Annotated in this window: 55 protein-coding genes, 1 rRNA gene and 1 other annotated feature (1 of these 57 running past the window's edge); of the genes, 43 read left to right on the top strand and 13 right to left on the bottom strand. The window is 52.3% G+C overall.

All coding sequences use genetic code 11. The annotated features are described in order from the left end of the window. Positions 1-781 carry the 5' portion of a patatin-like phospholipase family protein gene (locus tag F3H12_RS02755; protein WP_149677875.1) on the bottom strand. It extends 152 nt beyond the left edge of the window, so only the first 781 of its 933 coding nucleotides appear in the window; its start codon is at positions 779-781; its stop codon lies off the left edge, out of view. 159 nt (positions 782-940) lie between these two features. On the opposite strand from F3H12_RS02755, the gene F3H12_RS02750 reads away from it, so the two are divergent. Continuing rightward, on the top strand, positions 941-1663 hold the full coding sequence (locus F3H12_RS02750) for a DUF2238 domain-containing protein (RefSeq protein WP_340162569.1): 723 nt from the start codon (positions 941-943) through the stop codon (positions 1661-1663). 48 nt (positions 1664-1711) lie between these two features. Here the strand turns inward: F3H12_RS02750 and F3H12_RS02745 are convergent, their stop codons facing one another. The 6 genes from F3H12_RS02745 to F3H12_RS02720 all read right to left on the bottom strand — a co-directional run bounded on the left by F3H12_RS02745 (position 1712) and on the right by F3H12_RS02720 (position 6951). Beyond that, the gene (locus F3H12_RS02745) at positions 1712-2899 is read right to left on the bottom strand and encodes an anaerobic nitric oxide reductase flavorubredoxin (RefSeq protein WP_149677822.1); all 1188 of its coding nucleotides are present in this window, start codon (positions 2897-2899) and stop codon (positions 1712-1714) included. Positions 2900-2914: 15 nt separating this feature from the next. Continuing rightward, the gene (locus F3H12_RS02740; RefSeq protein ID WP_149677821.1) at positions 2915-3598 is read right to left on the bottom strand and encodes a Crp/Fnr family transcriptional regulator; all 684 of its coding nucleotides are present in this window, start codon (positions 3596-3598) and stop codon (positions 2915-2917) included. Positions 3599-3629: 31 nt separating this feature from the next. After that, the gene (locus F3H12_RS02735; RefSeq protein WP_243133170.1) at positions 3630-5525 is read right to left on the bottom strand and encodes a heavy metal translocating P-type ATPase; all 1896 of its coding nucleotides are present in this window, start codon (positions 5523-5525) and stop codon (positions 3630-3632) included. Next, complete coding sequence (locus F3H12_RS02730; protein WP_149677820.1) at positions 5522-5737, bottom strand: heavy-metal-associated domain-containing protein; 216 nt, start codon at positions 5735-5737, stop codon at positions 5522-5524. Before F3H12_RS02730 ends, F3H12_RS02735 begins: the two co-directional genes overlap by 4 nt. Before the next feature lie 310 nt (positions 5738-6047). Continuing rightward, the gene (locus F3H12_RS02725) at positions 6048-6389 is read right to left on the bottom strand and encodes a hypothetical protein (RefSeq protein ID WP_149677819.1); all 342 of its coding nucleotides are present in this window, start codon (positions 6387-6389) and stop codon (positions 6048-6050) included. A gap of 73 nt (positions 6390-6462) precedes the next feature. Beyond that, the gene (locus F3H12_RS02720; RefSeq protein ID WP_149677818.1) at positions 6463-6951 is read right to left on the bottom strand and encodes a hypothetical protein; all 489 of its coding nucleotides are present in this window, start codon (positions 6949-6951) and stop codon (positions 6463-6465) included. Between the two features lie 226 nt (positions 6952-7177). Here F3H12_RS02720 and F3H12_RS02715 point away from each other — a divergent pair, with 226 nt between their 5' ends. The 13 genes from F3H12_RS02715 to F3H12_RS02655 all read left to right on the top strand — a co-directional run bounded on the left by F3H12_RS02715 (position 7178) and on the right by F3H12_RS02655 (position 21589). Next, complete coding sequence (locus F3H12_RS02715; RefSeq protein ID WP_149677817.1) at positions 7178-8014, top strand: pyrroline-5-carboxylate reductase dimerization domain-containing protein; 837 nt, start codon at positions 7178-7180, stop codon at positions 8012-8014. A 107-nt stretch (positions 8015-8121) separates the two neighbouring features. Then, positions 8122-8670, top strand: a complete 549-nt coding sequence (locus tag F3H12_RS02710) for an RNA polymerase sigma factor (protein WP_149677816.1) — start codon at positions 8122-8124, stop codon at positions 8668-8670. After that, the gene (locus tag F3H12_RS02705) at positions 8663-9973 is read left to right on the top strand and encodes a DUF4179 domain-containing protein (protein WP_149677815.1); all 1311 of its coding nucleotides are present in this window, start codon (positions 8663-8665) and stop codon (positions 9971-9973) included. The genes F3H12_RS02710 and F3H12_RS02705 overlap by 8 nt, the downstream gene beginning before the upstream one ends. Before the next feature lie 371 nt (positions 9974-10344). Further along, positions 10345-10755, top strand: coding sequence for a hypothetical protein (locus tag F3H12_RS02700; protein WP_149677814.1), 411 nt, complete (start codon positions 10345-10347; stop codon positions 10753-10755). Between the two features lie 47 nt (positions 10756-10802). Then, positions 10803-12266, top strand: coding sequence for a dihydrolipoyl dehydrogenase (lpdA, locus tag F3H12_RS02695; protein ID WP_149677813.1), 1464 nt, complete (start codon positions 10803-10805; stop codon positions 12264-12266). Continuing rightward, positions 12256-13248, top strand: a complete 993-nt coding sequence (locus F3H12_RS02690) for a lipoate--protein ligase (protein WP_188118330.1) — start codon at positions 12256-12258, stop codon at positions 13246-13248. Before lpdA ends, F3H12_RS02690 begins: the two co-directional genes overlap by 11 nt. A 597-nt stretch (positions 13249-13845) precedes the next feature. Continuing rightward, complete coding sequence (locus F3H12_RS02685; protein WP_149677811.1) at positions 13846-14685, top strand: transporter substrate-binding domain-containing protein; 840 nt, start codon at positions 13846-13848, stop codon at positions 14683-14685. 88 nt (positions 14686-14773) lie between these two features. Beyond that, the gene (locus F3H12_RS02680; RefSeq protein WP_149677810.1) at positions 14774-15484 is read left to right on the top strand and encodes an amino acid ABC transporter permease; all 711 of its coding nucleotides are present in this window, start codon (positions 14774-14776) and stop codon (positions 15482-15484) included. Continuing rightward, positions 15468-16292 (top strand): amino acid ABC transporter ATP-binding protein, encoded by an 825-nt coding sequence (locus F3H12_RS02675; protein WP_149677809.1) that lies wholly within the window; start codon positions 15468-15470, stop codon positions 16290-16292. Before F3H12_RS02680 ends, F3H12_RS02675 begins: the two co-directional genes overlap by 17 nt. Positions 16293-16522: 230 nt before the next feature. After that, positions 16523-17209 (top strand): response regulator transcription factor, encoded by a 687-nt coding sequence (locus F3H12_RS02670; protein ID WP_149677808.1) that lies wholly within the window; start codon positions 16523-16525, stop codon positions 17207-17209. Positions 17210-17236: 27 nt separating this feature from the next. Continuing rightward, complete coding sequence (locus F3H12_RS02665; RefSeq protein ID WP_149677807.1) at positions 17237-18238, top strand: sensor histidine kinase; 1002 nt, start codon at positions 17237-17239, stop codon at positions 18236-18238. A gap of 76 nt (positions 18239-18314) precedes the next feature. Then, entirely contained in the window at positions 18315-18998 is a 684-nt protein-coding gene (locus tag F3H12_RS02660) for an ABC transporter ATP-binding protein (RefSeq protein ID WP_149677806.1), read from the top strand. Next, entirely contained in the window at positions 18995-21589 is a 2595-nt protein-coding gene (locus tag F3H12_RS02655; protein WP_149677805.1) for an ABC transporter permease, read from the top strand. The genes F3H12_RS02660 and F3H12_RS02655 overlap by 4 nt, the downstream gene beginning before the upstream one ends. 380 nt (positions 21590-21969) lie before the next feature. On the opposite strand, the gene F3H12_RS02650 is transcribed toward F3H12_RS02655, so the two are convergent. The 3 genes from F3H12_RS02650 to F3H12_RS02640 all read right to left on the bottom strand — a co-directional run bounded on the left by F3H12_RS02650 (position 21970) and on the right by F3H12_RS02640 (position 25750). Further along, positions 21970-23346, bottom strand: a complete 1377-nt coding sequence (locus F3H12_RS02650) for an MATE family efflux transporter (protein WP_149677804.1) — start codon at positions 23344-23346, stop codon at positions 21970-21972. A gap of 161 nt (positions 23347-23507) precedes the next feature. Further along, positions 23508-25166 (bottom strand): carbon starvation CstA family protein, encoded by a 1659-nt coding sequence (locus tag F3H12_RS02645; RefSeq protein ID WP_479694065.1) that lies wholly within the window; start codon positions 25164-25166, stop codon positions 23508-23510. Further along, the gene (locus F3H12_RS02640; protein WP_479694064.1) at positions 25166-25750 is read right to left on the bottom strand and encodes a DUF8052 family protein; all 585 of its coding nucleotides are present in this window, start codon (positions 25748-25750) and stop codon (positions 25166-25168) included. The genes F3H12_RS02645 and F3H12_RS02640 overlap by 1 nt, the downstream gene beginning before the upstream one ends. A gap of 427 nt (positions 25751-26177) precedes the next feature. Here F3H12_RS02640 and F3H12_RS02635 point away from each other — a divergent pair, with 427 nt between their 5' ends. The 12 genes from F3H12_RS02635 (at position 26178) to F3H12_RS02580 (ending at position 36833) form a co-directional block, all read left to right on the top strand. After that, positions 26178-26768 carry a cytidylate kinase-like family protein gene (locus F3H12_RS02635; protein ID WP_149677801.1) on the top strand — a complete coding sequence of 197 codons (591 nt, stop codon included), beginning with the start codon at positions 26178-26180 and terminating at the stop codon, positions 26766-26768. A 7-nt stretch (positions 26769-26775) separates the two neighbouring features. Further along, on the top strand, positions 26776-28161 hold the full coding sequence (locus tag F3H12_RS02630; protein WP_207706785.1) for an MATE family efflux transporter: 1386 nt from the start codon (positions 26776-26778) through the stop codon (positions 28159-28161). 153 nt (positions 28162-28314) lie between these two features. After that, positions 28315-28602, top strand: coding sequence for an MATE family efflux transporter (locus F3H12_RS02625; RefSeq protein ID WP_149677800.1), 288 nt, complete (start codon positions 28315-28317; stop codon positions 28600-28602). Between the two features lie 142 nt (positions 28603-28744). Then, positions 28745-30379 (top strand): class I adenylate-forming enzyme family protein, encoded by a 1635-nt coding sequence (locus F3H12_RS02620; protein WP_149677799.1) that lies wholly within the window; start codon positions 28745-28747, stop codon positions 30377-30379. A gap of 234 nt (positions 30380-30613) precedes the next feature. After that, entirely contained in the window at positions 30614-31402 is a 789-nt protein-coding gene (locus tag F3H12_RS02615; RefSeq protein ID WP_149677798.1) for an alpha/beta hydrolase, read from the top strand. Positions 31403-31472: 70 nt separating this feature from the next. Continuing rightward, positions 31473-31928, top strand: coding sequence for a ParB N-terminal domain-containing protein (locus F3H12_RS02610; protein WP_188118329.1), 456 nt, complete (start codon positions 31473-31475; stop codon positions 31926-31928). A 136-nt stretch (positions 31929-32064) separates the two neighbouring features. Continuing rightward, on the top strand, positions 32065-32955 hold the full coding sequence (locus F3H12_RS02605) for an alkaline phosphatase family protein (protein WP_149677796.1): 891 nt from the start codon (positions 32065-32067) through the stop codon (positions 32953-32955). 57 nt (positions 32956-33012) lie between these two features. Further along, a complete protein-coding gene (locus F3H12_RS02600; RefSeq protein ID WP_149677795.1) occupies positions 33013-33504 on the top strand; it encodes an RNA polymerase sigma factor in 492 nt (163 codons plus the stop codon). Continuing rightward, complete coding sequence (locus F3H12_RS02595; protein WP_149677794.1) at positions 33501-34718, top strand: hypothetical protein; 1218 nt, start codon at positions 33501-33503, stop codon at positions 34716-34718. Before F3H12_RS02600 ends, F3H12_RS02595 begins: the two co-directional genes overlap by 4 nt. 217 nt (positions 34719-34935) lie before the next feature. Further along, a complete protein-coding gene (locus F3H12_RS02590; RefSeq protein WP_149677793.1) occupies positions 34936-35310 on the top strand; it encodes a GntR family transcriptional regulator in 375 nt (124 codons plus the stop codon). 4 nt (positions 35311-35314) lie between these two features. Continuing rightward, complete coding sequence (locus F3H12_RS02585; protein ID WP_149677792.1) at positions 35315-36181, top strand: ABC transporter ATP-binding protein; 867 nt, start codon at positions 35315-35317, stop codon at positions 36179-36181. Continuing rightward, positions 36174-36833: an ABC-2 transporter permease gene (locus F3H12_RS02580; RefSeq protein WP_149677791.1), complete on the top strand. Its 660-nt coding sequence runs from the start codon at positions 36174-36176 to the stop codon at positions 36831-36833. The genes F3H12_RS02585 and F3H12_RS02580 overlap by 8 nt, the downstream gene beginning before the upstream one ends. A gap of 92 nt (positions 36834-36925) precedes the next feature. Here the strand turns inward: F3H12_RS02580 and F3H12_RS02575 are convergent, their stop codons facing one another. Next, on the bottom strand, positions 36926-37303 hold the full coding sequence (locus F3H12_RS02575; RefSeq protein ID WP_243133169.1) for a hypothetical protein: 378 nt from the start codon (positions 37301-37303) through the stop codon (positions 36926-36928). A gap of 201 nt (positions 37304-37504) precedes the next feature. Between F3H12_RS02575 and F3H12_RS02570 the strand changes: the two genes are divergently transcribed. Further along, positions 37505-38677 (top strand): amidohydrolase, encoded by a 1173-nt coding sequence (locus F3H12_RS02570; protein ID WP_149677790.1) that lies wholly within the window; start codon positions 37505-37507, stop codon positions 38675-38677. Between the two features lie 83 nt (positions 38678-38760). On the opposite strand, the gene F3H12_RS02565 is transcribed toward F3H12_RS02570, so the two are convergent. Both F3H12_RS02565 and F3H12_RS02560 read right to left on the bottom strand, forming a co-directional pair. Then, on the bottom strand, positions 38761-39744 hold the full coding sequence (locus tag F3H12_RS02565) for a glycoside hydrolase family 43 protein (protein WP_149677789.1): 984 nt from the start codon (positions 39742-39744) through the stop codon (positions 38761-38763). 90 nt (positions 39745-39834) lie between these two features. Beyond that, positions 39835-41412 (bottom strand): DEAD/DEAH box helicase, encoded by a 1578-nt coding sequence (locus F3H12_RS02560; protein ID WP_149677788.1) that lies wholly within the window; start codon positions 41410-41412, stop codon positions 39835-39837. A 201-nt stretch (positions 41413-41613) separates the two neighbouring features. On the opposite strand from F3H12_RS02560, the gene deoD reads away from it, so the two are divergent. The 16 genes from deoD to F3H12_RS02480 form a co-directional block, all read left to right on the top strand. Beyond that, positions 41614-42321, top strand: coding sequence for a purine-nucleoside phosphorylase (gene deoD / locus F3H12_RS02555; RefSeq protein ID WP_149677787.1), 708 nt, complete (start codon positions 41614-41616; stop codon positions 42319-42321). A gap of 267 nt (positions 42322-42588) precedes the next feature. Next, a complete protein-coding gene (locus tag F3H12_RS02550; protein ID WP_149677786.1) occupies positions 42589-43128 on the top strand; it encodes an ECF transporter S component in 540 nt (179 codons plus the stop codon). Next, the gene (locus F3H12_RS13445) at positions 43125-44195 is read left to right on the top strand and encodes a uridine kinase family protein (protein ID WP_243133168.1); all 1071 of its coding nucleotides are present in this window, start codon (positions 43125-43127) and stop codon (positions 44193-44195) included. Before F3H12_RS02550 ends, F3H12_RS13445 begins: the two co-directional genes overlap by 4 nt. A 216-nt stretch (positions 44196-44411) precedes the next feature. Further along, positions 44412-45056, top strand: a complete 645-nt coding sequence (locus tag F3H12_RS02540; protein ID WP_149677785.1) for a bifunctional 2-keto-4-hydroxyglutarate aldolase/2-keto-3-deoxy-6-phosphogluconate aldolase — start codon at positions 44412-44414, stop codon at positions 45054-45056. Between the two features lie 125 nt (positions 45057-45181). After that, positions 45182-46282 (top strand): sugar kinase, encoded by a 1101-nt coding sequence (locus tag F3H12_RS02535; protein WP_149677784.1) that lies wholly within the window; start codon positions 45182-45184, stop codon positions 46280-46282. A 181-nt stretch (positions 46283-46463) separates the two neighbouring features. Next, positions 46464-47147, top strand: coding sequence for a response regulator transcription factor (locus tag F3H12_RS02530; protein ID WP_149677783.1), 684 nt, complete (start codon positions 46464-46466; stop codon positions 47145-47147). A gap of 1 nt (position 47148) precedes the next feature. After that, complete coding sequence (locus tag F3H12_RS02525) at positions 47149-48534, top strand: sensor histidine kinase (protein WP_149677782.1); 1386 nt, start codon at positions 47149-47151, stop codon at positions 48532-48534. Positions 48535-48629: 95 nt separating this feature from the next. Continuing rightward, positions 48630-49355, top strand: a complete 726-nt coding sequence (locus F3H12_RS02520; RefSeq protein WP_149677781.1) for a hypothetical protein — start codon at positions 48630-48632, stop codon at positions 49353-49355. A 201-nt stretch (positions 49356-49556) separates the two neighbouring features. Next, positions 49557-49806: a binding site (T-box leader), on the top strand. A 137-nt stretch (positions 49807-49943) separates the two neighbouring features. Beyond that, entirely contained in the window at positions 49944-51419 is a 1476-nt protein-coding gene (gene trpE, locus F3H12_RS02515; RefSeq protein ID WP_149677780.1) for an anthranilate synthase component I, read from the top strand. After that, positions 51419-51991, top strand: coding sequence for an anthranilate synthase component II (locus F3H12_RS02510; protein ID WP_149677869.1), 573 nt, complete (start codon positions 51419-51421; stop codon positions 51989-51991). The genes trpE and F3H12_RS02510 overlap by 1 nt, the downstream gene beginning before the upstream one ends. An 18-nt stretch (positions 51992-52009) precedes the next feature. Next, positions 52010-53023 carry an anthranilate phosphoribosyltransferase gene (gene trpD / locus F3H12_RS02505; RefSeq protein WP_149677868.1) on the top strand — a complete coding sequence of 338 codons (1014 nt, stop codon included), beginning with the start codon at positions 52010-52012 and terminating at the stop codon, positions 53021-53023. A 20-nt stretch (positions 53024-53043) separates the two neighbouring features. Next, a complete protein-coding gene (gene trpC / locus F3H12_RS02500) occupies positions 53044-53835 on the top strand; it encodes an indole-3-glycerol phosphate synthase TrpC (protein ID WP_149677779.1) in 792 nt (263 codons plus the stop codon). A gap of 19 nt (positions 53836-53854) precedes the next feature. Then, positions 53855-54475, top strand: a complete 621-nt coding sequence (locus F3H12_RS02495) for a phosphoribosylanthranilate isomerase (RefSeq protein WP_149677778.1) — start codon at positions 53855-53857, stop codon at positions 54473-54475. 111 nt (positions 54476-54586) lie between these two features. Further along, positions 54587-55771: a tryptophan synthase subunit beta gene (gene trpB, locus F3H12_RS02490; protein ID WP_149677777.1), complete on the top strand. Its 1185-nt coding sequence runs from the start codon at positions 54587-54589 to the stop codon at positions 55769-55771. Further along, positions 55764-56543, top strand: a complete 780-nt coding sequence (gene trpA, locus F3H12_RS02485; protein WP_149677776.1) for a tryptophan synthase subunit alpha — start codon at positions 55764-55766, stop codon at positions 56541-56543. Before trpB ends, trpA begins: the two co-directional genes overlap by 8 nt. Positions 56544-57358: 815 nt before the next feature. Next, positions 57359-57671: ribosomal RNA gene (locus F3H12_RS02480) — 16S ribosomal RNA — on the top strand; the annotation flags it as partial.

Raw genomic sequence — 57671 nt, 5'->3', positions numbered from 1 at the left:
TGGGGATTGAGATGGTCCTGACCGCATCCTTGTCGTTCAGGTAAATTTCATCATTCCGATCCATGATGGTTTCAGCTATGTCCAGCGCGTATGTGAGCAGGCCCGTTGTGTGGTGTTCTTTCTGCTGCGGTTTGCATTCCGAGAGCCTGAAGCCAATAGTAGGCCAGCGGGGTATTCCTTTAACATCGAATATCCAGATGGGGAAGTTGCTTAAAATGCCACCGTCCACAATGTAGCTTCTGCCGCCCGGGTAGGAAAGCTGCACCGGATTAAAGTAAAAGGGAATGCTGCAGCTCATTCGGACGGCCTTGGCGATCTCAAACTCCATGGGATTAATCCCATATTTATTAAGGTCGTCCGGAAGGATGAGCAATTCCTTTCGCGTGATGTCGGCAGCGATGATTTTAAGCCTGGAACGGTTGTTTACGCTGACATCCCTGAATTTCGTTTTGCCTTTTGTCCGAAGCAAATCCCCGATCCATTGCTCCAAATAGTCGCCGCTGTTGAGCCCCTTGTGCACCAGAAGGCCTAAAAGGCCTCCCACCAAAGGGATGGATTGGATCCAGTCCTTGTCCGCAAACTTTGAATAATCGAGCTCTTCGATGATCTTTTTCAGCTCCCTGCCCGTGTAGCCAGCAGCCAGAAGGGATGCGACAATGGAGCCGGCGGAGGTTCCTGCAAGTTTCTCCCATTTATAGCCATGCTCTTCAAAGCAGCAAATGGCTCCGACAAAAGCAATACCCCGCACACCGCCGCCCTCGAATACTGCGTCCGCTTTCATGCTCATGCAGCCCTCAATTGGAATGGATAGCTAATATAACATATGGCAGGGCCAGGCAAATATGTGATAGGTGTTAATGGGGACAGACCAAAACATCTGCTTCTACTGAGGTATTGACAAAATATTATATAATGAAAATAGTCGTCAGGAGGGAATGCGTTGGAAAAACTGAAGGTATTGAAAAAAATCAACTGGAGAAAAGTAACCGGTGCAGTCCTTTTTGTGTCCCTGATTGCTTCCATCGTGTACATAATCGTCATGTTCATCCTGTCGCCCGGAGGTATTTCAGCGCCCGAAACACCTGATCATGTGAAGGGCGATTATGCCCTGATGCTGCTCCAGTGTACGCTTGGTCTTGTGGTCATGATGCTGCCTTCCGTGATCGAACGGAAATGGTCCCTCAGCATACCCAATTTCATGTACGTGCTGTGTTTTATCTTTCTGTTCTGCGCCATCTACCTGGGAGAGGTGCGCAACTTCTATTATGCCGTCCCCTTTTGGGATCTCATCCTGCATGCTTTCAGCGGCGCCATGCTGGGTGCTCTGGGATTTACCATCATTATCATGCTCAACAATTCAAAAGGGATCAATCTTCACTTAAGTCCGTTTTTCTCGGCTGCTTTCGCCTTTTGCTTTGCCCTTGCCGTTGGTGCTGTATGGGAAATCTATGAGTACCTGATTGATTCCACCCTTGGCCTGAACATGCAAAAGTATATGCTCAAGGATGGAACGCTGCTTGTAGGACGTGAGGCGCTGAACGACACCATGGAAGACATTATCGTGGATGCCGTCAGCGCCCTGGTGATTTCTGTCATCGGCTATATCTATGCGAAAAGGAAGAAGCTTTGGGGGGCGGAAGGCAGGCCTGAGCCGGAGTCATGATCAATGTCGCCTGAAAGCCCTCAGGAGAGGCTGGAGCTTTCGGCATGATCATTCACAAAGAGCCTTTGCGATATCTGCGGCCTTGCCCAGGTCTTCTTCGGTGGGATTCCAGTTGCATCTGATCTCAGGTTCCACCACTTGGAAACCTGCATCGGTCAGGCGCTCCCTGAGTATCCTGGTGGATTCGCCGCTCCATCCGTAGCAGCCGAAAACAGCCGATTTCTTGTTTTTGAATTTCAGCTCTTTCAGGAAATCAAGCCAGCCGCCAACGGATGAGAGAATGCCGTTTCCGACCGTGGGGGAGCCAACCGCGATGGCCCTGGAACGGAAGACTTCGGTCATAATGTCGTTCTTGTCGTACTTGGATATGTTGAAAACCTTGACCCTTGTATCGGGGGATATCCTGGAGATTTCCCGACCGATCTGATTGGCGAGCTGCAAGGTACCTTCCCACATGGTGTCATAGACGATGGTGATTTGGTCTTCCTGGTAATCCTGGGACCAGGCGTAATATTTCTCCACGATCTGCAGGGGGTTCTCCCGCCAGATGACGCCATGGCTCGTGGCGATGATGTCGATGGGGAGATTGAAGGCCTGAATCTCTTCGATTTTCTTTTTTACCAGGGGCGAGTAGGGCGTAAGGATATTGGCATAATACTTCATGGCCTCTTCCCACAGTTCGCAGGGATCCGCCTTGTCGTTGAACAGTTCCTCCACAGCATAATGCTGACCGAAAGCGTCATTGGAGAACAGGATGTTGTCGCCGGTCATGTAGGTGGCCATACTGTCGGGCCAATGGAGCATCCGCATTTCCACGAAAATAAGCTTTTTCCCGTTGCCGATGTCCACCGAATCACCGGTTTTGACCACCCTGAAATTCCATTCAGGATGATGATACTGTCCCGTTAGGGACTTGACGGCATTGGCCGTACAGTAGATGGGCGTATTCGGTATTCTTTCCATCAGGGCGGGCAGTGCGCCGCTATGGTCCACCTCGCCATGGTTGATAACAATGAAGTCAATTTTATTGAGATCAACTTCTTTCGCCAGGTTGTCCACAAACTCGTCGGCATGGGGTTTCCAGACCGTATCGATTAGCACTGTCTTTTCTTCCTGGATCAAATAGGCGTTCTGGCTGGATCCATGGTTAACGGAATAATCGGAACCATGAAAAGTCTTCAGTTCCCAGTCCACCTTACCGACCCAGTATACGTTGTTCTTTATCAGCTTCTTCACAAAAATCCCTCCTTTTTATTCTGCAATAAGCCTTTCAAGCCCGGCCCGGTCCCGGATCACAATCCTTTTGTGGCCCATCAGCGTTATCAAACCTTGTTCCTGAAAGGTCGCAAGCTTCCTGCTCAGGGTTTCCTGGCTCATGCCCAACTGTGAGGCCAAGTCTCCTTTTTTCATGGAGAGCTCAACTTCATGGCCGCCTTCGGACAAGGACAGCAGCGCCTGGGCAAGCCGCTGCTCGACGCTGTTCAGGCTGATGGATTCGATCAGGTTTTCGGCTTTCTCAAGCCGTCTGCTCAGTTCCTCCAGGATCTTGAAGGCGATGGATGTGTATTTGGCCATCAGTTCCCTGAGCCTGGCTCCGTCAATCATGCATAGGGTGGTGGCTTCCAGCGCCTCCGCATTATCGGACAGCGGGGCGGAACTGAAAAGGGAAAGCTCGCCCATGAAATCCCCCGGTCCGACCACCCGGATCACCTGTTCCTTGCCTCCGGCATTGATCCGGGATATCTTCACCGTACCCGTATGTAGAACGTAGAGCTTGCCTCCCGGATCACCCGCCGAGTAAATCATTTCTCCCTTTTGAAAGGTTTTGGCCGAAGTGATGCGGGCGATCTCCAGTTTCTCCCCCGGCGACAGGCTGCTGAAAATGGGCACCCTGTCGATGCAGTCCTGATGGTGTGCGTGATGACAACAATTCATATGCGTGCCCCCTCATCTGGAATGTGTCCGGTCATAACCTGCCGGGCCCAGCCGTGACCTTTCTGCCGTAGCCGAGGAGCCTTGCGGCGTTGATGATGACCAGAAGAACCGATGCTTCGTGAACCAGCATCCCGAAGGACAGGTTGACAGCCTGGAAAAGTACGCCTGCGAGCAGTAGAGCGGCTACCAGCAGGGCAAAGGCGATGTTTTGCATCATATTCCGTACCGTGGCCCGGCTCAACCCGACAGCATAGGTCAGCATGCTCAGTTTTGGAGCCATCAGGACCACATCGGCCGTTTCCATGGCCACGTCGGTTCCCGCCCCACCTATGGCGATGCCCAGATCTGCCGAAGCCAGTGCGGGTGCGTCGTTGACGCCATCGCCTACCATGGCGATACGCCCATATCTGTTCCTCAACTGCTCCAGGATGCTGACCTTATCCCCGGGAAGCAGATCGCTGTAGTATTCATCGAGGCCGATTTCCTTCGCGATGGCTCGGGCAGCTCTTCGATTATCACCGGTCAGCATGACGGTCCTTTTGATGCCCAGCGCCTTCAGCCTGGGGATCAGAGCCCGGGCATCCTCTCGGATCCTGTCGGCGATGGAGATGATGCCGCAAACGACACCATTAGCGCCGACAATGACAACGGTCCTGCCCATTTCTTCTTCCGCGGCGATATCTTGCTCGTGCGTCTCTATGCTGATCCCGCAATCCTGAAGCAATTTTCGGTTGCCTATATAGTAATTTACCCCGTTCAGCCTGAATTTAAGGCCCATGCCTGCCAAAATTTCGGTCTGTTCCGGTGCCTCATGGATAGGGCCCAGTTTTTCCGTTGCCTTATCCACAATGGCTTTTCCCAGGGGATGCTCCGAGTAGGATTCGCCAATTGCTGCAATCCGCAAAAGTTGATCATCTGACATGCCAAAGGCCCTGATGCGGGTGACACTGGGCTTGCCCACTGTCAGCGTCCCTGTCTTGTCGAAGGCCATTACCCGGACGGTACCGAGTTTCTCCATGACCTCACCGCTTTTGACCAGTATGCCGCGCTTAGCGCCATTGCCGATCCCCGCCACAATGGAAACAGGGGTTGAAATGACCAGCGCGCCGGGACATGCGATGACCAGAAGCGTCAGGGCCAGCACCACGTTCCCGGAGAGAATGTACACGATGACCGACAGAAGGATAATGGCCGGTGTATACCACCGGGAGAACTTCTCCAGGAATTTCTGCGTTTTCGCCTTACGGTCCTGGGCTTCCTCCACCATTTGCAGAATCCGCGCAAAGGTTGTGTCTTCACCTACCCGGTCGGCCCGGATAACCAGGTATCCGGATTCAATGATGGTTCCCGAGAAGGTGGTATCGCCCACGCCAAGACTGACGGGGATGGATTCCCCGGTAATGGCGGCCTGGTTGACATGGGCAGAGCCTTCTACCACGATGCCGTCCACCGATATTTTCTCGCCGGGTCTTACCACAACCAAATCCCCACGCTCCACTTCTTCAGGGGAAACCTCCGTTTCGACGCCGTTCCTTTTTACCCTGGCCCTGTCGGGAGCCAGATCGAGCAGCGCCTTGATGGAAGATCGGGTTTTTTCAATGGTCCGGGATTCCAGGTAGTCGCCCAGCATGAACAGAAAGGTTACCGCGGCGGCCTCCCAGTATTCGCCGATGATGATGGCGCCAATCACGGCTATGGACACCAGGGCATCGATCCCGACAATGCCGTATCTTATAGCGCCTATGGCTTTCCTGAGAACAGGGGCGCCGGCAACACATGCTGCGGCCAGCATGAAGGCAATGGTAACGGTTTTGTAGCCCACCAGTTCTTTCAAAATGAGTGAAATGGCAATAATCACGCCGGAGATCAGGACAATTCTGCCCTTTGTCAGCCTCAGCACAGGCAGCACCCCCTTAAATTCGATCACTTTTCGCCAAGCACCCTGTAACCCAGTTTCCCAATCCTGTTCCTGATTTCATCCGATGTTATCTTGGCTTCGTCAAAGGAAACCCTTACCCGTGAGGTGTTGAACAGGACCTCCGAGGAAACGATGCCTTCGGTCTTCTTCAGCATCCCCTCGATCTTGGCGATGCAGCTGGGACATGAAATGGTTTCCAGTTGATAGGTTTTGTTGGTCATAAAATCCCTCCCTGAACACGTTTGGTTTTGAACTTCTGAACCCAGCATACCAGGAGCCGGATCCTTTTTCTTTGACCTGGATCAAAAAACGAAAACTTCAACATATGGGGACACTCATGAAGGATTCCCCGAAACGCATCAAAGCTTGCATCGCAGGGGTTGCATGGTATTGTGGGAATGCAAAGGGCAGGACATAATGAACCGATCGGCTGACTGAAACGGACAGAAAGGGGGAGAGGAAACTCCGGCAGAAAAATAAAGGCTTCAAGGGTGCCGGAGCACCCTTGAAGTATTAAGTCATCAGCGATATTCAGAAGCAATTGAAGCAGAGCACTGCCAGAATAGCAGCGACTACGCCGAGTCCTATCATGGTTAAGCCAATGATACCCGGCAGGGCGATAATACCACCGATGATCAGGAACAGTGCAACCAACACGAGGGTGATGCACAGTATCCTTTTGTCACGAAGGAAGGGATTAACGCCCAAAAGCAGAAGCAAAAGCACTCCTGCGATGATGGTTCCGATGATGACGAAATCGAAACCTACAATGCCCAGGCCGATCAGTACAACGCCGAATACAATCAGCAGGAATCCAAGAATGCCTGAGGCAATGAGGATCGGGCGCTTGCAGGATCTTCTTACTTCATCCATAACGACACCTCCTGATTACTTATCCCATTAACAATATATTAGACAAGCACGCAGAGTGTGTAAGACAACCTTCTTAATCTCTCCTGAATTTGCTTCGGTGCTTGAGCAGCTTTGCCTGGATAAGGGAATCCAGATAATTGTCGAACAGTTTGCCGTCAGTTTTTTGTCCTTCCTTCTCAGGGCTCCCCGCATCAGCACGGTTGCCCGTCAGGAACCAGGCGGCCAGGAGGATGTTGCAGGCTGCAAGGATCAACAGGCCCCAAAAAAGGCATGCGATGCCTGCCATCCTGAAAAATCCTTCGGCCTGAAGGTAAGCCGTGAGACCGGAAATGATCAGGAACACCATGGCCAGGTTCAGGAGGACAATGTAGCGCAGGATTTTTTTCTCCGGGTTTGGGCAGCCCAGGACTGCCAGGTGGCCCGTTCCTAGCACAATCAGGCCTATGGTCAGGAAGGTCGTGGGCGACTGTAAAACCAGCAGGACAGTGCCGAGGGAAACCATGATGAAACCGTTGATTCCCACACAGAGCATCATGACGCGAGAGAGAGATTTCCCCGACATCTCCTGTCACATCCCGCAAGACCGGTGAACATTACAGACATGTACCTGGGTCCCAGACACGCACCTGATAACAGAGTATTCTGGAAGGACGAAATAGGTGAGAAAGACCGATGAGCCAACATAGAATAAAAACTTGAAAGTCTTTCCGGTTGCTGTTATAATTACTGGAAATTTTAAATATGTACACATACAAGAATTTGGTTTACCTAAAGGAGAAGGGACGAGAATGATCAAGGTAGGCTTTATTGGCTATGGCAGCATGGGAAGCATGCTGGTGGGATCCTTAATCCGCTCCGGGCGGATTAAGCCTGAGGAGATGATTGTATCTACAAAGACCCAAAGCAAACTGGAAGATATCAGGAAACTCCGGGAGAATATCCACGTATCGGAGGATAATTGCGAAGTAGCCCGCAGGGCAAAATATATCTTCATTTGTGTCAAACCGCTCCAGGTAAAGGAAGTCCTGCTTGAAATCAAGCCCTACATAACTTCCGACACCAACATCATATCCATCGCGGGAAGCGTGCCCATGAAGTTCATCGAGCAGGTTTCAGGGGCCAAGGTGACAAAGCTGACGCCCAGCCTGACCTCGGAAGTGATGGACGGCATATCCCTGGTTTGCCATTCCAATGCCGTATCCGAAGAGGAAAGCAGGTACATTGAAACATTGCTGGGTGGTGTCAGTACCGTCAAAAAGGTTAAAGAAGAAGATTTTGAACTGGCAGCTGAATTGACAAGCTGCATGCCCGGGTTTATTGCCGCCATTTTCAGAAATCTCACCGATTCTGCCATGAGGCAGGGAAGCGGGCTGAGCCGGGAGGATGCGGAAGAAATGATCATCAGGACGCTTCAAGGTACGGCAAAACTGTTTGTTGAAAAGAACATGGGCTTTGATCAGATGATAGAAAGGGTTGCTACCAAGGGCGGCATTACCGAGGAAGGTGTGAAGGTTTTCAACGAGAGGCTGCCCGGTGTATTCGATGAAATGTTCCGAAAAACCCTTGAAAAACGTAAGGTTGTGCGGGAGAAGGTGGAATCGAACCTCGGAATGGAACAGGCATAACGTTGGCTTCTGGAACAGGTTTATGCATGTTCTTTTTTTTGCTATATGAAATATATGGGCCTTTTGCCGTGTCTATATGGATGACAGGATGATGCGGAGGTGATTCGGTGGATGACAAAGCGCTTCTTGCCAGGATAGGACAGAATGATGTCAGAAGCTTCGGCAAGCTCATCGACAGGTATTCCAGGTATGTGACCGCCATCATCTGCAGGGTTGCGGGAAACGCACTTTCCCATGAGGATATTGAGGAAGTGGCATCGGACGTATTTATAAAGATTTGGCAGAACAGGGGAAGCATCGTCCTGGAATCCGATTCATTGAGGCCCTATCTGGCGAGGACGGCCAAAAATATGGCATTAAACAAGCTGAGGGATACGCGGTATCACAACGGGCTGCCCCTTGATTTGGAGATTATCCCGGAAGGCGGCAGCAGTGAACTGGAGCAGTTTGAAACCCGGGAGGCCATCCATGCGGCCATCAGCACACTCGGTGAGCCGGACAGGGAACTGTTCATCAGAAGATACATCCTGTCGGAACAGGTGAAATCCCTTGCGGAGAGGTTTAGGCTCAACCGGAACACGGTGGCCACCAGGCTGGCCAGGGCCAGAAAGAGACTGGCAAATATTTTAAAGGAGGGAGAGGCTGGCAATGGATAAAGATATTATCCCACTTGAACGGATTCCGCGCGGAATATCCCTGAGAAGGATTAAAAAGCGGGCCATGCTCTATGCGCAAACGGAAACCCAAAAGAAGCGCCTGGGCAAGGCTGCCGTCATACCGTTGATTGCGGCCATTTGCCTCACATGCCTGGGAGTCTTTGCCGTTACCCGGAACCCCTGGGGATTATTTTTCAGCAACACCGAGCTGTTGGAGCAGGACAATGCCGTCATCCGAATCGGTGAAACCAGGGATTCCGGCGATTACAGAGTCACGCTGGAAGAAGCGGCCTTCAGCGGCAACTCGGTGTTCCTCATGTTTTCCCTGGAAAGGATAGACGGGGGAATACTCCCGCAAAATATCTCTTTTGAAGTGGATATACCCCATTACGGCGACAGTGTGTCGGGTTCCCAGTCCAGCAGGCTGTCGGAAGACGGCAGAAAGGTCTTTGTCTGCCATCAGGCCGATTTGGGTCGGAGCCTGCCCGATGTCCTCACGGTTCACATCAATTCCATGAAACGCATGCCGGCGGAAAAAATTGAAGCGGATTGGCCCATCAACAACATCTATTCTGAGGACTATGGTGCAATCATTGCAGGTGAGAATCTGTCCGGTCTGGATGAATTGTATGGTCAGGTTTCGGGTCTACCGATTGAAGGCACGTATCTGGATTTCTTTGCGGCGGGGCGCGTGGACGACCGGCTTGCCGTGGTTTGCAAATTCAGGATGCCGGAAAAAAGATATGAATTCCTGTCGGCGTTATATGATCCCGGAAGCGATACCCATCACTTACCAGATGTCAATGACACCGTAAGGCTGTCCGAAGATTCCGGGACGGGATATGAGATCTATTACTTTGATGGCATCCATGAGCAGGATTTGGCACACCTGTATCCGGTGGTGGGGTGTCTCACCGTTGAAGAACCGATGCCGGTGAACCTGAGCTTTGATGTGGATACCCGTTCGGCAAAACTCGCTGAAGCCACATACAGGGAAGGGTTCCAGCCCATAGCCGAAACAGGAGACCTTGCTGTGGAAAGCATCAGGATCAGCCCGAGAGGGCTTGTAATAACAGCTTATTCAGATGCAGAGATAGATATCAACACCCTATTTGGATCTTCGGACGCATACTGCCTGCTGGAGGACGGCACCAGGATGAAGGTGGCATACATTTCATCCAGTGCTTCGGGTGGCAGCAGAATCAAATACAGCATCGATTTTTTAGTTCGCGATGCGCTCCTGGATGCCCGAAAGGTAACGGCCATCACCATCAATGATCAAATCTTCTGGCAGAGACCGTAAGCGGCGGTGAACAGGCAATGATTCAAGCGGCTCAATAGCCGCTTTTCTTTTTATTCTATATATTACTCGCAGCGCCACACTCGAATTGTCATTACGAGCGGAGCGTGGCAATCTCTTTATGTCCTGTGATGAGCCCAGGATACGGTTGAGATTGCTTCGTCGGCTGCGCCTCCTCGCAATGACACCCTGGGTTTGCCACTGTGGGCGTAACGGCGTAGCGTTTGATGCGCATAAAAACACTTGCAGCGCCCAACTCAAATTGTCATTGCGAGCGGAGCGCGGCAATCTCGTCGCTTGTCCTATGTTCTCTTGACGGTCCGGCGGCTGTCGGATATGATGAATCTGACAACTGCCGGTGGGGAGGATTTGCCTTGGCCAACTATTTTGGAGATTCACTGCGCACCTTGACTACGCTTCTCCTTTTGGGCGTTCTCGGCTATATGGGTATTACCATAGGGAATCGCAGGAAGATAGCCTTTTGGGGGAAAAGGGTAGTAACCCTGGCGATTCTGGGGTTTATCGCCTGCATCTTTGCTGCCGCAAGGGACGGCTATCACCTGTCGGTGCAGGCTGCGAACAATCCGGATAGCGCACCGGGCCTGTTTGCCATGGACAGCGCCCAGTCCATTCTCGGCAGCCTTGGCGGTATGCTCATGGTTATTGGCGCCCTGTCCTGTCTTTTCGTCAAAAAGCAGCCGTACCGGAGAGCGGTTTTCTTCATCCTGTCGGTCATTATTGCGGCCAAAATCCTCCTGATTGAAATAGCGCGGGCAGGCCTTTGAGAAGTGCGCAAGTCTGAAAGCGAATCCTTGAAGGAAAGGAAAAGGTTATGAACAGCGACACTGTGGTAAAAAGCGATGTCATAAACAAAGCCGTCCAGGAAGGAGAGACGGTATATGATGTGGCCATTATTGGCGGCGGTCCGGCCGGTTATGTTGCTGCCATACGATGTGCCCAAAACGGCCTGAAAACCGTTTTGATTGAGAAAGACCGGCTGGGCGGAACCTGCCTTAACGCAGGATGCATTCCAACGAAAACCTTGGTTTCAATCGCGGGTTTTTTAAACCGGCTCAACCGGGCCGAGGATTATGGTATATCCATCCAGGGTTTTCAGTACTCCCTGGAAAAAATCAGGGAAAGAAAACAGCAGATCGTGTCCTCCCTAGTGCAGGGGATAGAATTCCTGATGAAAAAGAACAAGATCGGGGTTATCCAGGGCAAGGCCATCGTGGAGGAAAACGGTGTGCTTGCCGTGGAAGGTAGCGAGGAAAGGATTCGCTATAAGAATCTGATTCTGGCCACGGGCTCGGTGGCGAGCTCCTTGCCCATACCGGGAGCCGATGCGCCGGATATCCTCGGCAGCCAGGAATTACTGGAACTAAGTGAGGTTCCCGAATCACTGGCCATTATCGGTGGCGGGGTTATCGGCATGGAGTTTGCCTTCATCTATGCCGCTCTGGGCTGCAAGGTGCATGTGGTGGAGTTTATGCCCCAAATCCTCAACCTGGTGGATGCCGATGTGGCCTCAACGGTGAAAAGAACCGCGCGGAAGATGGGCATAGAAATTCTTGAGTCTGCCCGTGCTTTGGCCATTGAAACAACCTCCGACGACCATAAACGGATCCTCATGGAGCGGAAAGAGCGTCAGGAGTCCCTTGTCGTCCGAAAGGTGGCTGTCGCGGTAGGGCGCAGGGCAAACCTGGAAGCGGTCGACCTGGAAAAGCTGGGGGTTGCGCTCAACGACCACAAAAACGGCATCCTGGTCAATGAAGTGATGCAGACCTCCAATCCCACGGTTTATGCGGCGGGGGATGTGACCAATCAGGTGATGCTGGCCCACGCTGCATCCCATCAAGGTATCATTGCAGCCGATCATATCGCAGGAAAGCTCTCGGGAAAGGCAGGCGGGCTGGAAAAGCAACTTGTTCCCAGCGCCATATTTACCTTCCCGGAAATCGGCCATATTGGCCATACCGAAAAGGAAGCCAAGGCCATGAACCGGGATGTCCTGGTGGGCAAATTCCCGTTTCGCGCCAACAGCAAGGCTGTAGCCATGCAGGATGCGGCGGGCTTTGTGAAGGTTATCGCCGACAAGGCAACGCGGGAGATTATCGGCGCAACCATCGTTGGCCCCGATGCCACGGAACTGCTCAGCCTGGCCGCAAACCTTATCACCTGCCGGACGACCATCGATCAGGCCAAAGAAGTTATATATGCCCATCCCACCCTGTCGGAAGCCATATCGGAAGCCATACTGGATATGGAAGGAGAAGCGATCCATTTTGGTAACTAAGGTCTATATTTCAGATTCCACCGATCCCTACCTGAACATTGCGGTGGAGCGTTATCTCACAGGATGCGCCGAGAAAGGGAAAGCCTGCCTGTACCTGTGGCAGAACGAGAATACCATCGTCATTGGCAGAAACCAGAACCCTTATGCCGAATGCGACATGGACCTTGTGAGAAAGGACGGCGTCCGCATTGCCCGGCGTTTTTCAGGAGGGGGAGCGGTTTACCATGACAAGGGAAACCTGAACTTTTCCTTTATCAACCATCGGAGCGAGCAGAATGTGGAAAGCAACCTGTCGGTGATCCTGCGGGCGTTGGAAAAGTTCGGCCTTAAGGCCGAGTATACCGGCAGGAACGATATCTGCATCGACAACAGGAAATTCTCAGGCAACGCCTTCTTCATGCACCGGAATGGGGCTTGTCATCACGGAACGCTGCTTGTGGCCGAGGATCATGACAAGATCAAACAATACCTGACCGTCTCCAGGCTCAAGCTTCAGTCCAAGGGCATCGCTTCGGTAAAATCCCGGGTGGTCAATCTGTCGGAGCTCAATGCAAACATCACCATTCCTTCACTGAAAGAGGAAATGACTCGTGCATTTCATGAGGTTTTCGGGGATGGCGATGCCGTAAATCCCGCCGAGCATATCAACGAGGAAAAGGCATTGGCCATACCCGAGGTCAAGGCTCTCCGGGATGAGCTTGCCTCCCATGCCTGGATATTCGGGGAAAGCCCGGCCTATTCGGTGGAATTGAAGGAACGTTATGCCTGGGGCGAGATCAGCGTGAACCTTAACCTCCAACATGGCAAAATATCCTGTTGCCGCATCTATACCGACTGCCTGGATGCCGATGCTTTTATCTCCCTGGAAAAGGGTCTTGTCGACATCCCCTATAACCGCGAATCGGTATGGGAAGCAGTCCAAAATCATGTTTCTGAACAGTATCAGGATGATCTGCGTGATCTGTTCTCACGTATGATTTAACGGACAGGACAGAAAATGCTTCGTCACTGGGCTCGCCAATGGTACATTGGTACATTCTATTAAGATCAACGTAGCATAAGCGGGAGTGTCATTGCGAGCACTGTGCAAGCTGTGCGCGGCAGTCTCGTAAAGCCCGTAATACCATGGAAGTCGTCGCTCCGCTTCTCGTAATGACAGCAGGCATGCACTTGCGAAGCGGGAAGAGAGACCGTAACGTTTAAGGCCGCATTGCGATAAGGCGCCAGAACATTCCGCAGGAAAGAGAAAAGGGCGGATGCTGTTTGAGCGTAGCAAGTTCAGCCGTCCCTCATTCTGGCAGTTAGATGTTTTGCAGCCGTGCATCACAGCGGCCGGGCTTTATTACGGGCTCGCTTTTCGTTGTGACTAGTTTGAAATAACCTGCATCCTTAATGAATGGATATACGCATACCTGATAAAGCCATGCAAGGCAGGCTAAGCCATCGAAGTAAAGAATAAATAATCATTTTCAGCGGGTTTTGTATTGACAAATGTCCTGCGATCATGTAATTTATAAATATACGCATTATACATTTTTCGTGTATATTTATGCATAATTTGAATAAGGGGAGAATATTTATGAAAAAGATAATGGCACTGATCCTGACCATTGTGATAATGGCGGTATTGCTGGCCGGCTGCGGCGAAGGCGCCGGTGTGAAGGTGATCAATATCCCGCTGACCCAGGAAGAGTATGCCTTCGGCGTTGACAAGAACCAGCCGGAGCTGCTGGAAAAGGTGAATGAGTTTATCGCCAAGATACAGAAGGACGGTACGCTCGATCAGATCATCAACAACAACTATGGTAACGGCGAGCCGGTACCCATCACCTCTGCCGAGCTTGATCCAACCAAGGATCAGCTTGTTGTCGCAACAAACGCCGCCTTTGAGCCATTCGAATACATGAAAGGCGATAAGTATTACGGTATCGACATGGAAATCGCCAAGCTTCTTGCCGACTATCTGGGCAAGGAACTAGTCATCAGCAACATGGATTTTGATGCCGTATGCCTTTCGGTAGGTCAGGGCAAGGCGGACATCGCCATGGCCGGTCTGACCATCAGGGAAGACAGAAAGGAATATGTCAACTTCTCGAACAAGTATTTTGATGCGGCACAGATGATCATCGTCAAGGCCAACGACAAGAGGTTCGACAACTGCAAGACGACAGAGGACGTGGAAGCCGTGTTGAACAGCCTGCCCAGCACCACCAAGGTTGGCGTGCAGAACGGCACTACCGGTCAGTTCTATGTTGAAGGCGATCCGGATTGGGGATTCCCAGGCTACAATGTCAAAGTGGTCGGTTACAAATCCGGTTCCCTGGCTGTCCAGGACATGCTCAACGGCAACATCGACTTTGTGGTGATAGACGAGGCGCCTGCCCACAGGATAGCCGCGGCCTTCAACGATATGAAATAATTAAGCTTGTCCTACATAAACGAAATTTATAAATATGCATACCCCGCCCTCATTTGACCGCGGGGTTTTGTGACGTAAGGGAAATCATATGGGTAATTTTTCAAGAAAGCTGGAACGATTTTGGGAAATATTCTACGAATACGATGGCTACCAAAGGGTGCTGACCGGACTCAAGAACACGGTGTATATTGCCGTTGTGGGCCTTGCCATCGGCATCGTCATTGGAACCATTATCGCCATTATTGAAGTCTTTCCGAAGTATAAGCGGCTGCCAAGGATCCTGAACGGGTTCTGCCGGTTTTATGTAGCCTTGTTCAGGGGAACGCCCGTGGTGGTGCAGCTTCTGGTAGCCTATTACGTGGTGCTGCCCCTGCTTGGCATCAACCTTCCGGCCCTCAATGTCTGCGTGCTGGTTTTTGGGCTTAACAGCGGAGCTTATGTTTCCGAGATCATGCGAAGCGGTATCCTTTCAGTTGATCCCGGGCAGATGGAAGCAGCGCGTGCCCTTGGCCTGAGCTATCGCGTATCCATGATGAAGGTTGTGGTGCCGCAGGCGGTCAAGAACATCCTTCCCACCCTGGGCAACGAGTTCATCGCCCTGATCAAGGAAACGTCAGTGGTGAGCTTTGTGGGAGCCGCCGATCTGTATGTGGCTTTCAACTATATCGGCACCAACAGCTATGAGTTCATGGTTCCCTATCTTGCGATGGCGCTGATCTACATCGTCCTTGTCATGGCTATCGCTTTTCTCGTCAAGATCATGGAAAGGAGCCTGAGAAAAAGTGATAGACGTAATTGACCTGAAAAAGAGCTTCGGTAAGCTGGAGGTGCTGAAAGGCATCACCACCACCATCAAGGAAGGCGAAAAGGTGGCTATCATAGGCCCTTCCGGAAGCGGGAAAAGCACTTTTCTGCGCTGTCTCAACTGCCTGGAGGATCCTACAAGCGGCTCCATCATCTTCGAGGGCGTGGACATTGCGGACATGCGCGTGGATATCAATATCCACCGGCGTCATATGGGTATGGTGTTCCAGCAGTTCAACCTGTTCAACAACAAGACGGTTATCGAGAACATCATGCTGGCGCCCGTGTACCTGGCCATCCATGATCTGCGCATGAAGAAGCTGCAAAACTTCTTTATCCGGATAAAGAATGCTTTTTCAAAGCACAAAACACCCCTTTACGAAATCGACACCACACCCCAGAAAATCAAGGAGGAGGCCAGGGAGAACGCCCTGCGCCTGTTGAGAAGAATAGGCCTGGAGGAAAAGGCTGACGTTTATCCTTCCACTCTTTCGGGCGGCCAAAAGCAAAGGATCGCCATCATCCGCGCCATGGCCATGAACCCGAAGGTGATCCTGTTTGATGAGCCCACCTCGGCCCTGGACCCGGAGATGGTAGGGGAAGTGCTGGATCTGATCAAGCAGCTGGCCGATGAAGGCATGACCATGGTCATCGTCACCCATGAAATGGGATTTGCCAGGGAGGTGGCCACCCGGGTCATCTTCATGGATGAAGGCAGGATTGTGGAGGAAAATACGCCCCAGGAACTCTTTAATAACCCGCAGCATCCCAGAACCAGGGAGTTCCTGTCAAAGGTGCTGTAAGGATAGCAACTACTCATCATGTCAATCCGGACGCCATCCTTCCCAGATGGCGTTCTCTTTTTTGCATCTTATTTGTCGGCGATGCAAAAGCTTGGTCGGGGTGAAACTTTTTGCTTCAGGAGTCGGTATAATTTCTTGGAATCAAGGGCAGCGGCCATCGAACCTGAGGTGGCAATCCGGGCGCGTTTATGCTATTGTTAATCCATCATGGCAAAGGTGATACTTCAGGTATGAGAATACTTTTTGTTGAGGACGACAGGATCATTGCGGACGGTTTGTGTTATTCCCTCCGGCAGGAGGGTTATGAAGTCATCCATTTCCTTGACGTGGAATCGGCCAGGGCAGCCATCCAGGAAAACCGGTTTGATCTGGCGCTTCTGGATTTGGGCCTTCCCGACGGCAGTGGATACGATATTTGCCGATTGATCAAGGCAAAGGGCGATACGCCTGTAATATTCCTGACAGCCATTGACGATGAGGTGAATGTGGTCATGGGGCTGGACATGGGTGCTGATGATTACATCACCAAGCCTTTTCGCATCAGGGAACTGATTTCCCGCATCAAATCGGTTACCCGCAGGTATGGCAGGACAGATCAGGCCAGGACGGTTTATGAAATCTCCGACATCACCATAGACACTGCCCGCGCCAAGGTCTACAAGGCAGGAAAGGAGATCATCCTGACCGCCCTGGAATACCGGCTGCTGCTGATTTTTGCCAGGAACAAGGGACAGATCCTTGGCCGCAGTCAGCTCCTTGAAGCGCTCTGGGATGTTGCGGGGGATTTTGTCAATGACAACACGCTGACGGTTTACATCAAGCGCTTACGGGAAAAGATCGGGGATGATCCCCAGAATCCCCGGATTATCCAGACAGTCCGGGGCATGGGATACAGGGCAGGGCAAACTGATTCCTAGGGACAGGCCAAAGGGGAGAATGCGCCAATGCTGAGAAATAGGGAGATACGCATCATACTGGCCCTGGTGGCTTTCATTTCAACGGCAGGCGCGGCCGCCTGCTTTTATATTTCTGTTGCTGCCGGAATTATTGCATCTATCGCGTTTCTGATGGTGATTCTGGCATTCCTTCTTTTCACCCGCTGGAGGTACCGCCAGATCCATTTGCTGTCCGGATACCTGAGGCGCATTGCCGGTGGGGACTACTCCCTGGATGTCAGGGATAATCAGGAGGGGGAACTCAGCATCCTGAAAAATGAAATCTATAAAGTGACGGTAACCTTAAGCGAGCAGGCGAGCCTTTTAAAAAAGGACAAGCAGTTTCTGGCCGATTCCCTTTCCGATATCTCCCATCAGCTGAAAACGCCTATAACCTCCATGTCTGTCATGGCAGAACTGCTTCAGAATGAGAATCTGCCGCAGGACAAGCGGGCTGAGTTTGTCCGGAACATTCACTCCCAACTGGAACGCCTTAAGTGGCTGGTATCTTCCCTCCTGAAACTTTCCCGCATAGATGCCGGCACCATCGAATTCAAAAAAGAGCGCATCCGTGTGCGGGAGTTGGTCAGCCGTGCTGTAGAGCCCATTTTGATTCCCATGGAACTCAAGGAGCAAACCCTCGAGATCACAGGGGACGAGGATGCCGAACTTACAGGGGATTCGAACTGGACAGCCGAGGCGCTTGCCAATATCGTTAAGAACTGCATGGAGCATACGCCGGCCGGCGGACGGATTACCATCGCTTTCAGCGAGAACTCCCTGTACACCGACATCACCATTTCCGACAACGGAGAGGGCATACATAAGCAGGACCTGCCCCATATCTTCAAGCGGTTTTATAAAGGCAAGAACGCGCATCAGGACAGTATCGGCATTGGCCTTGCCATGTCCAGGAGCATCATTGAAAATCAGAACGGCACCATTGAGGTGAGTAGCGAGAAGGGAAAGGGAACCACTTTCACGGTCAAATTCTATAAAGGTGTTGTGTGACAAAACTGTCACCCAAAAAGTCACCGTGAAGTAATCCGGGAAGGATAAACTGCATGGTGAAAGGGTGTGATAACGTATGGAAATACTGAGGGTTGAAAACCTGTCAAAAATTTATGGCAAGGGAGAAACGGCCGTCAAGGCCCTGGACAATGTATCCTTCACGGTGCAAAAAGGTGAGTTTATCGCTGTTGTAGGCCCGTCCGGGTCCGGAAAATCCACGCTGCTGCATATCCTTGGGGGTGTGGACAGGCCCACCTCCGGCAAGGTGTATATTGAGGACACGGATATTTATTCGCTGGATGAGACCAGGCTGGCCATCTTCAGGCGCAGGCAGATTGGCCTGATCTATCAGTTCTATAACCTGATCCCCGTGTTGAACGTTAAGGAGAACATCACGCTGCCCCTCCTTCTGGATGGGCGACAGCCCGATAAAAGCCAACTGGATGAATTGGTTTCCACACTGGGCTTAAGCGACCGGTTGGATTATCTGCCCAACCAGCTTTCGGGAGGGCAGCAGCAGCGCGTGTCCATCGGGCGGGCCATCATCAGCAATCCGGCCCTCATGCTGGCCGATGAGCCCACGGGTAACCTGGACAGCAAAAACAGCAGCGAGATCATTGGTCTGTTGAGGCTGCTTAACCAGAAAAGAAAGCAGACCCTGATCGTCATCACTCATGATGAGCGTATCGCGCTGCAGGCTGACCGGATCATGACCATTGAAGACGGCAGGATTACCAGAGATGAGGTGATCCGCTCATGAATATCGTCAACAAGCTGACGTGGCGTCAGCTGATGCTGAATAAAAAACGGACCCTGGTCACGGTCATCGGGACCATTATTTCGGTTGCCATGATCACAGCGGTGTCAAGCCTGGGGCTTTCTTTCCTGGATATGCTGAGACGCCAGGTCATTGCCGAGTCTGGGGAATGGCATGTGCTCTACAAAAATGTGACCATGGACCAAGTGGAAGCGATCCGCAAGGATGAGGAGACACAGACGGTTATCTTAAGCAGGGATGTGGGTTACGCCCTTCTCGAAGGCAGCAGGAACCCCAATAAGCCCTATCTCTTTATCAGGGAATACAATGAAGCCGGATTTGAAAAATTTCCTGTCCATCTGCTGGAAGGAAGATTCCCCGCAGCGTCCGATGAGATGGTGATATCAAGGGCGATACTTGATAACGGGAAAGTTGATCTGAAAATTGGTGACACCCTGACCCTTGACATCGGCCGCAGAGAACTTATTGGCGCGCAAGAAAGGACTTACCTTGAGCAGAACGCATCCCTGGCCAGATATGGGGGAGAGGTAAAGGAACACCTCACCCGGGAATCTGTCAGAACCTTTACCATTGTTGGCATCATTGGGCGTCCTGAATGGGAGCCGACATGGGCCCCTGGATACACGGTGCTCACATTCCTGGATGAGGATGCCATGGCGAATGGCGCTGCAGCCAATGCTTCAGTAATCCTCAAAAACCCGGATGGCCGGTTGTTTGAACATGCCAGGGCTCTGGCAAAAAGCCAGGGGATTTCAGAGGTGTCCTTCCACCATGAGTTGCTGCGTTACAGCGGCGTCATTGAGGATGATGAGGCCAGGGGCCTGCTGTTCAACCTGTCTGCCATTGTGATGACCATCATCATCATCGGTTCGGTATCCCTCATATACAATGCTTTTGCCATATCGGTGTCCGAGCGGTCCAAGTATTTGGGTATGCTCTCCAGCGTGGGCGCCACCAAAAAGCAAAAGCGAAATTCCGTATTCTTCGAGGGCGCTGTGATTGGATCAGTGAGCATCCCTGTGGGCATTCTGGCCGGGCTTGCCGGGATTGGACTAACCTTTGCCTTTATCAATCCTGTGATTAAGGATATGCTGGGGATTTCTGCGGATCTGTTCCTGGTGGTGTCTCCTTTATCCCTGTTGGCTGCTGTCGCCATATCGGTACTGACCATTTTCATTTCAACCTGGGTGCCTGCCAGGAGGGCCTCCAACATCTCGGCCATAGAAGCCATACGCCAGACGCAGGATTACAAATTGACCCGCAAAGCTGTGAAAACATGGGGGCTCACCAGAATGTTGTTCGGTATTGAGGGAGATTTGGGCTTAAAAAACCTCAAGCGGAACAGGACAAAATATAAGGCCACGGTGTTTTCCCTGGTCATCAGCATCGTTTTGTTCCTTGTGATAGCGAAATTCACATCCGAGTTGAAAAAGGCTGTCGTCATGACGCAGGCCGGCATCAATTTTGACATTGTGATAAATATAGACGATGCAAGCAAAGCTGAACTGATTGCAGAGGATATTGGTTCTTTGGAGCATATTAAAGATTTCTCCCGGATCGACTCATTATACCTGATGTCCCCGGTGGAGAAGGAAAAAGTGCCCGATTTTCTCAAGAGCCGTGTCCAGGATGCCTCAGGCGCGTATGCCTACGATGCTTACATCAATGTGCTGGATGACGCTTCCCTGAAGACTTTCGCTGAGGAGGTCGGTGCTGATTTCAATAAGCTCAAGGATCCGTCAAGACTTTCGGGCATCGTCATTGATGTGGTCACCTATAAAGATATGGAAAAGGATAAGTATGTGGAAGCAAGGGTCATCAATACCCGTGTGGGTGAAAAGCTGAATCTGGCATATTACGACTCGGAGTCGGACAGCCAGGTGCAGTTGGAATCCCTGGAGATTGCCGCTTTGACTGACAAAGTGCCCATGGGTGTATTGAACCTGGATCCAGGTACCCTGAGCGTGATTATCTCTAAGGATGTCTATGACCGGCTGGTTCAGGGTTATGACAGGATAAGCGAACATGTGGATGTCAGCCTTTATATGACCAGCGATGATCCCCTGCGCCTGCAGGAGGCCATTGAGGAATACATGATCAATACAGAAACAGGGTTCAGTGTCTATAATGTCTATCTGAACAGGCAAAAACAGGAGCAGTTGCTCCTGCTGATGTCGGTTTTCACCTATGGTTTCATGATCCTTATCACGGCCATCTGCATCGCCAATATCCTCAATACCATATCCACCAGCATCGCCCTCAGGAAGCGTGAATTTGCCATGCTGAAATCGGTGGGCATGACACCGAAAAGCTTTAACAGGATGATTTACTTTGAAAGCATATTCTATGGCATCAAGGCGTTGCTAATCGGACTTCCCGTCAGCTTTGCGGTCATGTATCTGATGTTCAATGTCCTGGGAGGCATGTTCGACTACGCATTCACGGTTCCATGGGCCAGTGTGGCTGTGGTCATCGTGTCGGTGTTTCTCATTGTGGGGGTGGCCATGCTCTATTCCAGCGCCAAAGTAAAAAAGGAGAACATCATCGATGTGCTGAAGCAGGAGATTATTTAAGAAGGATTTACGAGCTACCCTATCTACTTGGCTGTCATAGCGAGCAGAGCGAAGTGGCGGGTGTGGCGATCGTTTAACAAATGAAAGCCATACCTGTCGTGTCATTGCGAGCACCGCGTAAGCGGTGCTCGCAATCTCCGGGAACCCGATAGTGGTTAAATAAGCAACTGGGATTGCTTCGTCGCACTGCTCCTCGCAATGACATGAGAAAAGACCCTCTTGGTATTCACAGATGCCGTCATTGCGAGCGCAGCATTTAGCGGAGCGCGGCAATCCCGTAATCCAGGAATGAGGGGCAAAAAATTGGAGGATAGCATTCTCAGGTAATACCCTGAAACTTTCGAATGTCATCGCGGGGCGAATAAGTGAAGCTATTTCTATCAACGCTCAGCGACCGCCAGGCGTTCCTGCTTTTTTAGCTCCTTGCGCCAGACCGTCAGCATCATGGTGGTGAAACAGGCGGTTCCGCCGATAAACTCCGATATGGGCTCGGTCAGGAAGGCACCGGCTGTTCCAAGCCCAATCCTGGGAAGCAGGATCACAAGGGGAATGACCAGCACCACCTTGCGGAAGATGGAGAAGAATACCGCGTACCTGGATTTGGCCAACGCCACGAAGATAGTCTGGCCCGAAAACTGCAGCGCCTGAAAGACGAAACCCATGAAGAACAGCCTGATGCTTGGGATACCGGCCTGCAGCACCGCTGGGTCATTGTCGAATAAACTGATGAAAAAGGCCGGAAAGCACTGGATAAGAAGCCATATAACAAGGCTGTAGCCCAGGGAAGCAAAGGTGACAAACAAGATGCTGCTCTTAACCCGCTCGTGCTTGCCGGCGCCATAGTTGAAGCCGATAACAGGCTGCGCGCCGTTGGTCAGCCCAAATATCGGCATGCAGACGACCTCCCGAACCGAGTTGCTCACCGTCATGATGCCCACATACAGATCGCCGCCGAAAAATTGGAGCGTGGAATTGAATAAAAACTGGATTACGGAGTTGGTCACCTGCATGACGCAGCTGGAGATTCCCAGACCCAGGATGCGCCTGATCCTGCCGCCGTCCAGGATAAAACTGCTTGTTTTCAGGGTAAACAGGGCTTTTTTGCCCGTAAGGAATTTAAGGACCCAAAAAGCTGAAACACCCTGGGAGATGATGGTGGCGAGAGCCGCTCCCCGGACGCCCATGCCCAGCGCAAAGATAAAAACCGGATCCAGGATGATGTTCAGGACAGCACCGATGAGGACGGTTAACATGCCGATGCGCCCAAAACCCTGGGCGTTGATGAAGGGGTTCATCCCCAGACTGATCATGACAAACACGGTACCCAGAAGGTAGATGAACAGGTAGCTTTCCGCGTAAGGATAAGTAGCGTCGCTGGCGCCGAACAGGTACAGCATGGGCTTTCGGAGCGCAAGGAAAGACACAGTCAGAACGATGCCGCCGGCCACTAGCAAAGCAAAGGCATTACCCATGATCATTTCGGCTTCCCTGATGTTTGAACGGCCGCGTTCTATGGAGCAAAGGGGTGCCCCGCCCATGCCGAAGAGGTTGGCAAAAGCGGCTACAAGGGAAATAGCCGGCAGGCACACACCCAAACCGGTCAGCGCCATAAAACCGATATCGGGAATCATCGAAATGTAGATACGATCCACAATGTTATAGAGCACATTGACCAATTGCGCCATGATCATCGGTATAGCCATGCCGATGATGTTCCTGACAATGCTGCCCTTTGTAAAGTCGTTTTTCACTTCCATGTTTCCTTCTCCGTTTCGGATTGCCGTTCATAAAGCTTTCTGTCAGACACCATGCTGCCTGGTACATTATACCACGGAAAACATCGCAAAGAAGCGAAAAGCCGGTGACAACCTTGTCATCACCGGCTTTTCAAGTCTTCATCCGTTAATTAGGCCGCGTGTCAGCCGGCAGCCTGCTCGGGGGTATCATCATCCAACATTTCTATTTTACCCTTGCGCAGTTTGGAGATGGCCACGATAGCTTCAACCACAAGGGCAACAGCCAGCAGGGCTATGATCAGCGACAGGATGCCGATGACCATGTTTCCGGCCTTGAGGTTCTGAACCATCAGAATGATCAGTGCCGACAAAGCGACACAGACCATGAACACGGCAGGGATCCCCGTGAACAGGGAGTTCTTTTTGCGCCTGAGCAGCCAGACGCTGACGGCGATCAGGGCAAGCGCTCCGAGGAGCTGGTTGACCGAGCCGAAGATGGGCCATATCTTTGTATAACCGTATTGCAGCAGACCCCAGGCTGCCAGGATGCTGATGATGGTGGCGGCATATTTATTGCCGATAACCTTCTTCAGGCTAGGTACCGAATCGGCCAGTTCCTGCAGCATGTACCTGGCGATACGGGTTGCCGTATCCAGCGATGTGAGAGCGAATGAAGAGAAGGCCAAAACCACAAAGACCATTCCGAAATCTTTAGGAACGCCAAAGCTGTTTATCATGGATGAAATACCGTTGGCAAAGATCTGAACCGGTGTGGCATTTTCGGAAGGCTTACCATAGCATGCAATGGCCATCAGGGCCAGAACTGCCACCAGTCCTTCGATGAGCATGGCGCCGTATCCGATCAGCCTCATGTCCTTTTCGTTGTTGACCTGCTTTGCTGTGGTTCCCGATGAAACCAGCGAATGGAAGCCTGAAATGGCACCGCAGGCAACGGTTACGAACAGGATGGGGAACAGGTAGGAACCGTTTGCAGGCATAAAGCTTGTGAAAGCCGGCATGTTGACGCTCGGATTGGTGATAAACAACCCTGCCACGCCTCCCGCCAGCATGGCATAGAGCAGGAATGAACACAGGTAATCACGCGGCTGCAGCAAAAACCAGACGGGAAGAACCGATGCGGCGAATATGTACACCAGCATGATATAGGTCCAGGTCGCCTGGCTGAATTTCAATACGGGGAAGTAGTAACCCAGGCCGATGAAGACGACCAACCCGACGATACCCATGAGAACCGAGGTTATGCCGGAAAGGTTTAACTTCCTGGTTATAAGCCCGTATATAATGGCGAGAACTATGAACAGTATGGAGATTGTGCCAGAACGCGCGCCGTTCAATACCTCGGGTGTTTGAGGGTTGTGCGCGAAGGTGGACGCGCAGATATCAGTAAAGGCCGCCACAACAAGGATGAGCGTTAACCAGGCAAAAAGATTGAACAGGATTCTTGCACGCTTTCCGATATTGGCCGAAATAATCTCACCGATGGATTTGGATTTGTGACGAACCGAAGCAAAAAGAGCGCTGAAGTCATGCACGCCGCCGACAAAGATGCTGCCCAGGATGATCCAGAGGTAAACAGGGAGCCAGCCGAACACCGCGGCAAGAATCGGGCCTGTGATCGGGCCTGCCCCGGCGATTGATGAAAAGTGATGCCCCAAAAGTACCTTGGGCTGAGTGGGATCGTAGTCCACACCGTCCCTCATGGTGTGAGCCGGGGTGGGTCTCTTGGGATCAATGCCCCATTTTTTTGCCAGCCACGCACCATAGGTTACATACGCGGCAATGAACAGGACGAGTCCCAGAATGAGTAGAAGGATTGCCATTATACCGCCTCCTCATTGAATGGAGTATATTTCACAACCGATTGCTCGGTTTGTGCCTGAGCTGGCCCGGAATGCGAGGACTCATGATCCGGAGAAGGGGCAAAGAGCTGTTTCATATCCTGTACCCCTTTGCCGCAAAAAGCCTTTCTGTCCGGCAGGCATACACAGGTCAAACCGGCCTGTGCCCAGCCTCGGAGGGAAAACAGGAAGCTTTTTCTCAGCGTATAGTTTTCTGAAAATTGTCGGGCATCTTCGGGGATGTGATTTTCGAATATGGCGACGAGATTGATCAGGGTATAGTAGCGATCGCTGCTGGGCTGAACCACTTCACGCATATGTTCTTTCAACCATTGCGTCAGTTCCCGGATTTGCTCAAGGTTTTCTGCGGTGTGAACAAGGATGATGGTGCTTACTTCATATTGATCGATGATATCCTTTTCGGTTAAAAGGGTTCTTCCTATGGTGTTCGTATGATGGGCAACAAGCAGAAAGGGACGTTCCGCCACAATGGCATGCTTCTTGACGACGAAATATTTAGACAAATTTTGCTCCAGTTGACACAGGTATCTTTCAAGCTCAGTCACTTTCTGATTACCTTCCCTACTCAGCAGCGATTGCAGGAATTGAATGATTAAATACTGTTTGTCAATAAAGCAAAAAAAGTTAAATCATAAAGATTTATAACAAATATATAACAGGACACACTTTATGTCAATGCGTTCTCCCGCAGTATATTTATAAGCCTGTTGGTGAAAAACATGTCTTAATCCCAAATGGAGCCGTTTTCAAAAAGGTATTTTTTAGCCCCGTCATACGTCTATATAGGAGAACACACCTTTTGCCCGATATATGAGAAGCAGGGGGCATGCCTGTGGAGAAAGCGCTTCATGAGGAACAAGCGGATCATGGCAAAAGCTGGAATATCAAAAACACTTGCAAATCCGAAAAGAAATCAATAAAATAGCATTTATCGCCTACCAGGAAGCAACCTTATCAAAGGGGGTAAGATGCATGGACAAATATACGATTACCATAGGCCGTGAATATGGCAGCGGCGGCCGGTTGATAGGCCGGCAGCTGGCGCAGGAACTGGGCATAGCCTTCTACGACAGGGAGCTTATCGTGATGGCCGCCCGGGAGAGCGGTTTTGATGAAGGATTTGTCCAGCAGATGGAGCAGAAGCGGACCATCAGTTTCATCAGCAATTTGTACCTGATCGGTTATGAACTGCCGGTTTCGGAACAGATCTTCCTGGCTCAGTCCAAAGTGATCCAGAAGGTGGCTGAGGAAAGCTCCTGCGTGATCGTGGGCCGATGCGCCGACTATGTGCTGCGGGATAAGCCCAACTGCATCCGGATCTTCATCCATGCCCCGATGGAAGAACGAATCAAGCGGGTGAGGGAGGTCTACGGGGAAGATAAACCCAACCTGGAGGACTATATTCGCAAGCAGGACAAAAATCGTGCCGCCTATTACAATTACTATACCCAGAATAAATGGGGCAGGGCGCAGAATTACCATCTCTGCATTGACAGCAGCATCGGTATTCCGGCTTCAGTGCGCATAATTAAGGAACTCGTGACAGAATTTACGAAAAGGTGATGCATCCATGCAAGACAAAAATCAGGGACATCAGGAGAACAAAATGGGCGTCCTGCCCGTGGGCAGGCTGCTGCTCTCCATGTCCATTCCCATGATGGCTTCCATGCTTGTCCAGGCTTTATATAATGTGGTGGACAGTATCTTTGTTGCTCAAATCAACGAAAACGCCCTTACGGCGGTATCCCTGGCGTTTCCTGTCCAGAACCTGATGATCGCGTTTGCATCGGGTACCGCCATTGGCGTCAATGCGTTATTGTCAAAAAGCCTGGGGGAGAAAAACTTCAAAAGGGCCAATCAGGCTGCCAATAACGGCATTTTTCTTTTCATTCTGACCTATATAGCCTTTGCCATATTCGGCCTGGTGGGTTCCAGGGCGTTTTTCCAATCCCAGACCGATATCGCCGAGATAGTGGCTTTCGGAACCGATTACCTGTTTGTCTGCACAACTTTTTCCTTTGCACTTTTTGGACAGATCATCCTGGAAAGGCTCCTCCAGTCCACAGGAAAGACCTTCTATGCCATGATCACCCAGACGGTGGGGGCCGTTGTCAATATCATCCTGGATCCCATCATGATCTTCGGACTCCTTGGGTTCCCTGCCATGGGGGTGAAAGGCGCCGCCATTGCCACGGTCATCGGGCAAATCTGCGGTATGTCGCTTGCCCTTTGGTTCAATCTGCGGAAGAATCATGAGATCAGGATAGCCATCAGGGAATTCAAGCCAAATCCGGAGATCGTCAAGCGGATTTATTCGGTGGGCGTACCCTCCGTGCTGATGATCTCCATTGGCTCCATCATGAGTTACTTCCTGAACAGAATCCTCCTGTCCTTTACAGAAACGGCCACCGCAGTGTTCGGCGTCTACTTCCGTCTCCAAAGCTTTGTGTTCATGCCGGTCTTTGGACTGAATCAGGGCGTCATTCCCATCGTTGCCTACAATTTTGGAGCCAGGAAGAAGGAGCGCATCCTGAAAGCCATACGGCTGAGCATCACCTGTGCGGTTTGCATCATGCTTACCGGACTTGTGCTTTTGCAGTTGTTCCCATATGAGATGCTCATGCTGTTCAACGCCACCGAAAACATGCTGGCTATAGGTATCCCGGCTCTGAGGACCATCAGCTTAAGCTTTGTTTTCGCAGGGTTCTGCGTGGTCGCCAGCGGTGTGTTCCAGGCCCTGGGCAATGGGATTCTAAGCCTTGCTGTTTCGGTTATCCGCCAGTTGGTGGTATTGCTTCCCGCCGCATACCTGCTGTCACTTTCCGGGACAGTTACGGCGGTCTGGTGGGCTTTCCCCATTGCGGAAATCGCGTCGGTCATCTTCAGCGCCCTGTTCTTAAAACGGGTTTACAGCAGGCAGATAAGCAAACTGGATCAGGAGGTTGTGGTGCCCTAGAAAGCTTTTCCGTACCCGGCACCATGGAGGCGAAAAGGGTAAATCCGGGGCTGAGGGGAAGTCGCGTATTGACAAAAAACGAACCTCGCAGGCCATGAATACGGCAGTGGAGGCAGATCAGCCGGCCGGAGTTCGCAAAAAGGTGATGCATGAATGCAGGATGCGACTCAGGGGCATCGGGAGAACAAGATGGGTATCATGCCCATCAACAGGCTGCTGCTCTCCATGTCCGTACCCATGATGGCTTCCTTGCTGGTACAAGTTCAATACAATGTGGTGGACAGCATCTATGTTTCTCAACTGGGGGAAAATGCATTGACGGCAGTATCCATGGCATTTCCCGTCCAGAACCTGATGATAGCGTTTTCGAAGGGCAACGCCGTTGGTGTTATTAAAAAGATGACCATGGCCGCTGCAAGCTGCCATGTGGTTGTTGAATAATTGCCCATGTAAGTTTATAATGAATCTTGGTATTTTGTAGGACCTACAGCGGCTTCATTTCAGCCCGGATCCTCATGAAGTACGGTACCTAATTTCATCATGCCACTTCTGATACAGGATGGTAGAACGGGAGGAAGGATCAATGCCCATCACTGACATACTGGCCCGTAATGCTCAACTTTACGGAAATGAACTGGCCCTTACCGAAATCAATCTGGATCTCCAGGAACGTCACAATGTCATATGGAAGGAATATGAACTCATCGAGAACAATCCGGCAGGCGAATACCGCAGGAGTATGACCTGGCGCGTTTTTGACGAAAAAGCCAACCGCCTGGCCAACCTGCTGATAAAGAGGGGAATCCGGAAAGGCGATAAGGTAGCCATTCTGCTGATGAATTGCCTGGAGTGGTTGCCCATCTATTTTGGCATACTAAAGGCCGGCGCGGTGGCGGTACCGCTGAATTTCCGCTATACGGCCGAAGAAATCAAGTATTGCCTGGATTTGTCGGACACAATAGCCCTCATCTTCGGTCCCGAGTTTATCGGACGCCTGGAAACCATCTACGACCAGATACCCAATATCAAGCTGCTCCTGTATGAGGGTGAAGGCCGTCCTTCCTTTGCCGAGAGCTATGACAGGCTGACATCCTGCTGCTCTTCCGAGGCGCCGAATATTGAACTTTCCGATGACGACGATGCGGCCATCTATTTCTCGTCCGGAACGACGGGCTTCCCGAAGGCGATTTTACATACCCACAGAAGCCTGATGTCCGCATGCGAGACCGAGAGGGCTCACCATGGACAGACCCGCGAGGACAATTTCCTCTGCATTCCGCCACTATACCATACAGGAGCCAAGATGCACTGGTTCGGCAGCCTCCTGGCCGGCAGCAAGGCCGTTTTGCTGCGCGGGATTAAGCCCGAATGGATTCTGAAAACGGTTTCCGAGGAAAAGATCACGATTGTATGGCTTCTCGTGCCCTGGGCGCAGGATATCCTCGACGCCATTGAAAGGGGCGACGTGAAGCTGGAGGATTACGACCTGTCCCAGTGGCGGCTCATGCATATCGGTGCCCAGCCGGTGCCGCCGAGCCTGATCCGCCGTTGGAAGCAATATTTTCCGCACCACCAGTATGACACCAACTACGGCCTGAGCGAATCCACCGGCCCGGGATGCGTACATCTGGGTGTAGAGAACATCCATAAGGTGGGTGCCATCGGAAAGCCCGGCTACAACTGGGAGGCCAAGATCGTCGACGAAAACCTGAATCCGGTACCCCAGGGCGAAGTGGGCGAGCTGGCTGTAAAAGGGCCGGGTGTGATGAAATGCTATTACAAGGAACCGAAGGCTACCGAAGCTGTCCTGAAGGATGGTTGGCTGCTCACCGGAGACATGGCCCGCATGGACGAGGACGGCTTCATTTACCTGGTTGACCGCAAGAAGGATGTGATCATCAGCGGCGGCGAGAACATCTATCCCGTGCAGATAGAGGATTTCCTGAGGACACACAACGCCATTAAGGATGCAGCGGTGATTGGGCTGCCCCATGAGCGTCTGGGTGAGATTGCTGCCGCCATCATCGAACTGAAGCCCGGAGCGGCATGCACCGAGGAAGAGATCATGGAATTCTGCAAGCCCCTGCCCCGGTATAAGCGGCCGAGAAAGATCATCTTCGACAAGGTTCCCCGCAATCCTACCGGGAAGATTGAAAAGCCGCGCCTGCGAGAGAAGTATGGCGCCCAGAGACTGGTTGAGGCCCAGACGGTGAGTTGACGATTGCTCCACATGGCAGGGATCTTTCCCTGCCTTTTGCTTTAAGCCTGATACGTATCCGGCTGCATGCCTGACATGGGTCGCCGTGCCTGAGTTCTGACTGCGTCCGTGATGGCTGGCGTATGGATCGGGGAAGGGATTTCGGATATAATGCAGGATGTATGGAAATGCTTTGTGTTGCTGACACAGGATGCCATCGATCAATGATCAGGCAGTGGAAGGGAGAAGAATGCCATGCAAAAGGCTGTTGAAATCCAGAGCAGGAACCTGACCCTGAGGGGCATGCTGCACGTTCCGGACCATGTTTCGGGCAAGGTCCCCTTGGTCTGCATGTTCCATGGCTTTACGGGAACGCGGGTCGAACCCCATTTTATTTTTGTCAGGCTCTCAAGACAACTGGAGAAAGCCGGAATTGCAAGCGTGCGCTTTGACTTCGGCGGAAGCGGTGAAAGCGACGGCGATTTCAGGGATATGACCCTGCTGACAGAGCTAGAGGACGCAAAAGCCATCCTGGACTATGCCAGAACCCTGCCCTTTGCGGATGCTGAACGGATTGGGGTAATGGGTTTCAGCATGGGAGGCACCGTGGCCAGCCTGCTGGCCGGTGACCGGAAAGAGGATGTGGCGGCGCTATGCCTCTGGGCTCCCGCAGGGAACATGGGGGAGCGGATTTTACAGGACAAGAAGCCGGAAGAGATACAGGCCTTCCGTTCACGAGGCTGGTGGGATATCGGCGGACTCATCCTCGGTGTTGATTTTCTGGAAACCGCCCTGAAACTGGATGTCTTCCAAAGATCTGCGCCCTATGATAAACGGGTTCTCCTGGTTCATGGGGATAAGGACCAGACGGTTCCTCTGGCAGTTTCGGAACGGTATCTGGAACTCTATGGCAGCCAGGCGGACCTCCATATTGTTTCAGGCGCGGATCACATCTTCAACAGGAATGATTGGGTGGAAGAGGTTCTGGATTATACCGTGGGCTTCTTTTCAGGCGAACTGCTTGACGGAAAGGTACAGGAATAAGGTCTGTTTACACACGCCATACCGGGTTCATATGATGATAGAGATGACTCATCAGGAGGATTCTCGCAAGATGTATCCGTTTACATTACAGGGAGCCATGCACTTTGCCAGGATGGGCCTTATAGAAGCATGGATACATGGATTCCTGAACGGTCCTGGACATAACAAGGCCTTTTCGGATGGGCTGAAACTTAAACGCAGGTATTATGTGGGGCCCATGCTTGTCGAACTGGATAAGCTGAATCGGTGCTGCGGCCCAGAGCCGGGCATGATCTACCGGGTTGACAAAGATGGTTTTGAAGGCATTGTAAACGGCATGATCCAGGCCTTGCGGAACGGATGGGACATGCCGCCGCTGATCGTGAATTATGCGCAGGGCTATTGCGAGGTGAACGACGGCAACCATCGCCATGAGGCGCTGAAACGCATCGGGGTGAAGGCCTATTATGTTATCTTCTGGACGACCGATCCGAAGGATTACCAGGATTTGCTCCTTATCCAAAAAGGGGAGAAGGCCCTTGCCTGAGCCATCAAGCCTGCTGTGTCCCTGCAAAGGATGCGCAGGCTTTTATAAAACGTTTATCAGGCCTGTCGCTGCAGGCATTATGTTCTGGTAGAATAGAACTGGAATGAAGGGATATAGGATTGGAAAGCATTAAGCCATGAGAATGATTTTTATTTTTATAGACGGTTTTGGTATAGGGGAGAAGGATCCGGAGAAAAATCCCTGCTGCATCGCGGATATGCGGCATTTCGAATATTTGATGGATCGCTATGGTCTGATTTGCGCTGATGCGACCCTGGGGGTGGAGGGGTTGCCGCAAAGCGCTACAGGCCAGACCACCCTCTATACCGGCGTCAACGCGTCCAAAGCCATCGGAAAGCACTGGTCGGCTCGTCCCACCCATGAGCTTGAACAGATCATCATGGAGGACAACCTGTTCCTCCGCCTGAAACGGCACGGTCGTACGGTCACCTTTGCCAATGTCTATTCCGCCGAATACCTCGAGAAAATGAAAACGGAGTCCCGGGGCATCTTCAGACCATCGGTCACCTCGCTTCTTTGCCTTTCGTCGGATACGCCCTTCAGGGTTTTGGAAGACTATATGGCAAAACGGGGCGTTTTCCATGATATCACGGGAAGGATGCTGATCGAGAACGGGTATGATGTTCCCCTGAGAACGCCGGAGGAGGCGGCCAAAATCCTCTACGGCATCAGCCGGGATTTTGACCTGACCCTCTTCGAGTTCTTCATGACGGACATCCAGGGACACAGCGGGGACCGCGAAAAAGCGGTTTATGAGCTGGAACTTCTGAACCGGATGCTGGGACGGCTGATCCAGCTGGTGGATTTGAGGGAAGACGTGATTCTCATTACCAGCGATCATGGCAATATCGAGGACCTTTCGGTCAAGACCCATACCTTTAATCCCGTTCCCGTCATTATAGCCGGCGACGCGGTGGACAGAAAGGCACTGGACATCCGCTCCCTGACTGATGTCATGCCGGCCATCCTGAAAATGTTCGGTATCCCGAATGAGAAAAAAGATTGATGCGCCCTCAACGTTTTCCCGGTTTCAATCGTATTAGAGGTGAAAGGGGGAAGTGCCGTGGGGCGTTCTTTATTGCGTACGGATGAAGAACTGTCAGGAATCTATCATCGCCACGTCAAAACGGTATACCGTGTTTGCTTCATGTATATGAAGAACAGCCATGATACCGAGGATATGGTGCAGAATACCTTCCTGCGCCTGATGCGGGATGACACGCAGTTTGAAAACGTGGAACACGAAAAGGCATGGCTGATCAGAACCGCAACCAACCTGTGCAAGGACTATTTTCGCCATTGGTGGACGAAAAGGGTCAGCATGGACGCAGTGGCGGATGTGGCGGCCGATGATGCGCTCACCATCGATGAAACGCTGAACAGGGTTCTTAAGCTTCCTCCCAGGTATAAAACAGCGGTGTTCCTGCACTACTACGAGGGGTATTCGGCAGCAGAAATCGCAAGGATTCTGGGTAAGAAGGCTTCCACCGTAAGAAGCTGGCTGCATGCCGCAAGAAAGCGCCTCAGGATCGAAATGGAGGGGGATGTGGAATGAAACGGGAAGATATCAGGCGGGCCATCGATCGCATTGCGCCGGGGCCGGACGCCGAGAAGAGGATGCTGGCTCATATCCTCCAAAAGACGGGGGAAACCGAAAGGAAGGCATCAAGGACAGCCTTCAGCCCGAGACGGGCCATACCGGTATTGGCCATGAGCGCCATGATTGTGGCAGGTGCCCTGATTTGGAGCCTTTCATCGGGAGGCCTGCTGACCGGCAACCCGGGGGAAAAACTGCAGGCCGGTGACAGTATCGGTGCCGCGCCCAGGGAGGATGCGGTATATGTGCTGAAGGACCAGTTCCAGCTGAGTAACAGGCATTACATTTTACTCAGGGAGGAGCAAAGGGCCGAGTTCGGACTTCCAGATACCATCAAGGATGAGGATATCGGAGAAAAGATTGCCACTATCACCACAAGCGTCGACGAGAGCCTCATCGGCCTGGAAGTGTACCGGTATACGCCTGCCGGCGGTGAAGCCGTGGTGGCTGTAAAGAAGGAAACAGGGTATCAGCTGTTCAATTTCATGACCTTCGAGAGCTATCTGAACAACCAGGATGAGGATGCTAAAGCATACCTGGAGCTTTATGGCATTTACAGCGCCGAGGATATTGCCAGGATACGGTTCATCGGGCACAGCGAGCGGGCAAAATTGGAAGGCCGCACGGAGATCCTGGCCGAGCTGACCGACAGACAGAAGATCAAAACGTTTTACGATTTTTACTCGGTCATACCCAATTCCAGCGACAGATATTTTGAGAAGCTATTCAGCAATACGGGCGCCGGCCGCGGGAACGTGGACGCGGTTCCTGATCCGACAAAGCCTGGATCAAAGGGGATGGAGATACCACCCATGCCCCCTGAACACAGGGATGGCGGGCTCCATGACAGGCCGGATGCGCCTGTCAGCATAAGAAAGGATGAAGTTCCCGAAGCTAAGGAAGTTATGCCTTCCGGATACGCGGAGGATTTGCCAACCGTTTATCCTGTAGCGCCCGCGGATACACCGAATGCGGTCGGGCAGGGAAGCACACAGGCTGGCTATGCGGGTAGTGCCGGAACAAACGCCCTGGAGAACCCGGTAACTATCCGGATATACAACAGGAGCGGGGTATACATGGAAACCGTTTATTATCCCAATATCGGGTTTATCTCAAGGCATGAGGTGAACGAAGCCTTCGCGGCCTTTCTGAAGGAATGCCTCGGCATGTAACTGCCGACGTGGCAGATCAGATAGATATACCGGAGCGGACAGTATGTCCTGCTCCGATTTTTTTATGGAATCACCGTCTTGGAAGGCCTTGTACAGGACAGAAAGGCCATTTGATTCCTGATGTAAAGACCATCGGAAAAATGGGTTGACATAACCGTTATTACTGTATATACAGTATATATACAGTAATAACATGAGTGACAAGGGTAACGGAGCCATGAATATCGTTATTTACAATTCTTCAGAAGAGCCGATTTATGAGCAGATAGCAAAGCAAATCAAGAACCAGATCATGCGTGGCGAACTCAAAGGCGGGGAACTGCTCCCATCCATAAGGGTTCTTGCCAAGGAGCTTCAGATCAGCGTCATCACAACAAAACGGGCCTATGATGAGCTTGAGCAGGAAGGCTACCTTGAGACCGTCCCGGGCAAAGGGACCTTTGTAGCGGTGCAAAACAAGCACATGCTCCGGGAAATGCGGTACAAAATGGTAGAGGAAAAGCTGGCAGAAGCGGTGGATGCGGCCAAATCCATCGGGCTGGAACAGGATGAACTCCTGAACATGCTCAAAATACTGTATGAGGAGGAATAGGATCATGGACAAGATTCTGCAGGTTCAGAACCTGACAAAAACTTTTAAAGGTTTCAAGCTGGACAATGTCAGCTTTTCCATGGAAAAGGGCTATATCATGGGCTTTATCGGCCCAAACGGAGCAGGAAAGAGCACCACCATCAAGCTGATCATGAACCTGCTGAAAAAGGATGCCGGCGAGGCGCTGGTGTTCGGGCTGGATCACATCCGGCATGAAAAGGAGATCAAAAACCGGGTTGGTTTTGTGTACGACGAAAACTATTACTACGAAGAATTGACCCCTAAAGAGATGGGAAGAATTATCGCGCCCCTGTACAAGAACTGGGATGACAAAGCCTTCAGCCACTATATCAGGCGCTTCGAACTGCCTCTGGACAAGAAAATAAAGGATCTGTCCAAGGGCATGAAGATGAAGTTTTCACTGGCCATTGCCCTGTCGCACAACGCGGAGCTGCTGATCATGGATGAGCCGACTTCCGGCCTGGATCCCATCGTCAGGAATGAGCTGCTGGATATCCTGACCGATATCAGCCGGGGGGATGACAAGGGGGTTTTCTTTTCCACCCATATCACATCGGATCTGGATAAGGTCGCAGACTGCATCACCTTCATCCATGAAGGCAGGATCGTCTTTTCATCGGCCAAGGATGATATATTGGAGAATTATTGCCTGGTGAAGGGAGCCAGAGGGCTTGTCCGCGATGAGGACAGGGGGAACTTTATCGGGATAAAGGAAAACCAGTTTGGTTTTGAAGGACTGGCACAGGACAGGAAAAAGCTCAGAAGGATGTACGGAGAGAACATTGTCATCGAAAAACCAACCCTGGAAGATATCATGCTGTATTTTACGAGGAGGAATCAGAATGCTTAGCCTGATGCTCAAGGATATATTGCTGCTGAAGAAAACTATTGCGTTCAGCGCCCTGTACCTGGTTTTTATGCTTTTCGTATTTGCCAGCCTGGATAATGCGGCGAGTGTTTTTGTCATCTGCATGGTTGCCATCACGTATATGCTCACGGTGAGCGGCTGTGCCCTGGATGACAAGAACAAGGCAGACGTCATCCTCAACAGCCTGCCCCTGAGCCGGTCGGTCATTGTCGGAGCCAGGTACCTGATGGTATTTGTCTATGTGATATTTGCCGTTATCATTTACATCCTGGCCACCAGGGTCGTGGGGATGATGCATCTGATTCCGAGCCTGCATCCTGTCAGCCTGGAAGAGGTCCTCGGAGCTTTCCTTTCGATTTCGTTCTTAGCCAGCATCTATTTGCCCCTGTACTTCAAGTTTGGTTACATCAAGTCCAGGATCTATCACTTCATCCTGTTTTTCGGAATGTTTTTCGGTATCAGCCTCGTGGCATCCGGTATCGCTTCCGGCAACCCCATCCTTCTCGGGATAGCGGCATTTTTGTCCAGGCAGTCCGAGGGCGTCATTGGTGCCATGATTGCAGGCACTGCGCTTGCCCTGCTGGCCGTGTCCTATGGGATATCGCTGAAAATCTACAGAAACAGGGAGTTCTAGGGAGACGCATAAAACCGGCAGGCAGCGGATTGCAGGTAGCCTGCCGGCTTTTTTTACCAATTCTTTAATCCGTCATTCGTATGTTCAGATTCCTACACGCATTGGAAAGCATCGATCTGATCCAGGTCCATACCGAAGAATACCCACCTGAAGCCTGTCCACCTGAAACCGGCTATGGAGCGGCGCCCCAATGTGACGGGGAAGAGCCAGAAAGGTTGTCCTCTTCTCGGCCATATGTAGGTGAACCTGAACAGGCAGAAGCGGATGGAACCCGGATCCACGGCCAGGGGCGTCATGCTTGCCCTGGATGGCGCAGTCCGCGGCGGCGGTCCGCTGGGTGCCTGGAAACCCGGTCCTCGCGGGAAACCCGGGAATCCGGGGAACCGCTGAAAACGCTGGTATTGGTTAAATACGCTGTTGAACGGAAGCTCAGGGTTTTTCGGTCCGTCGGGAATCCCATTGATATGCACATGGAGTCCTCCTTTCGCTGCATCATCTGGTACCAATATATGTACAAGCCCTATCCCCGGAAACACGAGGCACTGCACAAGTTGACGCAGTGCCTTATTAGCAGCAGTTTGCGTTCATATTCTCAGGATGCGCGTGAAAGAATACTCGCAGAAAACTATTCGTTGACAGATACCCATTGGAAGAACGGAAGGGAATCCATCATGCTGTTGATAAAGAACGGAAAACTGCTCACCATGACGGGAAGGAATTATGAAAAGGGCAGCGTGCTGATCAAGGACGGAAAGATCGTGAAAGTGGGGGAATTTGATCCCGGCGACGAGCAGGCGATGGAAGTCATAGACGCCGAAGGCTGCTGGGTTTTGCCCGGGCTTGTGGAAGCCCATTGCCATATCGGAATCAATGAAGAAAAGAAAGGGTTTGAGGGGAATGATTGCAATGAGTCCACAAACCCGGTTACGCCATGGCTGAGGGCCCTGGATGCGGTCAATCCCATGGATTCAGCCTTTCACAATGCACTGAGCTCCGGTATCACCTCGGTGATGGTGGGCCCGGGAAGCGCCAACGTGGTGGGTGGACAGTTTGTATTCATGAAAACCCATGGCCGGTGCATGGACAAAATGGTTGTCCTGGAACCGGCCGCCATGAAGATTGCCTTCGGCGAAAACCCCAAGACGACCTATGAAGGCATGAGCAAGATGCCATCCACGCGTATGGCCATTGCATCCCTCCTTCGGGAGGAGCTTTTCAATGCCCGCGCCTATCAGGTGAGGAAGAAACGGGCTGTAGAAAGCGGTGAGGATTTTGAGCCGGATTTCAGAATGGAATGCTGGCTTCCCGTACTGAACCGGGAGATTCCCCTCAAAGCGCACGTCCATCGCGCCGACGACATTCTGACAGCCATCCGGATTGCCAGGGAGTTCGATTTGAAAATGACACTGGATCACTGCACCGAAGGTCACCTGATCGCTGAGGAAATTGCCGAATCAGGCTTTCCGGCGATTGTTGGCCCCTCCATCGCATCAAGGAACAAGATCGAGGTGCAGCACATGGATTTCAAGACGCCGGGTATCCTGCACAAGGCTGGGGTCAAGGTTGCCATCACGTCGGATCATCCCGTTTCCAGGATCCAATACCTGCCCATTTATGCGGGGTTTGCCGCAAAGGAGGGATTGGGCCAGGAGGAGGCGTTGAAAGCCATTACCATCAATGCAGCCGAGATCTGCAATGTTGCAGACAGGATTGGAAGCCTGGAGGAGGGCAAGGACGCGGATATTGCCATCTTCAACGGCAATCCCATGGAAACCTTTACAACAGTGCTGTATACCATCATTGACGGGAAAGTGGTATACCAAAAAGAGAATCTGAACGCTTGATGGACACAATCAAAAAGAGCGGCAGAGAACCGGTTTATAAGCCGGTGCTCTGCCGCCCGAAAGAGTTATACCGTTCAAATTAATCAATCATCGTAGGGCTTGATGGTCTGGATGGTGCCGTCGGGATTGTATTTCAGCTCGGTATATTTCATGCAGCGTTTGCTATCCACGCCACCCGACAGGGAACTGTCATGGTAGAACAGGTACCATTTCCCCTTGAACTCGACAATGGAATGGTGGGTTGTCCAGCCGATAACCGGCTCCAGTATCCGGCCCTTATAGACAAAGGGACCTTTCGGATTATCGCTGACGGCATAGACGATATAATGGGTGGTGCCGGTGGAATAGGAAAGATAGTATAAACCATTGTACTTATGCATCCACGGCCCTTCAAAGTATCTTCTGTCCTCATCGCCAGCGGTGATGGGGTTCCCGTTCTCATCAACGATCTGTATCATCTGGGGCTTTTCCTTGAAGGTGAGCATATCATCGCTCAACTCGGCCACCATGGGCCCAAGGGCAGGCTCGTTTCCGGAAGGGCCAACAGCGTCCGGATTGAAGGTACCAGACTGCCATTTCTCCAGCTGGCCGCCCCACAAACCGCCGAAATACATATAAGCCCTTCCGTCATCATCCACAAGTACGGCCGGATCTATGCTGAAGCTTCCCGGAATGTAATTGGGCTGCGGTTTGAAAGGACCTGCGGGATTCGGGCTTGTGGCCACGCCGATCCTGAAAATGCCATCCTTGTCCCTGGCCGGGAAATACAGGTAATAGGTGTTGTTCTTGAAAGCACAGTCCGGAGCCCACATTTGCTTGGAAACCCATGGAACATCCTTCATGTGCAGAACTTCCCCATGATCTACGACGGGTGATTCCATGTCATCCATGGAAAAGACATGGTAGTCTTCCATGGCGTACTGGTCACCGTTGTCATTGGACGGAATATCCTTGTCCAGATCATGGGACGGATAGATGTACAGCTTTCCTTCAAAAACGTGGGCTGAAGGATCAGCCGTATACATGTGTTCCACTAAAGGCTGTTTTGGCTTTGGGCATTTGTTCATGTCGTTTTCCCCCCTGCAAATGAAGTCAGTATGAAAAAAACATAAATTTAATATATAACAGGTTTACCCTTCCAATCAATCCTTTAAACCTTATTTGCTCCATTTGCTGAACAGACGGCTGAATAAAGCCTTGAAAAGAGACTTTTTTCCGTCGTTTCCGGGTTTTGCACCGCATTCCGGCTTTTCTTGCCCTGAAGTATGGATGACTGTGGGCTTGGCCGCCACATAGACAGGCTTTGCCTTGTCCGATGTGTGTACAATGCGGATCCTGCCTGCCGGTTTGCTTCCTGATACATGTCCGTCGCGCGTTCTGGCCGGCTTGGTTCCCGATGAACCGTGGCCGACGGCGGAAGCCCTTTTTTCAGGCGATTTGTGCGCTGGCCGCTTTTCCCGGGCGGTTTTTGCCTTTGAAGGATGCAGGCGCGAAGTCTTTTCCCGGCTCCTGCGCGTGCGGGTTTTACCGGCTTTGGCAGCGCCCGCCTTTTGCTTCTCGTTCAGGGAATGGTCCCTGATCCATTGCTCGATTTCGGCGGAATGTTTTTCGAGTTCGGCGTCATCGGGCCATTCCGCTTCATCGATCTGGGTGCCGATATGCTCCTCTATCTCATAAAGGGTCATGATATCGTCGGTCGTCACCAGTGAAACAGCCTGTCCGTCATGACCGGCCCGGCCGGTGCGCCCAATCCGGTGGACATAATTGTCCTTCTCATTGGGCACATCATAGTTGATGACCAGGGACAAATCATCCACATGGATGCCGCGGGCTGCTACATCGGTGGCCACCAGAAGATGGAAACCGCCTTTTTTGAACTGCTGCATGGTGGCCAGACGTCTGCCCTGCGGGATATCTCCGTGCAAAGCCTGGGCGCCATACCCTTTTTTGTTGAGGAATCTTGTTACCTGATCCACGGCTTTCTTGGTATTGCAGAAGATCATGCAGCTTTCAGGGCGCATGAGAAGGAGCAGCTGATTCAGCCGGGTCAGCTTTTCGTTGGGCTGGACACGGTAATAGCACTGCCGGATGGTGTCAACGGTCTTGGTCGGCGATTCTATTTCGACCGTCATGGGGTTTTTCATATACCTGGCGCATATCCGCTCTATTTCGGGCGGAATGGTGGCGGAAAACAGCAGCGTCACCCGATCCCGGGGCAGGGTTCTGATGATGCTCTCAACCTGGCCGATAAACCCCATGTCCAGCATCCGATCGGCTTCATCCAGAACCAGGAAGCGTATGTTGCCGGTATCCAGGTTGCCATGCTCGATATGGTCATATACCCTTCCCGGTGTTCCCGTCAGGATGGTCACGCCTTTGCGGATGGCCTGGACTTCAGCATTCATGCTGTGCTTGCCATACACAACCGTGGTTTTGTGCTTAAGGTGCCTGCCCAGTTGCTTCAGGTCATTGTCCACCTGAACGGCCAGCTCCCGCGTTGGCGTCAGGATAAGGGCCTGAGGTCCGGGAGCATCCGCATCTGTCAACTGGAGCAGGCTGACGCCAAAAACAGCGGTCTTGCCGCTCCCGGTTTTGGCACGGACAATGAGATCCTGCCTGTTGAGTATATGCGGTATGGCTTTACTCTGTATTTCGGTTGGTGCGGTATAGCCCATCTCTTCAATGGCTTTCAGGATGGGCGGAGAAATGCCTAAATCAACAAAACTGCCAGTCATGTTTCTCATCTTTCTTCAGTGCGATGCCCCTATTATACCATTTGTTAATCCGCTTTTCCATATACGACCGGTCATGCGGCAGTATGGCGTTTGAAGGGACGAAAATCATCGGGCGGAGAGCAATCATGGCTCCGTATGGATAGAACCCAGGGACATGTGGTATGATGTTGTTGCGGATAAAACGACGTAAGGGGGATGGGTATGAAAAAAACACCGCATATTGAAGTGGACAGGGAAGGTTTAATCGCTGAAACCGTCCTTTTGCCGGGGGATCCCTTAAGGGCAAAGTTTATTGCGGAAACATACCTGGATGATGTGATCTGCTTCAACCGGGTCAGGAATATGCTGGGTTTCACAGGCAAATACAAGGGCAAAAAGGTGTCCGTCATGGGAACCGGCATGGGAATGCCGTCCATAGGCATCTATTCCTATGAGCTCATCCATTTTTACGGGGTGAAGAACCTTATTCGGGTGGGATCCTGCGGCAGCTACCAGGAGGATGTAAAGGTGCGGGACATCGTTATCGCCATGGGGGCCTGCACCAATTCGGCCTATGCGAGCCAGTACGGGCTCAATGGCACCTTCGCGCCCATTGCCTCATGGAGCCTTTTGAAAAGGGCAGTTGAAGCAGCCGAGCGCAAGGGCATTCCGGTGAAGGTGGGCAATGTGCTGTCGTCGGATGTGTTTTACAACGATAATCCTGAAGCCTGGAAGAAGTGGGCCGGCATGGGCGTCCTGGCTGTTGAAATGGAAGCGGCCGCACTCTACATGAACGCGGCCAGGGCCGGAGCCAACGCCCTGTGCATCCTGACGGTGTCCGATTCCCTTGTAAGCCAGGAGGAAACCACCGCGGAGGAAAGGGAGCGTTCCTTTACCCAAATGGTGGAGATCGCTCTGGAACTGGCATAACGCTTTTCTTTGAAAGCTTTTGGTATGGCAACCCGGGCAATTGACAGGGTCGGGAAGGGTATGCTATGATCGACTAAAAGTTGACACGAAGTCAACAGGCAGTATTTTTCCTTTCCTCAAACCGATTATCCATGTGCAAGCGTACCATGAAGGTATTTGCTCTTGTAAAACGGGAGCGATATTTTTGTGGTACTTTTTTTGTCTCAAAAGCAGAACGCCGTCTTGCGCGCAAGTACCGGCAGTAATCTACATGACGGAGGTTTAACCATGAAGAATTATGCAGTCAGAAAACTGACCCTTTCTGGCCTGTTCCTGGCACTGGGGCTTTTGTTGCCCTTCCTGACCGGGCAAATCCCGACCATCGGGAGAATGCTGCTGCCCATGCATATCCCTGTCCTTCTGGCCGGGTTTGTCTGCGGCTGGCCTTACGGGCTGATCGTCGGGTTGATTTGTCCTGTGCTGAGAAGCGTGCTGTTTGGGATGCCGCCCATGATGAGTGCCCTGGCCATGACCTTTGAACTGGCTGCCTACGGCTTTGCTGCCGGGTTCTTGTACAGGATTCTGCCCAAAAAGAACATATTCGTCTATGTGGCCCTGCTGGCTTCCATGCTGTTCGGGCGGATCGTCTGGGCCGGTGCCAGCCTGGTCATATACCGGTTGAGCGGTTCCGCCTTTACCTGGGAAATGTTTGCGGCCGGAGCTTTTGTCAACGCAATTCCCGGCATTATCCTTCAGATTGTGCTTATTCCGGCTATCGTCATGGCATTAAAAAAATCAGGGCATATTGAGGAAGCGAAAGCAGCATGAACTTAAGTAACGTATTAATCATGCACGCCAACCTGTATCCCGAAATGGAGATTCAGGATGCCGTTAAGCTTGTCTATCAGAATGAATTCGGCGGCGGTCACCTGATCCGGGACGAACGGGAAAGCCTCAGGCGGCTTATGGACGAGTGTGCGGCCATCAGGCAGGCGGGAAGGCGGGTGACCGGCCCCCGCTTCATCGATATCGGAAACGGCATGTGCCGGCTGGATCTGTCGCCGCTGGACGAACTTACGATAAACCCTTCCACCGTCAACCGCTTTTTTGTCAATACCGCGCGTTGTGTTCATGGAAGTGTTTCGGGGTTTGAAGCAAAGCTGGATATCCTGAGACAGTGCTGCAGGGACGGTGTGCTGAAATACCCGCCGGAAGCCCTGGAAGCCTACCTGGAAGATTACCGGGGCAGGGGCTATCCGCCTGTGAGCCACAGCGAGGCCTACAAGGCCGCATACGCCCCTGCCTACCGGATCATCAAAACCGATTACCGTACCTACCTGGAAGTATTTCTGAAAATCGATGCCCTCCTGGCAACCGGAAAGCGTGTGCTGGTGGCTATCGACGGGAACAGCGGCGCAGGAAAGAGCGCTCTGGGTGCCCTGCTGGCCGATGTATACGATTGCAACCTGTTCCACATGGACCATTTCTTCCTGAGGCCGGAGCAACGAACCGAAGAGCGTCTGCGTGAGACAGGCGGCTTTGTGGATTACGAACGGTTCAATGATGAGGTTATCCGGGGATTGGAGAGCGGAAAACCGTTCAGCTACCGCGTGTTCGACTGCGGGAAGAAGGTCCTTGGGGAGGAAGTGCGGGTTGAACCCAAACAGCTGAACATCATCGAGGGTTCCTACAGCATGCATCCCACGCTGGCAGCGCATTACGATCTGAAGATCTTTCTTCAGGTGCCTCCCGACGAGCAGGCAAGAAGGATCCTGAAAAGAAACGGGGAGGCTATGCTGAAAAGATTTCTCGGCGAATGGATACCCCGGGAAAATCAGTACTTCCAGACAATGGGGATACGGGAGCAGTGCGATCTGATTTTCGGGCAAGTTTAAAGTTGAAAAGTCACAGTCATACAAAAACCATGGCAGATCTTTCTGGTCTGCCATGGCTTTTTATTTTCAGATCCATTTACTGCATCCTTTTTTCCGTGTATAATAAATGTGATATATTAATATATCAGTCGTATGTCGAAGGTACAACACAACCATAACAGCGGAAATGCCAATGGCGTTCATGGGATGAACAGAAAGAAGACGGGGTGAGAGGTCATGAAAAAGGAGCAAATCATAACCCGTATCAGGGAAACAGGGCTGGTGGCCGTCGTGCGGGCCGAAAACCATGACAAGGCTTTCAGAATTACAGAAGCATGCCTGAAAGGCGGCGTGCCGGCCATAGAAATCACCTTTACGGTGCCGGGGGCCCATAAAGTGATTGAAGCCCTTGCGTCCAGATTCGGCGAGGATGAAATCATCCTGGGGGCAGGGACTGTGCTGGATTCCGAAACGGCGCGCATTGCGATTCTATCGGGTGCCCAGTATGTGGTCAGCCCCAGTCTTAATCTTGATACCATCCGGCTTTGCAACCGCTATCGCATTGCCTGCATGCCCGGCGCCATGACCATCCGCGAAGTGGTGGAGTGCATGGAAGCCGGTGCGGACATTGTAAAAGTGTTCCCGGGTGAGCTTTTTGGTCCGCGCATCATCAGAGCCATTAAAGGACCTCTCCCTCAGGCGGAGCTCATACCCACCGGCGGTGTGTCGGTGGAAAATGCCGCCGAATGGATCAAAGCAGGTGCTGTGGCCCTGGGTGCCGGAAGCAGCCTGACTGAAGGTGCCAAAACGGGAGATTACAATAAAATCACCGAGACTGCCAAGCTCTTCATTCAAAAGATTAAGGAGGCCAGGGGAATCTGATTGAGCCCGCCCCGGCCTCCGCCTCCCATTTTTCAACGTGCGAAAGGGAAAACACATCCGGTGTTCCGGGAGAGACGGCGGATGGCGCATGGACGGTTGAAATGCAGCGGAAAGGAGAATCCTTTATGGGTATTTTTAACATTAAAAGCAAGGACGAGTGCCGCTATGATTGCATCTCCCTTGGCGAGGTCATGCTCAGGTTCGATCCGGGTGAAGGCAGGATAAGGACCGCCCGAAGCTTCAGGGTTTGGGAAGGCGGCGGGGAGTACAATGTGAGCCGCGGCCTGAGAAAGTGTTTCGGGATGGATACGGCCATTGTGACCGCCTTTGCGGATAACGAGGTGGGCCGGCTTATTGAGGACTTCATCATGCAGGGCGGTGTGGATACGCGGTTTATCCGGTGGGTCCCCTACGATGGCATCGGGCGCAGCGTCAGAAACGGCCTGAACTTCACAGAAAGAGGATTTGGGATCCGGGGTGCCCTTGGGGTTTCCGATCGGGCCAATACCGCCGCGTCACAACTGAAGCGCGGGGACATCGACTGGGAAGCGATTTTCGGAAAATACGGCACACGCTGGTTCCATACCGGAGGTATCTTTGCCGCGTTGTCCGAGACCACCCCCGAAGTGGTGCTGGAAGCGGTCCGGACGGCCAAGAAATACGGAACCATCGTTTCCTATGACCTGAATTACAGGCCTTCCCTCTGGAAGGGGATCGGGGGACAGGAAAAGGCCCGGGAAGTGAACAGGGAGATTGCCAGATACATCGATGTCATGATTGGCAATGAAGAGGATTTCACCGCCTGCCTCGGGTTCGAAGTGGAAGGCAATGATGAGGAACTGAAGGAACTGAACCTGGACGGATACAAGAAGATGATCCGGGAGGTTATGATGACCTATCCCAATTTCAAGGTGGTGGCAACCACACTCAGGACCGTAAAGACTGCCACGATTAATGACTGGAGCGCCATCTGCTGTGTGGACGGCGAATTCTACAAGGCCAGGGACTATAATGGCCTTGAAATCCTAGATCGGGTGGGTGGAGGCGATAGTTTCGCATCCGGGCTGATTTATGGTCTCATGACCACCGGCGATCCCCAGAAAGCGGTGGAATATGGCGCGGCCCACGGCGCCCTTGCAATGACTACGCCCGGGGATACCTCCATGGCCACCCTCAGGGAAGTGGAGAAGATCATGGCCGGCGGCGGGGCCCGGGTGGTGCGCTAGAAAAAACAGGACACGCAAAATGCTGAAAAACGGACATGCCAGGCATCAGGCTCCGGTTTTTAACCCGGGGCTTTTTTGATGCTGCCGTGCATCCCCAAACCCAAAGGTTCATGCCGTATTATTTTTTACGGGTGAATCGCGCACACTATAGACAACCTAACGGAAAGGCGAGGCTGATAAAGTGGCGAGGATCCTGGTTGTCGATGACGAAACCGCCATCCTTGAACTCGTGGAGATGATCCTGAAAAGGGAACAGTTTTCGGTGGCCGTCGCTTCCACCGGGAAGAAGGCCCTGGAATTGTTCGAGTCCTTCGTGCCCGACCTGGTCATACTGGATTTGATGCTTCCCGATATCAGCGGACATGATCTCTGCAGGGAAATGACGGGCAGAAGAAGGACCCCCATCATCATGCTGACAGCCAGGGATGACATTGTCGACAAGGTCCTTGGACTGGAGCTTGGTGCCGACGATTATATCACCAAACCCTTTGATGCCAGGGAGCTTGTGGCCCGTGTCAAGGCGGTGCTGCGACGCCTTAGGGATGAACGGGCAGCCGGCCCTGAAGTGGTGCGGCATCACGAGCTTGTCATAGACCTAGACAACAGAACGGTCTACAAGAACGATCGGCCGGTTGAACTGACGCTTAAGGAATACGAGCTCCTGGAGGTCTTTGCGCGGAACCCTCGCAGGGTTTTCAGCCGGGAAGAACTGTTGTCAAAGGCATGGGGCTATGATTTTATGGGGGATACCCGGGCTGTGGACACCTGCATCACCAGGCTACGGAAGAAGATCGAGGACGACAGCGCCAATCCCAGGCATATCATCACGGTCTACGGTTTCGGCTACCGTTTTGGAGGTTCCTGACGTGAAGCTGAAAAACAAGCTGATCCTTCTGTATGCCGTTGCCGCCCTTGCGGCAGTCCTGTGTGTCGGCGCGGCCGTTCTTGCGGGCATCGAAAGGCTGAGCATCCGTGCCATCGAAAGGCAACTGCTGGACCAGTCCAGCCTGGCCGAAATCTATATTGTCCAGATGCATCTGCTCCGGGATGACCGGGAAGGCTTGCTCAGTGCCGAAACGGCCCGCGACGCGATAGGTAAGCTCAGCCTCGTTCTCGGGCATGTCCGGCTTTATGATACCCGCCTTGAACTTCTGGCAGCTGCCAGCACCGATTTGGCCAAAAATATCACGGAAGATGAACGGCTCAGGCTTTTGTCGGCAGCCCAAAAAGGGGATTATGCCTATCTTGCCAGGAACAATATCGTCCACTTTGCTTCGCCGGTCATGCAGGATGACCGCATCCTTTGCATCGTGGAAATCATCTATCCCGCAAGCTTCTTCCGCAGCCTGATTTCAGATGTGGTGATGGTTTTTGCAATCGGAGCGGTCCTGCTTATCGTGATCATGACCGGCCTGAGCATCGTGATTGCCGGAAAGGTGACAAGACCCATCCGGGATTTGGCGGAAGCTGCGGAACGATATGCCAACCGGGAATTCAGGCCGGTTGTGATCAAGGGATCCGATGAACTGGTGAGGTTGGGCGAAAGCTTTAATGCCATGGGCGCGCAGTTGCAGGAGTACATCCAACGCCAGAAGCAGTTTGTGTCCAATGTATCCCATGAGCTGAGAACACCCCTGACCGCCATTATCGGCTATTCTGAAATCCTGTGGGACGAGATGAAGGAACGTTCCGATCTCCGCAAGGCCATAAGCCACCTGAATTGCGAGGCAAAACGGCTGGCAGGCCTTGTCGATGAGGTTCTGACGCTGTCAAGAATGGATTCGGGCAAGGAAACCCTCGCGTTTTCCAGGGTGGACCTGTCGGGCCTTGTGGCGGAAACGGCCGAGAGCATGCGTTTGCGGGCAGAAAAGTATGGGATAGTCCTGAAAACATTCATTGAAACCGGCCTTACCATATGGGGTGATCGGGAAAAGCTGATCCAGGTGATGGTTAACCTCCTGGACAACGCGTTCAAATATTCACCGGCGCATTCCAGCGTGTCCGTCAGGCTGGAAAGGGAGGACGGGCACGCCCGCATCACGGTGGCGGACGAGGGGATCGGCATTCCGGAAGCGGACAGGGAAAAGGTCTTCGAGCGGTTCTATCGGGCGGATAATGTGAGGCATGTTCCGGGAACCGGGCTGGGATTGTCCATCGTCAAATACATTATTGATGCACATCAGGGTACGATACGCCTCGATAGGTCCTCCGGGGGTGGCACGGCAGTTGAAATAAAGCTCCCGCTGATATAAAATGTTACAATTCTGACACAGGTTTGATGAAATCATGAAACAGGCAGATGCTAGAATCAGAGATGAAAACGGACAGCACGGAAGGAGGTGCTTCAATGAAAAAGTTTTTTATCCTTGTCATACCGGTTCTAATGTCGATTATCCTGGCGGCATGCGGCCTGACAAAGCTGGACAGTGACAGCATCACGACCATTCCGCGTAGCGAGGATAAGGCGGAACCCGGGAATGATGCAGGCCAGTCCGGCAGCCAAACGAATTCGGAAAAAAGTGATCTGGATATCAAGGGCGATGTACTCCAGGCCGATACGGAAGCGTACATGAAGAGCATCATTGAGGAAAGATCACGAGAGGTCCTGACGGCCATTGCCGAGCGCGATTTTGAAAAGCTTGCCGGTGCCGTACACCCCGAAAAGGGCGTCCGGTTCTCACCATACGGGTATGTGGATACCGAAAGGGATCTTGTGTTCACGGCGGAGCAAATCAGCAAGATGGCATCCGACACCAGGAAATATGTCTGGGGAAGCTATGACGGTTCCGGTGAACCCATCGAGCTCACCTTCAGCGAGTATTTTTCCAGGTTTGTCTACGATGTGGCGTTTACCGAGGCCGAGCAGGTGGGCTACAACAGGATCCTGGGACAGGGCAATTCGCTCAACAACAGTTTTGAGGTTTACAAGAATGCCATTATCGTGGAATACCATTTCCCCGGCATAGATCCCCAATATGAGGGAATGGACTGGAGAAGTCTGAGGCTGGTGTTCGAAAAGTCCGGCGATACCTGGTACCTGGCAGGCATCATTCATGATCAATGGACCATATGAGCAGGCATCATCAGGGGGACATCCATCCCCCTGCCTGTTTAACGGAACCATCAGGGATGCTACCGCATAATATAATTGACAAGATGGAAAAACCATGCTAAAATTAACCACAAATTCACAGCTCAGACGGCTACATTACTGGTTGGTTATAACTTTGTTTCCAGGTGATGTAACACAAGCTGATGAAAACTGAATGATTGCCATAAACCGTTGAGCAAGAGGAGTAGGAATAACGACTTGTACCCAGAGAGCCGCTGGCTGGTGGGAATGCGGCTGCAAGGTTATTTCGAATGGACTTGTGAGGGAAGCCCGAAATCCCATGGAGAGTAGGCGCTTACGGGGAGCCGGCCCGTTATCAGCAGGATGCATATGATGGTATGCAGGCAATGAGTGGGCGCATGCATGCGCCAATTGGGGTGGCACCGCAGAAGCAAAAGCTTTTGTCCCGAAGACGGGACAAAGGCTTTTTTAATTTGCCGGGTTGAAAAACCCGGCAAATATCAGGGCTTCACGTGGACACCATGGGACGCGCAGCATGGAAATGACAGAAAGTTTGACTCAGAGAAGAGATGAGACGAGGTGAGAAAAATGAGAAGAGGCGAGGCCAGAACAACGCCGGATCTCGCCGAGATCCGGCGGCTGGCACAGGATTATCATCTGATTCCTGTCTGCCGGGAAATCTATGCGGACATCACAACACCCATCGCCCTTTTGCGCAGGATCGCGCGCATCAGCGACAGGTATTTTTTGCTTGAGAGCGTTGAAGGCGGCGAGAAATGGGGCAGGTATTCCTTTCTGGGCTTTGATCCGATAGCCCATGTGGTTCTCAAGGACGGTGAACTCACCATCGAGGATGGCCAAAAGCGGACGCTGCATACCCGCAAGCCATATGAGGCGCTGCGGTCATTCCTGTCGGCGTACAAAGCGCCGAGGCTTCCGGGCATGCCGCCGTTTGCCGGAGGGTTTGTGGGGTACTTCTCCTATGCCATGATCGGTTACGCTGAGCCGGTTTTGAAGCTCAGGAGCAGCGAATTCAACGATCTGGATCTCATGCTGTTTGACAAGGTCATCGCCTATGACCACCTGAAGCAGAAGATCAGCATTGTGGCCAACATGCGCACCGACAGGCTGGAGGAAAACTATCAGAAAGCGCTCGACGCGATTGAAGACATCGTCCGGGTCATAACCGACCAGGCCCCCCTGCCCGAAACCGAAGCAAAGACCGTTCCGTGTTTCTCCTGCAATGTCTCTAAGGAAGAATTCTGCGAGATGGTCCAAAAGACAAAGGTATACATCAAAGCGGGCGACATATTCCAGGCCGTCATTTCCAGGCGGTTTGAAGCAGAGTATGCGAGCAGCCTGCTTGATGCCTACAGGGTCCTGAGAACGACCAACCCTTCTCCGTACATGGTATTTCTGCAAAACCGCGATTTGCAGCTCATCAGCACATCCCCGGAAACCCTGGTAAGGCTTCAGGGCAGGAAGCTGACAACCTTCCCCATAGCCGGGACCATGCCCCGGGGCTTGACCGCCGATGAGGATCTGGCTCTGGAAAAGCATCTGCTGGCAGATGAAAAGGAACTGGCAGAGCATGATATGCTGGTGGATCTGGCAAGGAACGACTTGGGGAAGATATCCGAATATGGAAGCGTCCGCGTAACGCAGTACAGGGCCATCCAGCGCTACTCCAGGGTTATGCACATCACATCCGAAGTGGAAGGCCGCATCCGGAAAGACCGGGACGCCCTGGATGCGATTGAGGCGCTGCTCCCTGCCGGTACCCTGTCCGGCGCTCCCAAGATCCGCGCATGCGAGATCATCGAGGAGCTTGAAAAGGCGCCAAGAGGTATCTATGGCGGAGCCATCGGCTACATAGACTTCACGGGGAATATGGATGCCTGCATCGCCATCCGCATGGCAGTCAAAAAGGACGGTAAGGTCTATGTGCAGGCCGGCGGCGGTGTTGTAGCCGACAGCATCGCCGAAAGGGAATACGAAGAATCGGGAAACAAGGCCAAGGCCGTTATAGAGGCCATCATGGCGGCTGGGGAGGTGGATGCGTGATGATCCTGATCATTGACAACTATGACAGCTTTACCTATAACCTGGCGCAGCTTGCCGGGTCCATCAATGAAGACATCCGGGTCATCCGGAATGATGCCATCACGGTTGATGAAGTCAGGTCTTTAAGGCCCACGCACATCATCCTTTCACCCGGTCCGGGCTATCCAAGGCAGGCGGGCATCTGCGAGGACCTGGTCCTGAAGATCAAGGGAGAGATCCCCGTGCTTGGTATATGCCTTGGACACCAGGCCATCTGCGAGGCTTTCGGGGCAGCCATTGCTCCGGCCAGACAGCTGATGCACGGCAAATCCAGCAATATCCATATTGCCAACGGCAGCAGACTGTTCAAAGGGCTTCCGCCCATCATCCAGGCGGCCAGGTATCACTCCCTGGCTGTCGAGAGAAGATCCCTGCCCGACGAACTCCTGGTTATCGCTGAGGATGACAGCGGGGAAATCATGGGAATCAAGCACAGGGATTATGAGGTTTACGGGCTCCAGTTCCATCCCGAGTCCGTCCTGACACCGCACGGAAGCGTCATCATGAGCAATTTCCTGAGGAATATATTTTGAGGATAGGCGGTGAGCATGATGATTAAGGAAGCCATACATAAACTTCTGAACCGGGAAGATCTGTCCCTTGACATGACCAAGGCAGTCATGGATGAAATCATGAGCGGCAGTGCCACGCCGGCGCAGATTGCAGCCTTTCTGACCGCCATGAGGATGAAGGGCGAGACCATTGATGAGATCACGGCCTGCGCCATGATCATGCGGAAATACGGCACCAAGCTCCGACATGAGGGCGATGTGCTGGACATCGTCGGTACCGGAGGGGATCAGACCTATACCTTCAACATCTCCACCGTCTCCTCGCTGGTCATTTCAGCGGCAGGCATACCGGTGGCCAAACACGGCAACAGGAGCGTCTCCAGTAAGTGCGGAAGCGCGGACGTCCTGGAAGCCCTGGGCGTGAAAATCGATATTCCCGTTGAGAAGAGCGAAAGGATTTTAAGGGAGATCGGTATCTGTTTCATGTTCGCGCCGTTCTACCATTCGGCCATGAAATATGCCGCGCCGGTCAGGAAGGAGATAGGGGCGCGCACCATTTTCAACATCCTGGGGCCCCTGTCGAGCCCGGCCAACGCCACCCTGCAGCTTTTGGGCGTTTATGACGAGAACCTGGTGGAGCCGCTTGCCAGGGTGCTATGCAACCTGGGCGTGAAAAAGGCCATGGTGGTCCATGGGCATGATGGCCTGGATGAGATCTCCATGACCACGAAAACCACCGTGTGCGAAGTCAATCATGGACGTCTGAACAGTTTCTTCCTGGATCCGCAACAGTTCGGATTTTCCTACTGCAAGCCCGAGGATCTGATGGGCGGCGGTCCCCAGGAGAATGCGGAGATTGCCCTGAGAATCCTGAGCGGCGAAAAAGGGCCCAAACGGGACACGGTCCTGCTCAACTCCGCGGTTTGCCTCTACATGTACTACGACAACATTACCCTCAGGGAATGTGTGCGGCTTGCAGCAGAGACCATCGACAGCGGAAAGGCTATGGAACAGTTGAACAGGTTTATCCGCCTGTCCCATGCCGAAGACTGACCGAAAAGGCTGGTGGAGAAATGATACTGGAAACCTTGGCAGAATCCACAAGAAAGCGCGTGGAGAAAGCAAAACGGGAAATACCACCGGATGTGCTGAAAGAACGGATAGCAGGCATAAAAAACAGCCGCGGGCCCTTTGCCTTTGAAAAAGCGCTCAAGGGTAATGGCATCTCCTTCATCTGCGAAGTAAAGAAGGCATCGCCTTCAAAAGGCGAAATCGCTCCCGATTTCCCCTATAAGACGATTGCCAGGGAATACGAGGAAGCCGGGGCCCGGGCGATTTCGGTCCTGACCGAGCCTGAATACTTTAAAGGCCATGACCGGTATCTTGAAGAAATCAGCACGCTGGTCAGCATACCCGTATTGCGGAAGGACTTCATCGTGGATGCCTACCAGATATATGAGGCAAAGCTTTTGGGAGCGGATGCGGTCCTGTTGATTTGTTCCCTAATGGATACGCAGACCCTGAAGGAATACATGGGGATCTGTGACGGGCTCGGGCTTTCCGCACTTGTGGAAGCCCACACCAGGGAAGAAGTCCTCTCCGCCCTTGAGGCAGGTGCCCGGGTGATCGGTGTGAATAACCGCAATCTCAGGACCTTTGAGGTGGATATCAGGACCTGTATCACGCTGAGGGAAATGGTCCCGGACCACATTGTCTATGTGGCGGAAAGCGGCATTCAGTCCAGAGAGGATATCGCCATGCTCGAAAAGCACGGTGTGGATGCGGTCCTGATAGGGGAAGCGCTGATGAGAAGTCCCGACAAAAAAGCCATGCTCGCCTGCTTGAAGGGCTGTCACGACGCATAGGGATCGGAGGGACGCGAGCATGGCTATGATCAAGATATGCGGTTTGACACGAAAAGTGGATATCGAAGCCGCCAACGAGGCCCGTCCTGACTACATCGGCTTTGTATTTGCCAGGAGCAGGCGGCAGGTGGACGAGGAACAGGCTAAGGCCCTGAAGGCATGCCTGAATCCTTCCATCAAAGCGGTCGGCGTGTTTGTCAATGAAGAAATGGCGCGCATCATCCGCTTGTGCCACTCAGGGGTGATCGATCTGATCCAGCTCCATGGCGATGAGGATGAAGATTATATTCAGGCCCTGAAATCCTGCGTGACCAATCCGGTCATCAAGGCTGTAAGGGTGAAGGATGCGGGGGATATACGGCAAGCATTGGCTTTGTCCTGTGATTATCTGCTGCTGGATGCCTGGCATGAGGATCAATACGGCGGAATGGGCAGGACCTTTGACTGGTCCCTGATTCCTGAAATCAACAAACCCTTTTTTCTGGCCGGAGGCATCCATTCGGGCAACATTTTGCAAGCCATCGAAAAATGCCGGCCCTATGGCATTGATGTCAGCAGCGGGGTAGAGACAGCGGGCTTTAAGGATCCTGAGAAGATAAGGGAGATTGTAGCCCTGGCAAGAAAGCAAAACAGGCCGTAATCTGATTTGCAGTGGAGAGCCCGGCGGGGCATTTTGCTTAGCCGGCAGGAAACAGTGCCTGAAAATGCACAATCATGTGAACGGCATCATGGATAAAGGAGACGGATGTTCATGTCAAAAGGAAGGTTTGGCGACTACGGCGGTCAATACATTCCGGAAACGCTGATGAATGCTGTTATCGAGCTGGAAGAAGCCTATGAACGGCTAAAGGATGATCCGGATTTCAAAAGCGAGCTGAACAGGTTGCTTCAGGAATATGCGGGCAGGCCTTCGCTGCTCTATTACGCGGAAAAGATGACCAGGGATCTGGGTGGGGCGAAAATTTACCTCAAGAGGGAAGATCTCAACCACACAGGCTCCCACAAGATCAACAATGTGCTGGGACAGGTGCTCCTGGCAAAGCGGATGGGCAAAACCCGCGTCATCGCCGAAACGGGAGCCGGGCAGCACGGGGTTGCCACTGCGACTGCGGCCGCACTTTTAGGCCTTGAATGCGAGATCTTCATGGGAAAGGAAGATACAAGGCGTCAGGCCCTCAATGTTTATCGCATGAAGCTCCTGGGGGCAAAGGTCCATGAGGTGACCAGCGGTACCCAGACCCTGAAGGATGCGGTGAATGAGACCCTGCGGGAATGGAGCAGGCGCGTTGCCGATACCCATTATGTCCTGGGATCGGTCATGGGTCCGCACCCGTTTCCGACCATCGTGCGGGATTTCCAGAGCGTGATCGGCCGGGAAGTCAGGCAGCAGATTCTGGAAAGGGAAGGGAGGCTTCCGGACGTCCTGGTGGCCTGTGTAGGCGGCGGCAGCAATGCCATAGGGCTCTTCCACGAATTCATCAACGATCGGGACGTAGCCCTCATCGGCTGCGAGGCTGCCGGCCATGGCATCCATACCGATAAGCACGCGGCAACCATGACCTTGGGCAAAGTCGGCATTTTCCATGGTATGAAGTCGTATTTCTGCCAGGATGCATACGGCCAGATAGCGCCGGTCCATTCCATCTCTGCCGGACTTGATTATCCGGGTGTTGGGCCGGAGCATGCCTACCTGCGCGATAGAGGAAGGGCGGAATATGTTCCGATCACCGATGAGGAGGCCGTAGAAGCCTTCGAATACCTGTCTCGTACGGAGGGCATTATTCCGGCCATTGAAAGCGCCCATGCGGTTGCCTATGCCATGAAGCGTGCGCCTCAGATGAGGCAGGACCAGATCATAGTCGTCGGCCTCTCCGGCAGGGGCGATAAGGATGTGGCTTCCATAGCCCGTTACAGAGGGGTGGATATCCATGAATAGGATGGAGCAGGTCTTTAAAAACGGCAAAGCTTTTATTCCTTTTATAACGGCAGGCGATCCGGATATTGAGACAACCGAGCGGCTGGTGCATGGCATGGCGGAAGCCGGCGCCGATTTGATCGAGCTGGGCATCCCTTTTTCTGATCCGGTGGCCGAGGGTCCGGTCATCCAGGCCGCTAGCAGCAGGGCTTTAGCAGGCGGTGTTACGACCGACAGCATCTTTGCCATGGTCAGGCGTATCCGGAAGACCTGCCAGGTGCCTATAGCCTTCATGACCTATATCAATCCGGTTTTTTCCTATGGCTATGACAGGTTCCTGGAAAACTGTGAAGAGGCCGGGGTGGACGCGCTGATCATACCCGATCTGCCTTTTGAGGAAAGAGGGGAGATTCTGCCGTTCTGCAGAAAGTACGGCATCATGCTGGTTCCCTTGGTATCGCCAACCTCCGGCAGCAGGATAGAGACAATCGCCAGGGAAGCACAGGGCTTCATATACTGTGTGTCCTCCATGGGGGTGACCGGTGTGCGGGAGCATATCGGCAATGAAGCGGAAGAGATGGTGAATCGGATAAGGAAAGTGACGGATGTTCCCTGCGCCATTGGATTCGGTATTTCAACTCCTGAACAGGCTTCAAGAATGGCGGCTTTCGCCGACGGAGTTATCGTTGGCAGCGCCATCGTCAGAATGGTCGAACAGTACGGCGCGGATTGTGTCCCCCATGTGGTGGAATATGTGCGCATGATGAAACATGCTGTTTCTGACATATATTAAGTAACTATATTAATAAATATAAAAACGAAGGCAGGCAAACAGGGTCCGGAAGAAGTTTTCCGGGCCCTGTTCACGGACTGGCATATGGATTAAAAAGGAGATTGACAGGACAAGCCCATCCGTGCTAAACTTAACTTCCGCCGGTGATGAGGCTGATTGAAAAGCGGCTTCGAAAAGGTCCGGCGGCTGAAGGCATAAGGCCTTCGGGCAGCGTTCCTTGGATAGATGGCATGGAAGAAAGAGGCGATTGACAAAACGGCGCCGGCCATGCTAGACTGAATATCCGCCGATGATGACCGGTAAATCCGAGGTCTCATAGCGGTATGGGAAGTGAAGGCGACGAGCCTTCATTCCTTCCTCCGGCATTCAGCAGGTGAAAGAAATCTGGCAGAAAGAGGAGATTGACAAATACCGCGCGGCATGGTAAACTAAGATTCCGTCGCCCCGAGAGGCCCGTCAATAAACGGTTTCGGCAAGAGCGGATCAAGAAATTGGAAGCTCGAAAAAAGTCGAAAGGTGTTGACAAAGGCCGGGCGAATGTGATAAAATAAAATTCCGCCGCGCCTTGGAAGGCGAAAGCGTTCCGGGGCATGAACAAGCAAAAGAGCGGCATGGACATTGAAAATTGAACAGTGTATGAGAAAGCATCATGCAAATGATGCAGGAACCCGTTAAGCGAGTACATGGATGCGGAAGCGTCTATGGAAGCTTTGAGTAATTCAACTACTTGCGAAAGTGAGTAGTAGGTTAAAGAGTAACAGGACAAGGCATTCCTGGTTGAGCGAGAGCTTGACCTGGGACGATGCTCAAATAATTTATTTGAGGGTTTGATCCTGGCTCAGGACGAACGCTGGCGGCGTGCCTAACACATGCAAGTCGAACGGGATTCGCATGCTCAGCACTGAGCGCAAGTTGGTAACAACAAGGTAGCAAGAAGTTGCCGACAGCGTCATGCGAGAGCGGTAGCTCGAGCATTACGCGATTCCAAGGGCATAGCACATGCAAACTTGGACGCTGAGTGCTGAGCAGGCGATGAGAGTGGCGAACGGGCGAGTAACGCGTGAGCAACCTACCTCGTACTGGGGGATAACGTCGGGAAACCGGCGCTAATACCGCATAAGACTACGA

The organism is Thermoclostridium caenicola (genome assembly GCF_900142095.1).
Lineage (GTDB): Bacteria > Bacillota > Clostridia > DSM-8532 > DSM-8532 > Thermoclostridium_A > Thermoclostridium_A caenicola.
This window is presented reverse-complemented; position numbering and strand designations above follow the sequence as displayed.

Coding starts and splice junctions, on each gene's coding strand:
- F3H12_RS02740 (WP_149677821.1), bottom strand. CDS start 3,598: ATGAATTGTTGTCATCACGCACACCATCAGGACTGCATCGACAGGGTG.
- F3H12_RS02730 (WP_149677820.1), bottom strand. CDS start 5,737: ATGACCAACAAAACCTATCAACTGGAAACCATTTCATGTCCCAGCTGC.
- F3H12_RS02725 (WP_149677819.1), bottom strand. CDS start 6,389: ATGGATGAAGTAAGAAGATCCTGCAAGCGCCCGATCCTCATTGCCTCA.
- F3H12_RS02720 (WP_149677818.1), bottom strand. CDS start 6,951: ATGTCGGGGAAATCTCTCTCTCGCGTCATGATGCTCTGTGTGGGAATC.
- F3H12_RS02715 (WP_149677817.1), top strand. CDS start 7,178: ATGATCAAGGTAGGCTTTATTGGCTATGGCAGCATGGGAAGCATGCTG.
- F3H12_RS02705 (WP_149677815.1), top strand. CDS start 8,663: ATGGATAAAGATATTATCCCACTTGAACGGATTCCGCGCGGAATATCC.
- lpdA (WP_149677813.1), top strand. CDS start 10,803: ATGAACAGCGACACTGTGGTAAAAAGCGATGTCATAAACAAAGCCGTC.
- F3H12_RS02685 (WP_149677811.1), top strand. CDS start 13,846: ATGAAAAAGATAATGGCACTGATCCTGACCATTGTGATAATGGCGGTA.
- F3H12_RS02680 (WP_149677810.1), top strand. CDS start 14,774: ATGGGTAATTTTTCAAGAAAGCTGGAACGATTTTGGGAAATATTCTAC.
- F3H12_RS02670 (WP_149677808.1), top strand. CDS start 16,523: ATGAGAATACTTTTTGTTGAGGACGACAGGATCATTGCGGACGGTTTG.
- F3H12_RS02665 (WP_149677807.1), top strand. CDS start 17,237: ATGCTGAGAAATAGGGAGATACGCATCATACTGGCCCTGGTGGCTTTC.
- F3H12_RS02660 (WP_149677806.1), top strand. CDS start 18,315: ATGGAAATACTGAGGGTTGAAAACCTGTCAAAAATTTATGGCAAGGGA.
- F3H12_RS02655 (WP_149677805.1), top strand. CDS start 18,995: ATGAATATCGTCAACAAGCTGACGTGGCGTCAGCTGATGCTGAATAAA.
- F3H12_RS02650 (WP_149677804.1), bottom strand. CDS start 23,346: ATGGAAGTGAAAAACGACTTTACAAAGGGCAGCATTGTCAGGAACATC.
- F3H12_RS02645 (WP_479694065.1), bottom strand. CDS start 25,166: ATGGCAATCCTTCTACTCATTCTGGGACTCGTCCTGTTCATTGCCGCG.
- F3H12_RS02635 (WP_149677801.1), top strand. CDS start 26,178: ATGGACAAATATACGATTACCATAGGCCGTGAATATGGCAGCGGCGGC.
- F3H12_RS02630 (WP_207706785.1), top strand. CDS start 26,776: ATGCAAGACAAAAATCAGGGACATCAGGAGAACAAAATGGGCGTCCTG.
- F3H12_RS02625 (WP_149677800.1), top strand. CDS start 28,315: ATGCAGGATGCGACTCAGGGGCATCGGGAGAACAAGATGGGTATCATG.
- F3H12_RS02620 (WP_149677799.1), top strand. CDS start 28,745: ATGCCCATCACTGACATACTGGCCCGTAATGCTCAACTTTACGGAAAT.
- F3H12_RS02615 (WP_149677798.1), top strand. CDS start 30,614: ATGCAAAAGGCTGTTGAAATCCAGAGCAGGAACCTGACCCTGAGGGGC.
- F3H12_RS02610 (WP_188118329.1), top strand. CDS start 31,473: ATGTATCCGTTTACATTACAGGGAGCCATGCACTTTGCCAGGATGGGC.
- F3H12_RS02605 (WP_149677796.1), top strand. CDS start 32,065: ATGAGAATGATTTTTATTTTTATAGACGGTTTTGGTATAGGGGAGAAG.
- F3H12_RS02595 (WP_149677794.1), top strand. CDS start 33,501: ATGAAACGGGAAGATATCAGGCGGGCCATCGATCGCATTGCGCCGGGG.
- F3H12_RS02590 (WP_149677793.1), top strand. CDS start 34,936: ATGAATATCGTTATTTACAATTCTTCAGAAGAGCCGATTTATGAGCAG.
- F3H12_RS02585 (WP_149677792.1), top strand. CDS start 35,315: ATGGACAAGATTCTGCAGGTTCAGAACCTGACAAAAACTTTTAAAGGT.
- F3H12_RS02580 (WP_149677791.1), top strand. CDS start 36,174: ATGCTTAGCCTGATGCTCAAGGATATATTGCTGCTGAAGAAAACTATT.
- F3H12_RS02570 (WP_149677790.1), top strand. CDS start 37,505: ATGCTGTTGATAAAGAACGGAAAACTGCTCACCATGACGGGAAGGAAT.
- F3H12_RS02565 (WP_149677789.1), bottom strand. CDS start 39,744: ATGAACAAATGCCCAAAGCCAAAACAGCCTTTAGTGGAACACATGTAT.
- F3H12_RS02560 (WP_149677788.1), bottom strand. CDS start 41,412: ATGACTGGCAGTTTTGTTGATTTAGGCATTTCTCCGCCCATCCTGAAA.
- deoD (WP_149677787.1), top strand. CDS start 41,614: ATGAAAAAAACACCGCATATTGAAGTGGACAGGGAAGGTTTAATCGCT.
- F3H12_RS02550 (WP_149677786.1), top strand. CDS start 42,589: ATGAAGAATTATGCAGTCAGAAAACTGACCCTTTCTGGCCTGTTCCTG.
- F3H12_RS13445 (WP_243133168.1), top strand. CDS start 43,125: ATGAACTTAAGTAACGTATTAATCATGCACGCCAACCTGTATCCCGAA.
- F3H12_RS02540 (WP_149677785.1), top strand. CDS start 44,412: ATGAAAAAGGAGCAAATCATAACCCGTATCAGGGAAACAGGGCTGGTG.
- F3H12_RS02535 (WP_149677784.1), top strand. CDS start 45,182: ATGGGTATTTTTAACATTAAAAGCAAGGACGAGTGCCGCTATGATTGC.
- F3H12_RS02520 (WP_149677781.1), top strand. CDS start 48,630: ATGAAAAAGTTTTTTATCCTTGTCATACCGGTTCTAATGTCGATTATC.
- trpE (WP_149677780.1), top strand. CDS start 49,944: ATGAGAAGAGGCGAGGCCAGAACAACGCCGGATCTCGCCGAGATCCGG.
- F3H12_RS02510 (WP_149677869.1), top strand. CDS start 51,419: ATGATCCTGATCATTGACAACTATGACAGCTTTACCTATAACCTGGCG.
- trpD (WP_149677868.1), top strand. CDS start 52,010: ATGATTAAGGAAGCCATACATAAACTTCTGAACCGGGAAGATCTGTCC.
- trpC (WP_149677779.1), top strand. CDS start 53,044: ATGATACTGGAAACCTTGGCAGAATCCACAAGAAAGCGCGTGGAGAAA.
- F3H12_RS02495 (WP_149677778.1), top strand. CDS start 53,855: ATGGCTATGATCAAGATATGCGGTTTGACACGAAAAGTGGATATCGAA.
- trpB (WP_149677777.1), top strand. CDS start 54,587: ATGTCAAAAGGAAGGTTTGGCGACTACGGCGGTCAATACATTCCGGAA.
- trpA (WP_149677776.1), top strand. CDS start 55,764: ATGAATAGGATGGAGCAGGTCTTTAAAAACGGCAAAGCTTTTATTCCT.